The organism is Bosea sp. 685 (assembly GCF_031884435.1).
Taxonomy (GTDB): Bacteria; Pseudomonadota; Alphaproteobacteria; order Rhizobiales; family Beijerinckiaceae; genus Allobosea.
On record NZ_CP134779.1, the window covers coordinates 393,981 to 447,411 of the forward strand.

Here is a 53,431-nt window from a genome sequence, read left to right on the forward strand (position 1 = left end):
GGATGGCGATCACCTTGCGCAGGACCTTGACGTCGTAGCCGTTGCCCTTGGCCTCGGCATAGACCTCCTTGATATCGTCGGAGATGGTCTTCTTCTCTTCCTCGAGGCGCTCGATGCGCTCGACGATGCTCTTGAGCTGGTCGCCAGCAACCGGATCTTCCATCTGCATATCCTTAAGCGGTGGGGAAATTTGGCCGGAGGGTTCGCACCGCGCGGGGGCCGGCGTCAAGCGCGAAGCGGTACTTCGCGCGGGATGCTCAACAGCCGCGATGTCTCAGCCGGCGCGCAATGAGGCAAGACATCCGGGCAGGATTGCGGCCAGTCGCTCCCCCCAGTCGCGTGCGGTGGCGTCGCTGGCAATCAGATCCTGGCGCAGCTCGATCAGGGTCTCGTGCAAGCCCCGCCGCGTGGCGTGGCGGTCGATCGTGTCGCCGGGCAAGCCGCCGCGATAGGGTTCGTTGTCGCCGACCACGAGGTCGCCCTCACGCTGCAGGGCGGCGATCAGCAACTGCGACAATGCGCCTTCTCCGTCCCAGAGCACGCCGATATGCCAGGGCCGAACTGCTGCCTTCCAGAACGGCGTGAAGGAGTGCAGCGAGACGATCGCGGGTGGGTGGCCGGCCGCCAGCGCCGCCTCGATGGCTGTATCGATCGCTGCGTCATAGGGTTCGTAGTAGCGCGCCACACGCTCAGTGATGCCGGCTTGGTCGATATGGCGGTTGCCGGGCACAATCGCGCCGTCGGAGAGGCGCATCACCAGCGTCGGATCGTCCAGGCCGCGATTGGGATCAATCAGCAGGCGCGAGAAATTGCTCAGCACGGCAGGCGCATCGAGCGCGCGCGCCATGGCGCGGGTCATCTCGGCCGCGCCGATGTCGTAGGCGATATGGCGTTCGAGCTGGGCAGGCGGCAGGCCCAGCGAATTGAGCTCGGGTGGGATCGCATTGGTGGCGTGGTCGCAGATCAGCAGAATGCCGCTGGCGGGATCGCCTGGAATGACCTCGACTTCGCCGGGCGCGCGGGCCACCGCCGGCTTCAGCGCTATGGCCGGTCGGGTCTTGGCCGGTTGGGTCTCGGCCGGATCGATCCGCATGCGTCCCTCAAAAAGTATGACTACATCGGGAAAAGGCTGATGACGTTCGCCCGGCCGCGACTTAAAAGAATCAGCAACGAAAGTCGATGAAATCGACATGAAAGTTCGGGCGGAAGGTGGGCGGTGGTGCAGGCGAGACGTGACGATACGGCAGGCTCTCGCGCAACCGCCCGTACGATCTTCGATGCCGCCGTCGCGCGCGCCCATCCCGCCGGCTGCCTGCCGGCGCATCTGCCGGCTCCTCCGGCTTCCGGCCGCCTGATCCTGCTCGCCGCCGGCAAGGCGGCAGGCAGCATGACTGCGCTGGCCGAGGCGCATTATCTCGATTCAGGTTTTCCACAGGACCGGCTCACCGGCCATGCCGTCGCGCGCCATGGCTATGAGACGGCGACCCGCCACATCCCGATGGTCGCGGCCGGCCATCCCGTGCCCGACCAGGGCAGCCTCGACAGCGCGGCGAAGGCGCTGGCGCTGGCGGCTACCGCGACCGCCGATGATCTCGTGCTCGTACTGCTCTCAGGCGGCGGTTCGGCGAACTGGGTCGCGCCGGCCGGCAGCCTGACGCTGGCCGAGAAGCAGGCGGTGAACAAGGCGCTGCTGCGCTCGGGCGCGCCGATCGGCGAGATGAACATCGTCCGCAAGCGGCTTTCGCGGATCAAGGGCGGCAAGCTGGCGCTCGCCGCTGCTCCGGCGCGTTTGCTGACGCTTGCGGTCTCCGATGTGCCCGGCGATGAGCCGACCGCGATCGCCTCGGGGCCGACCGTGCCCGACCCGACCACGATGGCGCAGGCCCGCGCCATCGTCGCCCATTACAAGCTCGATCTGCCGCCGGCTGCGCGCGCTCTTCTCGACGACGACGCCAGCGAGACGCCCAAGCCCGGCCATCCCGCCTTCGCCAACAGCGAATTCCGCATCATCGCCCGCCCGGCCGATGCGCTGGTGGCGGCCAGGGAGGCTGCAGAGGCCGCAGGCTACGCGGTGCATGATCTTGGCGCTGATCTCGAAGGCGAGGCGCGCGATGTCGCCGCCGCCCATGCGGCGCTTGCGCGCAAATTGAAGGCGCTGGGTAAGCGCACTGCCATCCTGTCCGGCGGTGAATTGACGGTGACGCTGCGCGGGCAAGGCCGGGGCGGGCCGAATCAGGAATACGCACTGGCGCTTGCCATCGCGCTCGCCGGCGAACCGGGCATCGTCGCGCTCTCGGGCGATACCGATGGCACCGATGGCGGCGGCGGCGAGGCGACCGATCCGGCCGGCGCGGTGATCGATCCCACGACTTTGACGCGCGCTGCCGCGCTCGGCCTCGTTCCTGCCCAATCGCTCGCCGACAACGATTCGACGGGTTTCTTCGAGCCGCTCGGCGATCTGCTGCGGACGGGGCCGACCTTGACCAATGTGAATGATTGCCGCGTGATCCTGATAGACCCTTGAAATGACCCGCATCAGCCCGACGATCTTGCGACTATGCCTGCTGGCGGCCGGCCTTATGGTGGGGGCTTCGCCCGCCTTCGCCGATCTGCGCATGTGCAACACCACCGGCAGCCGCGTCGGCGTCGCGATCGGCTATCGCGACGCGCAGGGCTGGACCACGGAAGGCTGGTGGAATCTCAGCCCACGCGGCTGCGAGACGCTGCTGCGCGGCACCTTGGCGGCGCGTTTCTACTATGTGCATGCTGTCGATTACGACAAGGGCGGCGAGTGGACAGGAAAATCCGTCATGTGCACGCGCAACAAGGAATTCACGATCCGTGGCATCGAGGATTGCCTGGCGCGCGGTTTCGACCGCGCCGGCTTCTTCGAGGTCGATACGGGCGAGCAGAAAAGCTGGACGATCCAGCTCACCGACACCACCGGCAATGCGCCGCAACGCCCCTGAGGGATTGAAGAAGAATGAAGCGGGAACGCCGGATCAAGATCATCGCCACGCTGGGGCCTGCCTCCGCGACCGAGGAGATGTGCGCAAAGCTGTTCGAAGCGGGCGTCGACGTCTTCCGCATCAATATGAGCCACACACAGCGCGAGACCTTGCCCGAGAAGATCGCGATGCTGCGCTCGCTGGAGGCGAAATTCCGCCGCCCGGTCGGGATTCTCGCCGATCTGCAGGGGCCGAAGCTGCGCGTCGGCCAGTTCGGCGGTGATGGCGGCGTGATGCTGGAGAAGGGCGCGAAGTTCACGCTCGATTCCGATCCCGCGCCCGGCACGCTCAAGCGCGTCCACCTGCCCCATCCCGAGATCCTGACCGCGCTGGAGCCGGGCCACAACCTCATCCTCGACGACGGCAAGATCCGGCTCGTGGTCGAGAAGGCGACGCCGACCCAGGCCGTGACCCGCGTCACGATCGCCGGCCGCCTGTCCTCGCGCAAGGGCGTCAGCCTGCCCGATACGACGATTCCCGTCTCGGCGATGACGGATAAGGACCGTTCGGACGCTGAAGCCGCGGCCGCCGCCGGCGTCGACTGGATCGCGCTCTCCTTCGTGCAGCGGCCCGAGGACATGGCCGATCTGCGCAAGATCGTGCAGGGCAGGGCGCTGGCGCTCGCCAAGATCGAGAAGCCCCAGGCGCTGCTGCGTCTGGAGGAGATCATCGAGGCGTCCGATGCGATCATGGTGGCGCGCGGCGATCTCGGCGTCGAGATGCCGCTGGAGAAGGTGCCCGGCACGCAGAAGCGCATCGTCCGCATGGCCCGGCGCAAGGGCAAGCCGGTCGTCGTCGCCACGCAGATGCTGGAGAGCATGATTACTGCCCCGGTGCCGACACGGGCCGAGGTCTCCGACGTCGCCACCGCCGTGTTCGAGGGGGCCGACGCGGTGATGCTCTCGGCCGAGAGCGCGGCCGGGCAATATCCGGTCGAGGCGGTGACGATGATGAACCGCATCGCCGAGGAAGTCGAAAGCGAGGCGGTCTACCGCACCATCCTGGAATCGCAGCGGGCCGAGCCTGAGGCGACGGGCGCCGACGCCATTGCCAAGGCTGCCCATGAGATCGCCGACACGCTGAACCTCAAGGCCGTCTGCGCTTGGACCTCTTCGGGCTCGACGGCGATGCGGCTCGCGCGCGAGCGGCCGAATTCGACGGTGATCGCCTTGACCCCGAACCGCGCCACGGCGCGCCGCCTCACTCTCGTCTGGGGCGTGCATGCGGTTGTGACCAAGGATGCCAGCGACATCGACGATATGGCCTCGCGCGCCTGCAAATTCGCGGTGCGCGAGAAGTTCGCCAAGCTCGGCGACCGCATCATCGTGGTGGCGGGCGTGCCCTTCGGCACACCGGGCGCGACCAATATGGTCCGCATCGCCTTCGTGGCGAAGGAGCATGTCGAGCAGGCGTGAGGGCAATGTCATCCCGCGCGCGTTGCGGTACGCAGTGACGCTGCGCAGACGCGGGACCGTTATCCAGAGCATTTCCGCGCTTCGGAGAAACGCGGAAATGCTCTGGCTTCTTATTTTGACGCGTTTTCTTCACGCGAACCGGTGTCCACTTCGCTCGAAAACACTTTAGTTTGGGCGCTTCTCATTTGCGCGATCCCGCATCTGCGTCGCAGCACTGCGTGCCGCAACACGTGCGGGATGACACGGTGCGTTAGTTCAGCGCCAATCCCGATCTGGGGCCGACCATCTGGTCGATTGCCTCGACGACGATCTCCGGCGCGGCGTGATGAGGCATGTGGCCGACGCCTGGCAGCAGGATGAGCCGACCCTGCGGTGCCTCGCGCGCGATCGCGACGGAATGGATCGTCGGAGAGACGATCGCGTCGCTATCGCCGGTGATCGCCGTCACCGGCACCTTGAGTTCGCGATAGCGCGGGGCCTGCGCCGTGACGAAATCAAGCGTCGCGGCGATGTCCTGTGAATTGGCCTGGAAGTCGGCCGGGCGCAGCAGCAATCTGGTCTCGCCAGTTTCGAGATAGCCCGGCGTTACCGAACGCGGTGCAAAGACGCTGCTCGCACCCTCGTCCAGCATGAGATTCGCGGCGGGCAAGGCGACAATCCTGGTGAAGAGCGGGCCGATCAAGGGCCATGTCGCGAGGTGGTGATACCAGGCGATGCCGCCCGGCCAGGGATGGGTGACGCCGCCGAGCAGGACGAGGCCCTTCAATCGCTCCGGCCGGTCGAGCGCGATGCGGGTCGAGAGCGCGCCGGCGAGCGAATGCGCCACCAGGACGAAGCGCTCGGGCGCGATCTGGTCGAGCGCCTGCATGATCGCCGTAGCCTGGCGTCCGGGATCGGCCATCGCCGCGCCTTCCAGCCTGTCGCTCCAGCCATGGCCTGGCCGGTCGAGCGCGATGACGCGGTAATGGCCGAGCTCGGGTCCCAGCGTCGCCAACAGGTCGGCATGGTTCGAGGAGGCACCATGGACCAGCACGACCGTACCATGGCTTTCGCCGGAGGGCTGGAGCTCGCGGTAATGCAGCCGGCCGCCGGGGAGAGCGACGAAAGTGCCTTTGGGCGGGTAGAGCCGGGCAACCTCGGCGCCGAGCCATTCGGTTCGCAGGATCAGGCCGCCGGCGACGAGAAGGCTGAGGATGATGAGGGCGCGGATCAGCATGCTTCGCTTACGCGCGGGCTTCGATTTCGGTTTCGCTAGAGCATTGCGCGAAAAAGTGGATACCGGTTTTTCGCATCAGCAATGCTCTAAACTTCCGGGAATCGATCACGTCGCGTTCGGACGCTTCCGTCCGAACGCGACGTGATCTGGGGATCAAAATGGGCGCTTCAGGCGTCGCGCCCGTCGACTTCGCTCGCCAGCGATTCGACCGCGCTCTTGATCGCTTCCAGCTGTGGATAGATCGCGAGCGCGCGGCGATAGGCCACCATGGCGTGCTTGTCGTCGCCCTGCTGCCGCAGGATCGAGCCGAGGCCGATCATCGCACCATAATGGCGCGGTTCGCGCTTCAAGGTCTCGCCGATATCGAGCATCGAGCGAATCGGGTCGCCGGCGATGAAGAGCGCATTGGCACGCTGGTTCCAGGCCTCGGCCCAGTCGGGCTCCAGGCTGATGACGCGGTCGAGCAGTTCGATTGCGAGTTCGGTCTGCTTGTCGCGCAGCGCCGTCTGGGCGCGCGTCATCAGCAGATCGGCGGTGTCGGAGCCCGAGCGCGCCCAGCGGCGCTGGATCAGATTGGCGATGCCCTTGGCTTCCTCGGGCGATTTGGCGGCCGCGAGGCGCTCGAACAGGCGGTCGAGCGTGGCGGCCGGTGTCCTCGGCAGGGCGGGCGCGGGTGCAACCGGATTATCGTCCTTGTCGGCGGGCGGGACGATGCCGGGGCGCGGCGGTGGGCTTTCCTGAGCGCGCAGCGGGGCGGCCGAGAAGGGGGCGGCGGCAGTCAGCGCCAGCGCGAAAGCGATGGGAAGCATGCGCGAATTGATCATGCACCGCAGTGTAATGGAGCGGCTGCGTGCGTCAATTCACGGAGAGGCGACTTGGTCCCGACGCGAAGACTCGGCCACAACGCAAAAAGGCGGGATACGCCCGAAGGCGCCCCGCCATGCCGTCCAACCGGAGTGAGAGCCGCGCGACGAAGCCGCCGCGCGCCTAATCTCAGCCCTGGCGCGCCTTGAAGCGCTTCTGGACCTTGTTGATGATGTAGACGCGGCCCTTGCGGCGCACGAGCTGGTTGTCGCGATGGCGCGCGCGCAGCGACTTCAGCGAATTGCGGATCTTCATGGTCTCAACTCCGTCGATCTGCCTTTGCGGGCAAACCGGTCAAAAACTAAGCCTTCCGACGCGAACCGGAGACCGGCCCTCATCGACCACGCGAATGGTGCGGCTGATGCGATGCCGGCTGTATACGGATTTTTCCGGATATCGCAAGGGCGAAGCCGGCTCGAAGCACCAAAAAACCTCAGGCGATTGCCGCCAGATAACGCTCGAAGGAGCGCTCGAGCGCCGCCTTGGCGCCGCTGGCGATGACCCGGCCCTCGAAGGCGCCATAGACCTTGTCGAAAGCGTAGGGTTCCAGGATCGCCGCGATCCGGCGGATTGTCGCGGCGTTGACCGGAATCATGTTCGGATAGGAATAGAGCACGCTGACGTGGCGGCGGTCGGCTGTGACCTGCAGCACGTCGCCGGTATAGAGCGTGCCTGTCCCTGCCGCATGATGCAGCACGGTCGCGCCGGCGAAATGCCCGCCGCAGCGCAGCAGGGTGAGCGAGGAGCCAAGCTTCAGCGCCTCGCCGTCCCAGTGCCGGATCGCGGGATCGGGCTCGGTCACCCAGACCCGGTCGTCGGCATGGAGATGCACCGGCACGTCGAGCGCCTGCGCCCATTCCGCCATCGCGGTGTAGTAATGCGGATGCGAGATCGCGATGCCGATGACCTTGCCGCGCGCCCGGATCGCATCGAGCGCGGCCTGCGTGACCAAGCCGATGCAGTCCCAGAGCAGATTGCCGCCCTCAGCCTCGATAAGCAGTGCGCGCTGGTCGATGGCGAAGGCGGGCTGGATGCGCAGGCCGAGCACGCCATGGTCCGGCGCGCAGGCGATCTGGTGATCGGCAGCGAGCTCGTCTGGTGTCAGCCAGTCCTGCCCGCCCCAGCGCAGATATTGCCGTTCATCGAGGCAGATCGGGCAGCCGGGGGGTGGTGTCGGGGCATCGGGAAAGCGCGCGCCGCATTGGCGGCAGAGGAAGCGAGGCATGGCGAGCGCTCCGGGGCGGCGAGGTTGCGATGCTAGCCTCCGTGGCGCGGCGGCGTTATCTGTCGCGGAGCCGGGCCGACATGCATGCGCGCGACGCGACCATGGCGCCGGTATGGTCTAAGCAAGGGAACTTTCGGGCACCGCCAGCGTTTCCAACCATCGATCTCTTTTGGGACAATCATTGTGAAAACCCTGACCTTGACTCTGCTTGCCGTGACCGCGCTCGCGCTTGGAGCCTGCGGCAACCAGACGGAACAGCGCATTGGCGGCGCGGCCGTGGGCGCGGGCACCGGCGCGGTCGTCGCCGGCCCTGTCGGCGCGGTTGTAGGCGGAGCGGTCGGCGCAGTCACGGCACCGACGGTGGTGCGCGAGACGCGTCGCTCCACACGCTGAGCCTGCTCGGCACAAGATCGGCAGAAGGCAGAAAGGCCACCCGCAAGGGTGGCCTTTCGTCTTTGTGGGGACGGGGGCGTTGCTTCTCACGCACCGACAAATTTGAAGTGGCCGCCGAAGCTTCGATAGGATGATTCGAGGATGGCGACGCCGCCGCGAAGCCGCAAGGTCTCGGCGGTGGCGAGCCCGAGTTCGACGGCCCGTTCGGCGATATCCTCTTGCGTGGCGACGATGCGCTCTTTCCCGTCGAGCGAGGTGATCTGGGCGTGCAGGACGAGGCGCCCGTCCTTCCAACTGGTGCAGACGCCGACAGGCAGGCTGCAGCCTGCCCCCAGGGCATGCAGCATCGCCCGCTCGCAATCGACCTCGGCGCGGGCCTTCGGGTCTTCGATGTCCTTCAGGATCGTCAGCACGTCGGCGTCGTCGCCTCTGGCCTCGATACCGAGCGCGCCCTGGCCGACGGCATGGGGAAAGAACCGCGGATCCAGAAGCTCCGTCGTGGCGCCCGCCAGCCCCAGGCGCTGAAGCCCGGCCTGGGCCAGGATGACGGCGTCGAGGCCATGCTCCCCATCGATCTTGGCGAGCCGAGGGCCGACATTGCCGCGGATCGGCACGACCTCGATATCCGGACACAGGCTCATGATCTGGGCGCGCCGGCGCAAGGAGCCGGTGCCGACCTTGGCGCCGGGCTTGAGATTGTCCAGCGTCGCGCCGCAAAGGACGTCGCGCGCATCCTCCCGCTCGGGCACGGCGGCCAGGACCAGCCCCTCGCGCAGCGTCGTCGGCAGATCCTTCAAGGAGTGGACGACGATGTCGACTTCCCGGGAGACCAACTGCTCCTCATGTTCGGTCGAGAACACGCCGATGATGCCGAACTGGTGGAATTCGGAGACGCGGTCCTTGTCCGCGATCGTCGCGATCGGGTGCAGCGAGAACTCTGTCTCGGGGTGCTTCGCCTTGATCAGGCCGATGACGTAATTGGTTTGCGCCATCGCCAACGGGCTGCGCCGCGTGCCTATCTTGATGTGCATGGGGACGGTTCACCTGGGCTGGAAGCCCGCTCGCGGCCATTGATTTGAGGCGCTCTATATCAGGGGCGGGTGGCGGCGACGAGTGCGGCGTTCCACCGCTCTCCGATCGGCTGGGACGGGTCGGCAGGCCGCCGCCGGCTCGGCGTCATGCGTCTTCCGGGCGAGAGCCTGCTTCAAACGTCACTGGCGACGCCCCGGCTGCGGTGTAAACGTCGCGCCCCCGCGCTGCCAAGGCCACTCCATGCTCGTCTTCAAACCGCTCGCAGAGCGCCGCATCGCCTTGCTGTGGAGCAGCCAGGTGCTGTCGGCGACCGGGGCCGAGTTCTACATGGTCGCGGTGGTGTGGATCGCGACCTCGCTGATCGGGCGCGATGCCGGCTACATCTCGGCGCTGCAGGCCGGAGCGCTGCTCGCGGGCAGCCTGTTCGGCGGTGTCTTGACCGATCGCTGGCGCTTCAAGACGACGATGATCGCAACCAGCCTCATCCGGGCGCTGCTCCTTGTCGTCTTGTCCGTGGCCGGCATGCTCGGCCTGATGAGCCTGCCGCTGCTTGCGATCATCGCCGGGCTCGTGGCGCTGGTGACCTCGGCCTATGATCCCGCACTGCAGGGCACGCTTCCGGTGCTGGCGCCCGAGCCTCGCTTGCGCCATGCGGTCAACGGCCTCTTCGACGCAACGCGGCGTATGGCGCGCATCCTCGGCCCGAGCCTGATCGCGCTGGTCAACGGCATCGTGCCGATCGGGCAGTTCTTCACGATCACGGCGGTGGGCTTCCTGCTCTCGGCTATCGGCGTCGGGCGCGGCCTCAAGGGCGTCGAGATTCCGCCGGCCTCGACCGGAAAGGGCTTCGCGGCGGTGACGGATGCGCTGTCGGGCGGCATGCGCACGGTGCGCGGACATGCCGTCATGCGTTACGGCCTGATCGCCGATCTGGTCGGCAATATCGCCTGGTCGATGGGCGTCCTGCTCGGCATGGCCTTGTATCTACGCGCGACGAGCCCTGATCCGCTCACGGATTACAGCCTGATGATGACCGCCTATGGGCTGGGTAATCTCGGTGCGAACCTCGTTCTGGCGAGCCTGCGGCCGCAGCGTCCCGCGCTATGGCTCATTGGCTCGAAATTGATCTTCGGTGCCGGCGTCATGCTGCTGCCCTTCGCGCCCGACCGCGCCTGGCTGATGGCGTTTGCCGCTTTTGCGGCGATCAACGGACCGCTCGAGAACCTCGCGCTGCTTCACATCATGCAGCATGATTTTCCGCCGCAGCGTCTCTCGCAGGTCTATCGCCTGCTGATGTGCGCGGTCTTCGCCGGTTCGCTGATCGGCTATCTCGCCGCTCCCGCCCTGTTCGGCCAGTTCGGGGTCGGCGTGATGATCACGGCGTCGGGCGCGGCGACCTTCGCCATGGGCGTCATCGGCCTGGCGCTCTTCGCGCGCCGCTGACCGGCCCCACCCGCAGAAGGCTCTCGTCATCCGCAGAAGGTTCTTGCCTTGTCGGTCCATTGGCCGAAGCCGGTTGCGACCATGTTGCGGATGACGGTGCAGACATAGCGCTGCTGGGCCGGGTTGTTGTTGGGCCCGGCATGGTAGCGGGCGACCGCCATCGTCCAGCTGTCATGGCGCGCCTTCAGGCGCTTCAGGAACTTCGCGGAATATTCGACATTCAGACCCGGCTCGAACATCGCGTCGAGGCTGGGGAACTGGTCGCGGTGGTAATGGTGGTTGATCTGCATGCAGCCGATATCGATCAGTTTCTTGCCCTCGGCGCGGGCGGCATTGAAGGCGCTGAGGGCCTCTTCCTTGGTCGCGCCGAAGAAGGGCCGGCCCTGGATGTTGAGCGCATAGGGCTGCAGCGAGCTGCGCCGGCCGCTCTCGGTGAGGCCGACCGAATAGAGCACGCCGACAGGAATGTCGTAGGCCTTGGCAACGCGGATCATGTGCTCCTCGCAGACGGTCTGGGCGAGCGCAGGAGAGGCCAGGCTAAAGGAGGCCAGGCTAAAGATAGCGAGAAAGATCGCGGCCCTTGCTGCGGGCATCATCCAGGTCATGGGATTCGTCCTTGCTGGGGGCGATGTCGGCAACCCAGCCGCGCTGGCGCGGTTCCTGCCGGTGCTCGCCCTGTCGGGATTGATCGAAGCCGCGCCCGTCTCCGTCGCGCCCGCCCGGGCGCTCATCGGAGGCGTTGCCCTGTCCGGCCTGGCGGTCCGAGGCCGGGGCATCGATATGGACCGTTTCCACGGAGACGGCGTCGATCGAGTAGCCGCTCGCCTTGACGATCTCGCGCAGCGCATCCTTGTCATTGGCGAGCATCTGGGCCGTCTCGGCGCGACTGGCCTCGAGCCTGATCTCCATGCCGCCCTGCGACAGCCGCAGCTTGACGGTGATGGTACCGAGCTCGACCGGGCGCAATTCAATATGGAGGATTTTTGTGGGCGCGGAGATTTCGTTCGGCTTGTCCGATCCGAGCTCCGGCACGGTCTCAGTGCGTGAGGCGGCCAGATCGACGGCCGCTTGCCTGATCGGCTCGACCACTTGCTGGAACGGCGACAGCCGCATGACCGGCGGCAGATAGGTCTCCTGGCGCGTGATGCTGATGGAGAGCGGTTTTGCCGGCTGGCCGTCCTCCTTGCCGGCTTCGGCGGCGCCGGCCTTGTCGTCGATCAGGTCACTGAGCTGCGACAAGGCCGTCGACCCCGGCAGGTCCGGGCCGGGCTCATCGTCGCTCGGCATGGCGGGGCCCTGCTCTGCGGCTGGCGGCCGGGCCGCAGCCTTGGCGGTGTCGGCCCCGGCCTGGCGGCCGGCCTGCGCCAGGGCGCTGCTCAAGCTGGCGAGCGAGGCGTCGCGCCTGGTCGGCTCCTTGCGTGGCTCCTGAGCGTCGCGGGCAGGGGTTTGCAGGGCGCCCAGCAGCAGCCGCGCCGCCGCATCCGGCGAGGGCGCGGCTTCCGCCTGCGGCGGCGTGGCTACCGCGGCGGTTACGTCCGGCCCGGCTGCCGCGCCATCCTCGCCCGGTTCCGCGAAGGCTGCCTCAGCGCCCTTCTCGGCGGGGGCAAGCTTTCCCTGCGGTGGTTTGGCGGTGACGCTCTGGAGCAGGGCGCGAAAGGCGGAACCCCGCTCCTCGCGCCCGCCGATCCCGCCTCGCGCCTTGGCATCCTTGCCGGTCATATTCGCAGCGCTGCGAGCCTGCGGAAGGGTTGGCGTCTCCAGGCTGCTCATGGCGTCTTCCTTGCCTTCGGCGGAGGATCGAGCAGGGCCTGCGATTCACGCAGGCTTCTCTCCGCCATGGTCACGAGCTGTTTCATGCGGGGGTCGATGCCGGCGGGCTCGGATTCGGTGCCCGGCGTCGTGGTGGTGCGGGCCGGCGCATCGACGATATGCGAGGCGACACGCAGGGCCGTCTGCAGGATTTCAGCCTCGGCGGGGGGCAAGCGGGACGGGTCGATTGTCTTCAGCGTGACGAGTGCGCCGTCGGCACGGTCGACCGCGATGCGTGCGGCGGCAGCGTAGAGCGAGGTGCGGGCGGCTGTGTCGAGGGCGGCGCCCGGCAGCCTGGCGGCTTCGTCGGCGGCGCGGCGTGCCTGTTCGAAGCGGCCCTTGAGCAGGGCGTCGCGCGCGATGATCAGCAGGACGGCGCGCTGCTGCTCGCGGTCGAAGGCCTGCAGCGTGGCGACGAGCCGGGGAAACTTGTCGGCATCGCGGCCAATATCGAAGCGGATCAGCCCGGTCGCGAAGCTCTGGCGGAAATTCTCGGCATAGACCGAGCGGTCGAAGCGGCGGATATATTGCGCGGTCGCTTTTTCCAGGCGATCCAGCTCGTTGATCTCGGCCGCGATGAAGACCGCGCGGCGCAGTGCGCCTTCCTCCACCAGCGAACCCGGGGCGAGCAGGCGGGCCTGGTCGAGCAATTCCAGCGCGCGCTTCTGGTCGCTGCGCATGATCAGGCTGGCCTGGATGAGCGCGAGATGGCCGGCGAGTGTTTCATGGAGAGTCGCGGGGTCCAGCGGCAGCAGCAGCGTGCGCGCCTTGGCGCTGTCGCCCGTGACATAGGCAAGTGCGCCCTCGGCCAGGCCCTGCGGCAAGCCGACGGGCTCGCCGCGTGCGAGCAATTCGCGCAGTACGGCGGGCTGGCCGCCACTCAGCACATATTGCACGATCGCGCGGGTGTTGCGTGGATCGGCCCAGATCTCGGGAGGTTGCTGCAGCAGGGGCTGTTCAACCTCCCGCAGCAGCTTGGCCTGCGCGGCATGCGCGACCTTGCTGCCGGCGGCCGCCTCGTTTTGAAGCGACTGCAAGGTTCGCACGATCTGATAGGGCTGCGGCGATGCCACTGGGGCGGCTTCAACCTGCGCCCGCACCGGCGACGTCAGAAGGCAGATCGCCGTGGCGATCCAGAGGCCTCGCGCGATGCGGCTCATGCCCGCTTCTCTCTGACGAGAATCTCGATCCGGCGGTTTTCCGCTGCGTTGGGATCGGTCGCGCGGGGCTTGCGGCTGGCATAGCCCTCGACATGCTCGATGCGGGCCTCGTCGATACCGCCCTGGATCAGCAGATCCTGTGCGGCATGGGCGCGCGCGGTCGAGAGCCGCCAATTGTCGTTCTGCCGGCCGCGGAAGAGCCGCCCATCGGTATGGCCGCGAATGATGATCGCGCCCTCGCGCTTGTTCAGGACGGAGGCGATGCGCTGCATGGCCTTGACCGTCTCCTGATGGGGGTCGGCCGAGCCGATCGCGAACATCCCGAAATTGGCATCGTCGGTCAGGCTGATCAGCAGGCCTTCATCGGTCTGGCGGACATCGACCTGGGGACTGTCGTGGCGCTGGCCGTCCTCCTTGCCGCCTGCGATCGCGGCGGCGATTGCTCTGGCGACGGCCGTGTCGGCCGGGGTCTGCTCGGCCCCGGGCTTCACGCTCAGGGCCGGCTCCGGCCGGGCGATGTTGCGCGGGGTCATCGGCGCCGCCGCCGGGCCCGAAGTGGCGACGGCTCCCGGCTGCTCCGCGCCGGTCTCCTTCGCTTGGGCGAGAACCGGGGCGGTTTCCGACTCCGTCCGCCTCAGTGCCGGGGCCATGAGCACAGGCTGGAGCACAGGCTGGGGCACGGGCTGGGGCACGGGCTGAGGCGCGGGCAGGGCCGTTGCCGGCGAGGCTGTCGCGACCGCTCTGGCGTCCGGCTTGACGGCGGGGTCGCCCTGCAGCGCCTGGCGCCAGAAATTCGGGTCGAACGGGTCGCGCGGCACCTCGTCGCCCTTCACGCCGGGCGCACCGGTCGCGGCCAGGGGCTGGGGCAGGGCCTTGTCCGTCCTGGGTTCGGCCTTGCTCGCGGCGACCTCGGCGAGGACTGCGTAAGGATCCTCGAAACCCACCGCGCCCTGCCTTGGATCCCTGGCCGGGACGCTCGGGCGGCGTTCGGAACCGGAGCCGGCCGCTCCGACCTCGTGGCCTTCATGGCGGATGGCGTGCTCAGCTTCGCCGGGGTCGGCATCTTGGGGATTGCGCACGCCCTTGCGGTCGGCGGTCGTATCCGAGAGCCGGATCGGGTTGAAATATTGCGCGACGCGCGAGCGTGTTTCGCGGTTCGTCGAATTGACCAGCCAGAGCACCAGGAACAGCGCCATCATTGCCGTCATGAAGTCGGCATGGGCAATCTTCCAGACGCCGGTCTTGGGCTGATCTACGATCTTCCCCGCGGAGCGGCGGACGATGATGATGTCCGGCTGGTCCTTGCTCATGCTCACGCGTTCCGGTTCGTTGCTGGGCCGAGAGGGTCTGATCGGCGGCGCCGGCGGTCGGGCCCCTTGCCCTCCAGCCGGGAGACCCAGGCCTCGATCCGGGTCTCGATGACGGTGTCCTGTGCCACGATGGCGACCTCGACTGCGTCGTTCTCGGCGAATTCCACCGCGCGGCCTTCCGGGAAGACCGAACGCAGCGTCGTCAGGAGGCGGGCTGGACCGCTGATGCGGATGAGCGAGCCGTCGCTTCCGGCGAGCAGCGGCGTGATCTGCTCGATCAATGCCCGGCTCGCGGCGTCCCTCAATTCGGCTTCCAGGAACGGGCGCAGCAGGCGGCCGACCGTGTCGGACAGGGTCTCACTGAGCGCGTCGAGCGCCTTGGGGAGCTCCGCCTCCAGCCGCATGGCGACATCGTCGGCCCAGCTCCGGCGCTCGCCGGCGAGCGCCTCGGCAGCCTCCTGGCGCAACGCCGCCATTTGCCTCTCGGTCTCGGCGCGGCCCTCGGCGAGGCCGGCCTGGCGACCATCCTCGAAGATCTGGTCGAGATCGGGCGCCGGTTCGCGCGGCAGCTTGAGCAGGAAGGGCGGCAGCTCGACCGCGGCGCTCTCAGACGCTGCGTTCTCGGCTGTGACGTCCGGAGGGCTGATCTCCTCGATGTCGAAGCTCGGGATGAAATCGCTGGCCGGAAGGTGCTTCACGCGCGCGCTCCTTCCTGGATCCACTGCTTGAGGACGGCGGCCGCCTGGGCCTCATCGAAATCGATGAGCTGCTCAAGCTTCTTCAGCGGCGAGCGCTGCGAGGCCTGAGTGAGATCGCCGATCAGGTTGATGCCGAGCTCGGGTCCCGCGATCTGGGCCGGATTGTCGCTGGCCGTGACCGAAGCGATGACCGGCGCGGGCTCGGGCCGCTTCAGCAGGGCACCGATCGAGGGGCGCAGGCCGAACCAGATGATCAGCGCCGCCAGGGCCAGGATCGTCACCGCGTTGATCAGCGTCCCGGACTGGCGCAGCAGCGCCTCGCCGATGCCGATGGGCGCGGCGGGTTCGAGCGTGCGGCTGCCTTGCAGGAAGTCGACGGCGAGCACCTTGATGTTGTCGCCGCGCTGGTCGCTGATGCCGGCAGCCGAGCTGACGACCTGCCTGACCTCGTCGAGCCGCTGGTCGATCTGCTCCTGCGAGGGCGCAGCCCCGAGCGATTCGACCAGGCGCGGCCGGTTGATCAGCACCGCGATCGACATCTTCGCGATCGAGTAGCCGTCGCTGATCGTCTGCGTCTTCTTCGAGGAGATCTCGTAATTCGTCAGCTCCTCGCGGCGCTGCTTCTCCTCGCTGGAGCGCTGGCCGCCATCGGCGCGCACCGCGCGCTCGGGAACGTTCTGCTCGACCGTGGTCGGCTCCTGGGTCGCGGCGTTCTGCGAGGTGTCGTTCTCGCGCACCACGCGGACCGAGCGCTCGACCTTGGAATCGGGGTTGAAGACGGTCTCGCTGGTCTCCTTGCGATCGGTATTCAGGTCGGTTGCGACGCTGATCTCGAAATTCTCCAGGCCGAGATAGGGGGTCAGCGCCTTGCGGACATTGTCCTGGACCTCGCGATTGACGGTCTGCTGCAGCCCGGCGAGCTTGCCCGCCTGCATCTGGCCGGGTTCGCCGCCGGCGGCGAGCACCGTGCCGTCGGTGTTCAGCACCGTCACCTTCTCGGTGGTGAGGCCGGGCACGGCGGAGGCGACGAGATGGCGCACGGCCTGCGCGATGTTGCCGGCGCCCGAGGTCTCGGTGCGCACGACGACGCTGGCGGAGGCCGGCTGCTGGTCGCGGCGGAAGGAGCCCTTATCGGCCAGGACGAGATGCACGCTTGCTGCCTTGACGCCGCGCATGAGCTGGATCGTGCGCGCGAGCTCGCCTTCGAGGGCGCGCACACGGGTGATCTCCTGCATGAAGGAGGTCAGTCCGAGCGAACCGAGCTTGTCGAAGAGCTCGTAGCCGCCGCTGGTGCTGCGGGGCAGGCCCTTCTCGGCGAGCAGCATGCGCGCCTGGCCGGCCTGCGACGGCTTGACCAGGATTTGTGAGCCTTCGGCGTTGACGTCGAAGACGACACCGGCCTCCTGGAGCGCGGCACCGATGCGGTTGACATCCTCGCGCTGGAGGCCGCTGTACAGGACCGACATTTCCGGCCGGCTGAGATAATAGGCGCTGGCGCCGATCGCCCCGAAGACGAACAGCCCGATCGCGGCGAGCGCCGCGAGGCGCTTGTGCCCGAGCTGCTGGAGGTTGAGCCAAATCTCTTCAGCGTATTGCCGACCCGGCATCGTCGTTCCTTCGAGCTTCGGAGGTTATGACGGAAGTATTCCTCGCCAGCCTTGCGCGAGCATTGCGTCGCGCAGCAAAAAGGCCACGCTCCGTGAGGAGCGTGGCCCGTTGGTGTCAGCCGTGGTGCGGAGGCGTCAGTTGCGGAACAGCGAGAGGATGCTCTGGCTGCCGGAGTTGGCGATCGACAGCGCCTGGATGCCGAGCTGCTGCTGTGTCTGCAGAGCCTGGAGGCGGGTTGATTCGGCATTCATGTCCGCGTCGACGAGCTGGCCGACACCGCGATCGAGCGAGTCGGTCAGAGCCTGCACGAAGTCCTGCTGAAGGCCGATGCGGTTCTTGATGGCGCCCAGATTGGTGGCGGCATCGGTAATGTTGCCCAGAGCATCGTCGACGGCCGAGATATAGGTCTCGAGCTTCGCGAGGTCGGCGGAGTTGTCGGTCAGCTTCGAGATGTCGAGATCGTTGACGCTGAAGGTTTCCCACGCCGTCCCGTTATAGTCATCGTAGGACTTGTCGAGGATGCCCTTGCCGGTCTGCGTCGCCGGAGCCGTGGCCAGCGCGACGGGCGCCGTCAGGCCGCTGGTGAGGGCAATCGTGACGCCTTGGGCGTTACGGTTGGCGAACTCCAGCTGCCCGCCCGCCGTGTCGACAGCGACGGTCAGCCCCTCGATGCCAAGCTTCATGATGTCCTTGGCGATGCTGTCCAGCGTCGACGTCGCCGTCGTCGCAACGTTCAGCGTGGCGCCGGTGCCGACCTGGACGGTGATGTTGCCGGCCGCGGCGAGAAAGGTGCCGGTGCTGGCGCCGGTGACCACGTTGGTGGCCGGGGTCGCATCCGCCTTGCTGTCGTAGAGCTTGATCGCGTCGAGGTTGACGCTCACCGTGTCGATCTTGACCACGCCGCCGGCGCGGGAGAAGGACGAGACGACCGACTTCGTCGAATTGTAGCTCGCCGAAGCGGAGTCGACAGAGATCCAGTTCTCGCCGTTGAACACGGCGGAGTCGCCGGTGTTCTTGAGCTGCTTCTGGAGTTCGGTGATTTCGCTCTGGATCTTGTCACGGTCGACGCCGGGGGTGCGGGCGGCGACGAGCTTGGCCTTGATCTCCGAGACGACGTCGACCGTGCCGTTGAGGCCGGTATACATCGTGTCGATGGTCGCAGCGCCCAGGCCGAGAGCGTCCTTGACGGCGCCGAGAGCCTTGTTGTCCGAGCGCATGGTGGTGGCGATCGACCAGTAAGCGGCGTTGTCCGAAGCGGTGGAGACGCGCTGGCCGGTGGCGATGCGGTTCTGCGTGGTGGCGAGGTTCTTGTTGGTCATGGTCAGCGTCTGCAACGCGGTCATGGCCGAGGAGTTCGTGAGAAGGCTGGTCATGGTTTCTGTTCCTCTATCGATGAATGATGGGGAACATTCCGGATTTTAACCGGTATGGCAGGGCGGCATCATGCCTTCGACGATGTGGGACGCGCCCATCAGGTCAACCTGCCATGCCGTGACCATAGCCTGCGAAAGCTTGCGTGGAGCTTACCGGATTGCGGAGGATTTTCGACCTGAGTGCAGATGTGGCGATTGCGGCCGGGATGACGCGCTTTATCGGGATGCCTGATCAGCTATAGGCTGGTCGCTCAGGCCACCTTGCGGGCGTAGACCAGGCATAGCAGCTCGGCAACGACCTTGTAGAACTCCGGCGGGATCATCTGGTCGATCTGCACGCTGGCATGAAGCGAGCGTGCCAGGACGCGGTCCTCGATCACCGGAATGTCGTTGGCCTCGGCGATCTCGCGGATCTTCAAGGCGATCAGGTCGATGCCCTTGGCGAGCACCAGCGGCGCGCCGCCTTCCTCGGGCACATAGCGCAGCGCCACCGCGTAATGAGTCGGGTTGGCGATGATCATCGTGGCGCGCGGCACGGCGGCCATCATGCGGCTTCTGGCGCGGTCGCGCGCCAGCGAGAGCCGGCGCGATTTCAGGATCGGGTCGCCTTCGGCCTGCTTGTGCTCGTCCTTGATCTCCTGCTTCGTCATCCGCAGCGAGCGGCGCCAGGATTTCTGCGTCCAGACGAGGTCGGCGGCGACGATCACGATCGTCGCGACGCAAGCGGCCGAGAGCAGCCGGGTCGCGATGGTGAGGACCAGTTCCGGAATCGTGCTTGGGTCCTGCAGCATCGCCGTCACCACCGTGTTCTTGTCCGATTTGAGGATCAGCCAGGTCGTCACCGCGATGGCGGCGAATTTGGCCAGTGACTTTCCGAATTCCATCAGGCCCTGCGCCCCGGCGATGCGCGACCAACCCTTCCCGGGAGAGATGCGCGACCATTGCGGGCTGATCCGTTCCAGCGAGAACTGCGGCGCGTGCTGCAGGAAGGAGGCGCTCAGCCCGAAGACCATGAAGAGCAGCAGGATCGGCCCGACGAAGAGGCTGGCCTGCACGGCGACATAGGTCAGGAGCGTCGTCGTGTTCTTGTTCGTCGAGATGTCGAAGCCGGCGGGATCGCTGAGGAAGTTCGAGAGGAAGCGTGCGAGCTCGCCGCTGCTGGCGCGGATCAGGAAGACGCTTGCGATCAAGGTCGCAGCGATGCTGGCGAAGATCGGCGCCTCCTTCGAGGAGGGCGTGTTGCCACGCTCGATCGCGTCCCGAATCTTCTTCTCGGAGGCCTCCTCGGTCTTGCTTTCCTGGTCTTGCTCGGACAACGCCGGTCACCGTCTCATTGGAAGTAAGCGCCGTCCTCGCGCTCCGAATTGAGCTCGATCTCGCCGCGGCCCGCCATGTCGAGCGCAATGTCGGTGATGGCGCGGCGCGCCTCGATGACGTCGCGCTGCAGGGCCGGTTCGCCGTTCTCGAGGTCCTGCTGCACGATGCGGCGTGCGCGCGTCGCCAGGGAGGACAGGATCTGCTCCCTGAACAGGGTCTCGGTTCCCTTGAGCGCCAGGACGAGGCGGTCTGTCGGCACCTGGTCGAAGATCGCCATGCGGTCGCGCGGCGAGAGCTTGACGATGTCCTCGAAGACGAACAGCAGCCCCTTCAGCATCTCGGCCGATTCCGGGCGTACGCGCTGCAGGCTGTCGAGCGCCTCCTCCATGTCCTGGCTGTCCATCTTGTTGAGGATGTCGGCCATGCGGGCATGGGTGTCGGCGCCCTTGTTGCGCGCCAGGTTCAGGGTGAAGCCTTCATAGAGCGCCTTCTCGACGATCGCGCCCGGCTGCTCCGCCACGGGCTTGAGGTTCAGCATCCGGCGCATCAGCTCGTGGCGCTGGCCGGCCGGCCATTGCGTCATGATCCGCGAGGCGCAGGACGGGCTGAGCTTGGACAGGATGAAGGCAATGGTCTGCGGGTGCTCCTTGGCGAGGTAGCCCGCCAGCACGCTTTCCGACATCATCGAGACGCGGTCCCAGATCGAGCGGTTCGCTGCGTCCGCCGTCTCGCCGATGATCTCGGTGATCTCCTCGGCCGGCAGCATGCCGGTCAATAGCTTCTGGACCTCGCGCGGCGAGCCGACCAGGTTCACGCCGCTGGAAAAGCGGTCGCTGAACTCCTCCACCAACGTCGCGATGTTGTCGGCCGGGACCGGTCCGAGCTCGGCGGCGCAGCGCATCAGCAGGCGGATCTCGCCGGGCTCGAAATGCTTCAGCATCCGCCCGGCAAGGGGCTTGCCCATCGCCAGGACCAGGACGGCCGCCTTCTGCGCTCCGCTGAGCCCGTCAGCCGCCGGGACGATGGCTGGCGTGGCGTTCGCCCTGTTGTCCTTAGCAGTCCCCGTCATCGACATGATCCACTCACGCTTCGAACTTGCCACTCACGCTTCGAACTTGGCCTGGACGCCGACGATCTCGGTAAGCGACACGCCGAAGCGGCTGTTGTCGTCCTCGACGATCACGACCTCGCCGCGCGCGACGATGCGCCCGTTCACCACGACATCGACCGGTTCGCCGACGCGATGGTCGAGCTGCACGACGGCGCCGCGGCGAAGCTTCATCAGATTGGCGACCTGCATGGTGGCGCTGCCCAGTACGACCTGGATGTTGACGGGAATGCGCATGACGGCGTCGAGATTGAGCATCTCATTCGCCTCTGTGACGGCTCCGGGCGCTCCTTCCGCCGTGGCTGAGGCGCTCTCGGTTTCCGCCTCCGCCACGCCGGCGGGCACGTCCTCCGGCGTCAGCTCGGGCAGCTTCACGGACTTGTTGGGCTTCGTCATGGGGGTCTCCGGGGACTATCGGAACGCTCTGCCGGTCGCATCCGGCAGCGGGGATGAAGGCATTTCAGGCGGCGTTGGCATCTCGGCTGGCGCGGGGCGAGATGCGCTCGGTGCGCGCGTTGGCCGATTTCAGCTCGCGCAGGAGGTGGCAGCCCGTGTCGATCCGCTGTCCGAGTTCCTCGACGACGTCGCGGCCGCTGGCCTGGAGGTCGCGGACGGTGGACTGGATCGCGCGCAGTGCCGCCTCGGTCTGGCTGAACACGCTCTGGAATTCGGCATGGAAGCTGCGCATGCGCCTGAGCTCGCTACGCATCCGCAGGACCTGGAGGCTGGTGAGCAGCAGCGCTGCGAAGAGTACGACTTCACCGAGATAGAAGGTCATCTAGAAACTCCTGTTCCTCGTTGGCGTGGTCCTGGATGCGCAGCACATAGGAGCCGTTGCGCTGCCCGAGCTGGCACCAGAAGACGGTCTCGTCATTGCACTGGAGCTGGATCTTGGATTGCGGCGAGGCCTGCAGCTCGATCACCTGCCCGATCTGCAGCGAGCCGATCTCGCCGAGCGTCATGGCGCGCTCCTCGAGGATCGCCTGGAGCTTGACCTCCGTCCTTTGCACCTCGGAGCGGATCTGCTTGGTCCAGCGCGGATCCCGGGCGGTGGACTGGCCGGAATGGACATGGGCCAGGTTCTGGCGGATCGGGTTCAGCGCGGTCTGCGGGATGACGACGAACATCTGGCCGCAATTGTCGAGGCCCTGGACCAGGAACTGGGCCTTGACGGCGAGGTTGCTGCGGCTGCCGATCGTCGCGAAATACATGCGCGTCTCGACGCGCTCGAAATCGAAGGAGACGTCGCAGACCGGGGCGAAGGCACTCTTCAGGTTGCGGGCGGCGAGTTCGAACAGCGCCTGGGCCACCTGGATCTCGATATTGGTGTAGGGGCGCTCGTCATCGGGGAAGTCGGGCTCGTATTTGAACGGCGCCTCGCTGCCATCGGCCCCGAACATCACCTCCAGCAGAGTGAAGATGAAATCGCGGTCGAAGCCGATCAGGATGCGCGAATCCCATTCGCGCGCATGGAAGATACCGGCGATGGCGTTGTAGGCATGGGCGTTGAGCGCATCGCCGATGCGCTGGCTCTGGACGCCGGCGAGCGAGAAATAGGCCGGCGAAGATGACATCTGGCGCACCGCGTCGGCGCAGCTCGTCGCCAGCCGGTCGAAGACCATCTGCAGCATGGGCAGTCGGTCGATCGAGATGCCCGTCGAGTCGAGCAGCTTGTCCTCGCGGAGGGGCTGTGAAGCAGTGCTCATGTCAGGCGGCTTCCTGCTGGGGACGGTCGTTGGCGGCAGCGCCGCGCGGAGCCGCGCTGATCGTCTTGTCCTCGACCTCGTCGATCGAGGGTCTCTCGCTGGCCGAGATGACCTTGCGGCCATATTCGAGCGCGACCTGAGGGGCGGCGCCGCCGATGAAGGCGAGGATGGTCTGCTTGACGACGATGTAGACCCGCGCCTGCCGTTCGCGCGTCGTCTTGATCTTCTGGGCGATCGGCCCGATCACCGCATAGGAGAAGAAGATGCCGGCGAAGGTGCCGACCAGGGCCGCCCCGATGAAGCCGCCGAGCAGGGCCGGTGACTGGTCGATTGCGCCCATGGCCTTGATCACGCCCAGGACGGCGGCGACGATGCCCAGCGCGGGCAGGGCCTCCGACACCATGCCCAGTGCGTAATAGGGCTTCAGGCTGTCCTGGAGCTGGCTCGTGATCTCCTCGTCGAGGAGGGCCTCGACCTCATGGGCCTGCGCCTTGCCGACGATGACCAAGCGGAAATAATCGCAGATGAAGGTCGTCAACCTGGCGTCAGCCAGGACGCTGGGCGCATTCGCAAAGAGCGCGGATTCAGCGGGAGCCTCGACATGCGCCTCGACCTCGGCGCGGCCCTTGTTGCGCAATTCGCGCATCAACGCATAGAGGACGCCGAGGATTTCGAAGTAATGCGCCTGGCTCGGCACGGCGTTTCGCAGCGCTTCCGTTACCGCCGTGCCGGTGTCGGAGACGATCTTCATCGGGTTGGCGATGATATAGGTTCCGATCGCCGTTCCCAGGATGATGACCAGCTCCCATGGCTGCCAGAGCACGGCGACATGCCCGCCCATGGCGGCAAAGCCACCGATCAGTGAACCTACTGCTATCGTCAGTCCGATCAGTACGCTCAACGCGCCGCTCCTTCTCGCAATCTACATGTCGAGGAGTAGACGAGCTGGCTTGCGCGAGGCTGAAACCGGCGCGCACATCTCGGTCAGGTCCACGCAAGCCTTACGCGGGACCGTGATCGGCGAAGATCGCAATAACCCGTTTGCTGCGGAGGCGCCGATGACCACGACGATGATCGCTTATCAGGCGGTGACGCGGAACCTGACTCAGTCGCTCGCGCGGACAGCCGCAAAGCCTGAGGTCGCCAATGATTCAGCCTATTTCGAGAAGAACATCGGCAAGGTGAAGACGCTCGACGACTTCATGAAGGACGATCGCCTCTACCGCTATGCCGTGGAGGCCTTCGGCCTGGGTGACATGGCCTATGCCAAGGCCTTCATGCGCAAAGTCCTCGCAGGCGGGGTCACGGATTCCAGCAGCTTCGCGAACAAGCTCACCGACCCGCGCTATCGTGAACTGGCGGCAGCGTTCGATTTTTCGACCGAGACCGCCGACACGACCTATTTCCAGACCAATATCGGCAAGGTGAAGACGGTTACCAGTTTCACGGACAAAAGCGCCTCGCGCATGTTCGACTACGCGATCAAGGCGTTCGGTCTGGAGTCCATCGTCGACACGCCAGAGGAGAAGGAGGCCGTCACCCAGGCGCTCCATCTCGGCAAGGATTCGCCGCTTCACTTCGACGATCCGGCGATCGACAAGCAGTTTCGCGCATTCCTGAAGGCCTTTGATTTTGCCGACAAGGGCGCAAAAGCCACCAGCGACAAGGCGATGATGCAGCAAACGGTCGATCGCCATAACGCGGCCATCAGAAGCGACCAGACGAAGACCACGGTCGAGAAATACACGCGCCAGAAGCTCGAGCAGGATGCGGGCGCCAGCGACGACAACGTTCGTCTCGCGCTCTATTTCGAGCGCAAGGCGCCAACGATCAAGACCGCCTACCAGGTCCTGGCGGACGCCGCCCTGTTGAAGGTCGTCCAGACGGCGCTCGGCATCCCCGCGGAGACCTCCGCGATGCCGATCGATCAGCAGGCGAAGATGATCGAGAAGAAGCTCGACCTCAAGACGCTGCAGGATCCAGACGGACTCAAGCGCTTCATGCAGCGCTTCACCAGCCTGGCGGATGCGGCGAGCGGTGCTTCGTCGAACCCGACCATGCTGCTCTTCAGCCAGCCCTCCTCCGCCCTGATCGGCCAGGACGTATTGGCCAGCCTGCAGAAACTTCGCCTCGGAGGCATCTGACCATGCAGCCCTCCATCTATGTCGGCCTCTCCGCCCAACTCGTCCTCGAAAAGCGGATGGAAACACTCGCCCGCAACGTCGCGAACATGAACACCGCCGGCTACCGCGCCGAGGAGGTCAAGTTCAGCACTTTCCTGTCGAAGAAGGGACCCGATGGCGTCAACTTCGCCTCGGAGGGCGAGAGCTTCATCAACCGGATGCAGGGCGGCGTCGACAAGACCGGGAACCCGCTCGACGTCGCGGTGGAAGGCGACGGTTTCCTCGCCATCTCGACTCCAGCCGGCACGGTCTATACGCGCGATGGCCGCATGAAGATCACGGCCCAGGGCGAATTGCAGACGCATTCGAACTATCCGGTTCTCGATGCCGGCGGCTCGCCGATGCTGCTCGATCCGGAAGCCGGCCCGCCCGTGATCGCCAAGGACGGCATGATCTGGCAGGGCACCCAGCAGGTCGGGGCGCTCGGCCTGTTCACGATCGACCCCAATGCGAAGCTGCAGCGCTACGAGAATTCCGGCGTGATTCCCGACAAGGCGGCGACTCCGATCCTCGATTTCATCACCAATGGTGTCCGCCAGGGTTACGTCGAAGGCTCCAACGTCAATCCCATCCGGGAGATGGCGAAATTGATCATGGTGACGCGCGCCTTCGAGAGCGCCGCGAACGCGATCGACAAGAGCGAGAAGTCCGTCGACGGTGCCATCCGCTCGCTCGGCGAGACCAGCTGAGTGCTGGCCGGACCTGACCCTTTCGAACAATTTCCGATCCAATTGGATCGCTCAATTGCTCTGGATCTTTGCTGTAACGCGTTTTCTTCATGCGAACTGGTGGCCACTTCGCTTGAAAACGCTTTGGCCTCCCGCACAGGACTGCGATGAACGCGCTCGCCCGTCTCGAACAAGCCATTGCCGGTGGCCCGCAAACGCATGAATTGGTGCGGATCAGCGGCGCGGTCTCAGAGGTCACGCCGGCTGCGGTGCGTGTCGCGGGGCTCTCCCGCTTCGTCCGGCTCGGCGAACGCATCGCGCTCTCCGCGAATGGGCGTGAGGAATTCGGCGAGGCCATCCGCATCGACCGGGACGGCGTTCTGGTCAAGCCGTTCGCGACCACCGTGGGCGTCGGGCTCGGCGCGCGTGCCAGCGTCGCCGGCGCGATGACGCTGCGGCCGGCGCAGAGCTGGAAGGGCCGCGTGATCAACGCCTTCGGCGAGCCGCTCGACGAGGCCGGGCCGCTGCTGCCTGGCGATACCGCGATGCGCGTCGACGGGCCGCCGCCGGAAGCGATGAAGCGCGCCCGCGTCACGCGGCCGATCCGCACGGGCGTGAAGGTGATCGATCTGTTCACGCCGCTATGCGCGGGCCAGCGCATCGGCGTCTTCGCCGGGTCCGGCGTCGGCAAATCGACCTTGCTCTCGATGCTGGCGCGGGCGCCGGGCTTCGGCACGATCGTCATCGGGCTCGTCGGCGAGCGCGGGCGCGAGGTACGCGAATTCCTCGACGATACCTTGGGGGCGATGCGCGCCAACGCGGTTGCGGTAGTCTCGACCAGCGACGAGAGCGCGATGATGCGCCGGCTCGCTCCGAACACGGCGATGGCGGTGGCCGAATATTTCCGCGACCAGGGCGAGGATGTCCTACTCATCATCGATTCCGTGACGCGTCTCGCCCATGCCGCGCGCGACGTGGCCCTGGCGGCGGGCGAGCCCGCAGTTGCGCGCGGCTATACGCCGAGCGTGTTCAGTGCTCTGCCCAAGCTCCTCGAACGGGCCGGCCCGGGCATCGAGGGGGCGGGCGCCATCACCGGGATATTCTCGGTACTGATCGACGGCGACGACCATAACGACCCTGTCGCCGACAGTATCCGCGGCACGCTGGACGGGCATCTCGTGCTCGACCGCTCCATCGCCGATCAGGGCCGCTATCCGGCGGTGAATGTGTTGTCCTCGGTTTCACGCTTGGCGCACCATGTCTGGACGCCGGAACAGCGTGTCCTCGCCACCCGGATGAAGGGCCTCGTCGCGCGCTTCGAGGATACGCGGGATCTGCGCCTGATGGGCGGCTACCAGGCCGGAGCCGATGCCGAGCTCGACACGGCGATCGCGCTCGTGCCGCGCATCTACACGGCGCTGCACCAGGACATGAGCGCGCCGCTGAGCGCCGACGTGTTCCAGGATCTGGCAAGCGCGCTGCAGCAGCAGGGGTGAATGCGTTTTCGACTGCCCAGGAAACGTCATTGCGAGCGTGAGCCGAAGCAATCCAGACCGACGCGCTCTGCCGCCCTGGATTGCTTCGGCTCACGCTCGCAATGGCGCTGTTCTGTCGAAAATCAGCTGCGCAGTTGCTCCCTGCGCACATAGTTGAATTCCTTGATGAGCACGTCCTTGATCAACTCGCCGCCGAGGCGGGTGTTGACATTGGTCTTCACGCTTTTCAGCAACGCGTCGATATCGACCCGCTCCAACCGCGAGAAATCGATCTGGGTATTGGAGTAGATCGCGCGCAGCGCCTCGTCCCGGACGAAGGGGTGGGGCTTCACCGTCATCTGCCGCAAGGTGTGGGCGTCCGCCGTGAAGACGAACTGGGCCGCGACATAGCCCTTGACCTCGCCGCCGGCGAGGATCGGCACATGGATCAGGCTGGTTTCCTCATACTCCAACCCTTCGAAGAAAGGTGTCTCCGTGGCAGGCGCCCGTTCGGCCCGCCAGGTCAAAGCGAGGTGTCCTGAGATCAGGGTCACCCCGCAAACCCAGGCGCCGAGCAGGAAGAGGCGCGCCGTCGTCATATCGCGGGCGCTTTGGCCGGCATCGGCGCGGCGAGCTGCGAGGAGACCGTGGCGGAGTAGGTGCCGTCCGAATCCGCGTCCATCAAAGTGGTGGCCATCGCGGCTGCAATCTCGCGCACGGCGTCGAGATGCATGGCGATGGCGAGACGGTTGTGCTCGAGCTTCAATCGCAGCGTCGACAACCGTGCCAGGAGCGGGCCGTCGATGGTTTCGTTGCTGATCGCCCGCACGGCGCGGCTGGCGTCGAGGAGCAAACGGCTTTTGGTCTCGTTGAGGCGGTTGAGGTCGGCGTTCCTGAGGGCCATCAATTCGGAGGTCTCGTGGTCGAGCACCTGTTCGAGATGATCCAGCACGGTCCACATCGCGCGCCCGGCCTCCGAGGGCTTTTCGGGCGCGGTCGGACTCGGGCTCCTGAGCGCGATGGCCCCAGTCGAACTCGGCGCCTGCGCCCCTTCCTGGGCGGGCGGGTTCAATTCGAGCACGGCCATGTCGTCTTGCTGTTCGCTCATGATGCGTCACACCTGTCGGGTTGTGGAGGTTCGACCCACGCCGATTGCGCTGGGCCGGGTGATGTTCAGGAGCTTGCGCTCGACCGTGAGCGGAATGGCGAGGTCGCGCGAACTCGCGCCGGCGCTGGCGGTCGGAGCCAAGGTCTTCTGGGTCGTCGCGACCACCGTGCCGGGCTCCGCGCCCGCAATGTTGCCGGACCGCGCCGCGAGCGCGGCCATGACCTTGCTGCGAATGCCGAGGCCACCCGTCTTGGCGATCTCGCCGGCGATCTGCTCGGACAGCATCGAGCGCCAGACACCGCCCGACAACCCGCTGCCGAAGGTGTTGGTCGTGGCTTCCGGCATCATCTGCTCGATGAAGGTCGAGATCACCTGCGCCTCGAACTGGCGCAGCGTCTTGGCCGTGGCGGACTGGTCGCCTGCGGCTGCGGCAGACGGCTTGGTAAATGATGGTTTGGCAAATGATGGTTGGGTGAGCGTCAGGCTGGCGAATTTGTCGCGCGCGCTGGCCAGCCCCGGAGCCTGTAAGGCGGCGCCGGCGCCTTCGACGGCCGAGGCGAATTGCGTGGCGGCCGCGCCGGGCACGGCCATGCGGGCAAGCCGGTCGAAGGCTGCGCGCTGACGCTGCGGATCGGCGGCGAGGGCGACGTCGAGAACGATGTCGGATGGAGGAGAAATCGCCATGGTCGCCTTTCCAAGGTCATTGAACGATCACGCCGGGAGATTGCACCATCAGGCTTATTCGAGGCTTGCCGCTCTCTTGCCCTCGATGCTGTCGATGATCTCGACCAATACATCGTCCTGGTCGGCGCGAAGCTTGATCCGCCGGACATGATCGGCGAGGCGCGCGGTTTGTTTCTCGCGCCCGGTTTCCGCGACGACGTGCTTTGCTTGCTCGGCGGCGGCGGCCTCCAGCTCCCAGAGCGACAGCGAAACCCGGTGCAGGCGCTTGGCCGTCATATCCGCGAACAGCCCGTCGACGAGGCCATCGCCGTTGAGCGAGGCGAGGAGCGCGCGCGATTCGTCCTTCGCCTCGGCGGCCTTCCGCTCGATCGCCTTCTGGCGCCATTCGGCGAGGCTGCGGATCCGCGACTGGATCGCCAGCATCCGTTCGATCGATTTCAGGCGCTTGCGCGGCATCCCGGTTCAGCCATGCGCGAGCCAGGACGAGAAGGCCGTGATGAACAGCCGCAGCGCCTCGGGCCCCGTAAAATAGAGCAGGAACAGGCCGCCCGCGATGACGAAGGGCAGCGAGATGAAATACACCGGGATCTGGGGGGTGAGCTTGTTCATCAATCCGATGGCGAGGTTGACCACCACCCCATAGATCATGAACGGGCTGCCTATCCTCAAAGCCAGGAAGAAGCTGTCCGAGGCGCGGTCGGCGAGCTGGATCAGGCCCGCCTGCGCGTCGAATGCGGTGCCCGGTGCGATGCGCGCATAGGAACCGGCCAGCGCCCGGATGACCTCGGCGTGCTGGTTCGTCACGAACATCAGCGTCGCCGCGGTCATGGTGATCAGCGTGACGAAGGGCGCCGACGCCTCCGCCTCGTCGATCGGCAAGCCCGGCAATTGTCCAAGCCCCGAGGCGGTCGCCATGGCGGTCGCGATGGTCTGCAGCGCGAGGAAGAAGAAGCGCGCCATCAGCCCGATCAGCGCGCCGGTCATCGTCTCGGAGACGATGAGCCGCAGCAGCGTCGCCGGACCGGGATCGGCGCCGACAGTTGCGAAGGCCGGCAGGGCGAAGGGTGTCAAGGCCAGGGTGATGCCGCCGGCCATGAGCAGGCGCAGCCGCACCGGCACGCGCGGGCTGGAGAAACCCGGCATCAGCATCAGGCATGCGCCGATGCGGCAGAAGATCAGGAAGGCATGCAGCAGGATTTCGGGCGTGACCGGCGTCACGAGATCGTGCCCAGCTGGTTGACCTCGAGCCCGCGCGCGATCTCGACATGGGAGAGGACGGGCAGCGCCGGGAAGATGCGCTCGACGATCATGCGGACGTAAGGGCGCGCATCGGGGCTGGTGACCAGGACGAAGTTCTGCGCCTGGTCCATCCGGCTGCGGATCGCGGTCGTCGCCTCGGCGGCGAATTCCTCGATGAGGCGGGGATCGATGTCGAATTCGATGACGTCGCCCTTGGCGTCGCGCCGGAGGCTCTCATGGAAGGCGAGGTCCCAGCGATTGCCCAGGCGCAGCATGTTGAGCACGCCGTCCTCAGTAAGATCACCGCAGATCTGCTGGGCCATGCGCATGCGCACATGTTCCACGATCGGTTCGGCCCGGCGCACATGCGGCGCGATCTCGGCGATCACCTCGAGGATGAGATGCAGGTTGCGGATCGAAACGCGTTCGGACAGCAGCAGGCGCAGCACGGCTTGCAGGCTCGACAGCGACATATGCGCCGGGCAGATCTCGTCGAGCAGCCTCTTGTATTCCGGGCCGAGCCGGTCGAGCAGGCCGCGCATGTCCTTGTAGGACAGGAGCTGGCCGAGATTCTTGCGGATCGTCTCGCTGAGATGGGTGAGCAGCACCGAAAGGCGATCGACCGGGTGCATGCCCTCGCGCTTCACCTCATTGGCGTAGCTCTCTGAGACCCACATCGCCTTGACGCCGAAAGCCGGCTCACGAACCTCCTCGCCCGGCAGATCCGGCAGGCGACCATCGCCGACGACGACGAGCATGCTGCCGGGGCGCATTTCGCCGGAGGCGACGACCGTGCCGTGGATGCGGAACTCATAGGCCTTGGGCGGCAGGCGCAGGCTGTCGGAGAGTTTGATCTCCGGCACGACGAACCCGTATTGCGCCGCGAATTTCTTGCGCATCTTGGCGACGCGATGAGCGAGTTCGCTATGGGCGTTCAGCATCTCGGCCGACAACTGCTTGCCCAGGCTCAGTTCGATCTCGCAGATCGCCAGCGAGTCCTTGATCGTGTCCTTGCTGTCATGGACGGCCTGCTCGGCCTCCATGGCACGGATTTCCTCGGCGGCCGCCTCGCGCTCGGCCAGGCGCTTGGGGATGGTATAGCCGACGAAGGCCATCAGCCCGCCGAGCAGGGCGAAGGGCAGGAGCGGCAGTCCCGGCACCAGCGCCAGGATCAACATCAGGAAGGCGGCGACGAAGAGCGCGCGCGGATAATGCCCGAGCTGGCCGAGGATCGCCTGCTCGGCTGTTCCGCGCATGCCGCCCTTGGAGACGAGCAGGCCGGCCGCGAGCGAAACGATCAGGGCCGGGATCTGCGTGACGAGGCCGTCGCCGACGGCCAGCTTGACGAAGACGTCGGAGGATTCCGACAGCGACATGCCGTGGCGCGTCACCCCGATGATGATGCCGCCGAGAATGTTGACGGCGGTGATGATCAGGCCCGCGATCGCATCGCCGCGGACGAATTTCGAGGCGCCGTCCATCGAGCCGAAGAAGGAGCTTTCCTCCTCCAGCTCGCGCCGGCGCTTCTGGGCCTCGGGCGCATCGATCAATCCGGCCGAGAGATCGGCGTCGATCGCCATCTGCTTGCCGGGGATGGCGTCGAGCGTGAAGCGGGCTCCGACCTCGGCGATGCGGGTCGCACCCTTGGTGATCACGATGAAATTGACGGTGACCAGGATGATGAAGACGATCAGCCCGATGACGAAATCGCCGGCGATGACGAAGCGCGAGAAGCCGTCGATGATGTAGCCTGCGGCGTTCGAGCCCTCATTGCCATGCGAGAGGATGACGCGCGTCGTGGCGATGTTGAGCGAGAGCCGCAGCATCGTCGCGACCAGCAGGATCGTCGGGAACGAGGAGAATTCGAGCGGCTTCTGGATCCACAGCGAGACCATCAGGATCAGGACCGACAGCGAGATCGAAAACGCCAGCCCGAGGTCGATGGCGAAGGCCGGGATCGGCAGGAACAGGATCGACAGAATGCCGATGATGCCGACGGCGAAGCCGACATCGCGTCCGCTGTTCGGTACAGCCTTGCCCGATGAGACGTCCTGGATCGTCATGCTGCGTTTTGTCCTGCCGCCGGAAGGGGTTGCGAGCTCGGGCTAAAAACCGCGCTCGATGCGCCCGTAGACGCGTTCGGTGAAGGCGAAGATCTGCGCGCCGGTGAAGGATCCGGTGGTCGCCATCACCACGAGGATGACGACGATCTTGGGCACGAAGGTCAAAGTGGCCTCCTGTACCTGCGTCAGGGCCTGCATCAGCGCGATCGTGACCCCGATCGCCATCGCGGCGCCGACCGCCGGCCCGGCGCCGAGGATGATCGCCCAGACGGCGTCGCGCATCATGTCGAGAGCATCGGCCTCGTTCATGGCGCGCTCCTCAGGTGGCGGTCGTCGTTGTCTTCAGGCTGTCGAGGCTCGCGATGATCTGGTCGAGCTTCGAATTGGTCGAGACCGACTGCTCGACCTGCGACAACGCGGCGAATTGCTGGACATATTGGGCCGGGTCCGTCGGGTTGGTCGGGTCCTGGTTCTTCGCTTGTGCGATCAGCAGCTGCAGGAAGGTGTTGTAGTCGGCCATGCCGCTTGAGGTGGTTGATTTGGTCGTGCTGGTGCTCGTGGTCGAGCTCTGCGCGCTGGTTGTGCTGGCCACGTCCATGATCGCCTCCTAAGCAACCTGTGAAGTGAGGGTTTGGGCTGCGATCGCCTTGATCGGGACCGCATCATCGAGCTTAGGCGCCGGAGCCTGCCCGGAGCTTGCGAGGATGGCGGCCTCAGCGGGGTAGAGGCCGCGCAAATGCTTGAGCGCCTCGAAGAAGCGGTCTTCCGCCACGAGGAGGTCGATGTGCTGGAGGCCGGCGAGCACGGCCGCATCCTCGAACATCCGCGCCGTCGTCATCAGCATGCGCTCGAACATCAGCTTGATGACGCCGCTGTTCCTGGGCTCGATCAGCATGGCCTGGATGGTGAAATAGAGCTGCCGAAGCGGTGTCGTGGTTTCATCGGCCTGGATGACATGGCTCTCGAGCAGGAAGGTCGCATCGTTGAGCAGTTCGAGGCTCACCTTGCGATCGAATTTGAGGATCGCTCCGTTGATGTAGATCTTCTCGTTGGCGCGCAGGGACAGGTTCATTGTCTTCCTCACCTCCTGTCTCACGCCAGGCCGTCCCTGATCATCCGGTTGACGTCGATGATGGAGTCGAAGTCCTCGGACTGGCCGAGGCGCAGCAATTCGCCCTGCTTGAGCGCGAACAGGCCAATCGAGATGAGCGAGGCGCGCAGCGCCTCGGGGAGCGCGTTGTCGGAGTTCGCCAGATCCTCGATCAGCAGCGTCCAGAGACGTCCGACGAAGGCGATCGCCTCGATCGTCTCGCGCGAAGCCGATCCGGTCGGCCGGGCGGTTTCGAGCAGCTTGACCGCCTGGTCCAGCGCTCGCCATTCGGTTGCTCGCGCGACGGCGCAATCGTCCTCGGCCGCGGCGATGTACGAGCTGTGATACATGGATGTCCTCCAGCTTGATTGGGTGTTGAGCGGAGCGGGGCGCTCAGCGCATGTAGTTGAGGATGCTGAGGCTCTGGAGCTTCACGGTCAGCGCGTAGGCCGTTTCCACCTGGGTGGTGAGCTGGTCGACGCGGACCTTCGCCTCATAGGGGTCGACGCCCTCGTTGGAGATGATCTGCTGGGCCAGGATGTCGCGCTGGGTCGTGAGCCTTTCGCTCGCGGTGGTGACCCTGGCCTGTGCCGAACCCAATTGCGCCTGATTGGCGATGAGACCCTGGATGGCGCCGTTGACGACCTTGATCGCCTCATCGACCAGCGCCTGGTAGGCGTTCTGGTTCAAGTTCTTGGTGCCGGTATCGGCGACCATGGTGTAGACCTTCGCCAGATCGCGCATCTGCTGCGAATTGGCGTTGGCCGAGACCTCGACGACTTCGTTGGGAGAAATCCGGCTCTGGATGTTCTTGTCGAGCGCGGTCGACCAGTTCGCTCCCCAGGCGGGATCGGCGAATTCATTGGAGAAGCTGGTCTGCAGGAAGGTCGTCATGTCGGCGGCCGTGATGTTGGCGGCGGCCGGATCATCCTGGGCGAAGCCGAAATAGCTGGTGAAGGCCGCATCGGCGGCCGCCTTGTTGGGGGCTGTGGCGCTCGAGAAATAATCCGTCAGCGGCTGCTGCTGCGTATTGATGCCGGCGAAGATGTATTGCCCGCCCATCGAGCTGTTGGCCGCGCCGATGGTGGCCTGGAGATTGTTCGTGGCCTCGGAGACGAGGACGTCGACGCCGCTTTCGCCGTTGCGGACGCTGAGCAGGGTCTTGAGGAAATTCTGGGCCGTGTCGAGCATGCCGCCAAGCGCCTGCTGGGTGACCTGGAGCCGTTGCGAGACGAGTCCGTTGGTGTCGATGATGCCGGAGGTACGGTCGTGCTGGTTGCGCAGATTGACCGTCATGCCGGTGCGGGCGCCGAGGCTGAGGCCGATATCGGCATAGCGGCCCGTCGTCATCTCCTTGTTGGCGCCGACCAGTTTCTCCTGCGCCTTCAGGATCGTGCTGCGCAGCATGGTCGACAGGGAGGTCGAGGAAACAGAACTTGTCTTCATGACGTCACCTCACAGCCTCGAGCAGCGAATTCAGCATCTTGTCGATCGTCGTGATCAGGGTCGAAGAAGCGCTGTAGGAGCGCTCCAGCTCCATCATCAGCGTCATCTCCTCGTCGATGTTGACGCCGGTGGCGTTCGACAGGGACTCTGAGGTGCGGTCCAGCAAGGCTTTCTGGTAGCCCAGCGTCGTGGTGCTGGACTGGCGCTGCGCCTCCAGCCAGCCGACCGAGGAACTGGCGAAGCCGGCCAGGCTGGTGCTGGGGTCGGCCTTGGCCGCCGGATCGAAGGAGCGATCGGCCGCCAGGGCGGTCAGCAGGCCCTGGATCCGGTCCGAATAGCTGGCCGCGCCGCTGGAATTGTAGACGTAGTTGGGGTTCGATGGGTCGGAGATGCCGCCGTCCCGGAGACGGTCGAGATCGCCGCCCTGGGTGGGATCAGCATTCGGGTTGATGCGGATCGAAGCCGCCAGGCCCGGCGAGACGGTGCCCGTCGCCGGAACCGCCGGGCCGCCGGGCCAGGTGAAGAGGCCGGCCTGGTCCGGCAGCGTCGCTGGCGTGCCCTGGTCGCTTTCCGCGAAGGCCTCGACCAGGCCGCGGGCGATCTCGTCGAGCTGGTTCTGATAGGTCACAGCGACATCGTCGCGGATGACCGAGGAGCCGTAGATCTGACCGGATTTCAGCGGCATCACGGAGTTGGTGCCGGTTACGGCGACGCCGTCGATGAAGACCGCGTTGCCCGCAGTGCCGGCACTGAGGGCATAGCTCGGCGCCATCGTCACGCTGCGCGGCGTCGTCTCGAACAAGGTGACGCCGCTATCGGTGTAGATCACCATGTCGTTGCCCGAGCGGGTCGAGACGCTGATGCCGATCTCCTCCGAGAGCTGGGACAGGATGCGGTCGCGCGAATCGAGCTGGTCGGTGATGTCGGAGCCGGCCTGAGTGCCCTTGACGATCGCCCGGTTCACTTGCTCGAACTCGGAGAGGAGGCCGTTGACGCGGTCGACGCCGGCGGCCATGTCGGCATCCGCCTGCTCGCGGACGCCGCTGACCGTGTCGCTGGCCTGGTTGAGCGCCCGGGCCAGCGCGTCGGCGCCGCTCAGGACATTCTGAGCCAGCAAAGGATCGTCGGGCGTGATGCTATATTGCTGCAGCGCGTTGTTGAGGCTGCCGAGCTTGGCGGCGACGGACTGGTCGAGCTCGGGATCGTTCACCGTGGCTTCGAGCTGGTCGAGCCCGTTGACGATCGCCTGTTGGGCGGAGGTCGTGGAGGTCGCGCTGAGCTTGTTGGTGAACAGCACGGTGTTCATCGTGCGGCCGATCGAGGCGACCTTCACCGCGCCACCATAGGTCGTGACCACGAGGCCGCTCTTGCGGTTGTAATAGTCGCTGTCGGCGCCCGCGACATTGCGCGAGATGACGGCGGTCTGCAGTCCGGTCACGGAGAGCGACGACTGGGCCACGTTCAGGGCGGATGACAGGCTCATTGGATTGCTTTCCGTTATTCTTCGTCTCGTATTCTTGTCGTCTGGTATTCTTGGCCGCAGCTCAGCGCTTCAGGTTGACCAGGACGTCGAGCAGTTCGGAGCCGGTCTGGAAGACCTTGGAATTGGCGGTGTAGCTGCGCTGCGACTCGATCATCGCCGTCAGCTCGGTCGCCAGGTCGACATTCGACTGTTCGAGCGCCTTGGAATTGATGGAGCCGAGGCCGCCGCTTCCCGGGAAACCGACGATGACGTCGCCCGACAGCTGGCTGACCGCATAGACATTGCCCGATAGCGGCGTGAGTTGGTCGACGCTGGGCACCGTGGCCAGCGGGATCTTGTAGGTGGCGATGCGGTTGCCGTTCTCGAACACGGCGTAGACCGTTCCGTCCGCGGCGATGTCGACGCTATCCACGGCGCTGGGCGCGTTTCCGTCGACGGCGAGCTCCATGTTCGTATCGGTCGCGACCTGGGAGGTCGCGCCGAAATCGAGCGTCATCGTGCTGCCGCCTGGAATCGCGACCCCGACCGTGGCCGGCGAGGTCGTCAACTGGCCCGCGCCGTCGAAGGTCAGCGTTGCCGTTGCCAGGGGAGCCGACCCGGCCGCGCCGTAAGGGAAACCCCCGGTGGTGGCGTTGGCGTCGGCCTTCGCGAAGACCGCGGCCTGCCATGTATCGGGCCCCGTGCCGGTCTTCGTCATGTAGACGTCGAGATAGACCTTGTTGCCCAAGGTGTCGTAAGTCACGATCGACGCCTTGCTGGAATAAGTGCTCCCCGCCACGTTGTCGGACGGCAGGCTGCCCGCCGCGACGACCGTCGCGTTGGAGTTAAGATTGCCCTTGAGCGTTCCGCTCGTGGTGGCGTTCGCCTCATAGGCGATGTTGGCCAAATTGACGCGCTGCAGCCCGTCCAGGCTGTTGGCCACCACGGAGACGTTGCCGTTGGTGATCGGGTAGCCCATCAAGTAAAAACCGGCCGAATTGACCAGGTCATGGTCGCCATTCTCGACGAAGGCGCCGGCGCGGGTCAGATAAGGCGTGCCGCCGGCATCGGAGACGACGAAGAAACCTTCCCCGTTGATGGCGAGATCGGTGGTGGAGGTCGTCCCCATGATCACGCCCTGGTTGGAAATGGCGTAGCGGGAGGTCGTTGAAACGCCGCCGGAATTGTATTCGCCGGCGCCTCCCTGAGAAATGAACGAGGAGAATTCCGTCGAGGCGCGCTTGTAACCGGTGGTGTTGACGTTGGCGATATTGTCGCCGACCGCGCTCATCTTGCTTGCCTGCGCCGCCATGCCGGACACGCCGGTTCGCATGATGCCGAAAATGCTCATTGCCACTCTCCAAGCTCAAATCTCGAATGGCATTACGCAATGAGTTGCTTGTGTGGAGCTTTCGTCTTGTTTCTTGTAAATCTTTAATAAATTTCTCATCGCGCAGACGAGAATTATACTGAGTTCCTCTCTTTATATAATAGATCCGCTTTTGCGCGGCCCTGGTGCCTTCCGGCGGAGGCTCTCCCACAGTCGGGTCGCTTGGTCGCGGCGACGCGAGAATCGCGCATGCTTAATTATTCGTTTATCGAACTAAATAAATACGTATCTGGATATTCATTTGGGGTTTTCGCAGCGTTGTTGTTGTTTTGCGTCGCAGCAATATTATATTGACGAGCAACATTCCGACACACAATCTGATATTGTTCCTGCTTCCTGTGAGGCGGGCTGAACCTGACGCTGGGGGGTGTCGATGTATATTGTTGTCGATGATCGAGCTTTGGTGACGGAGGGATATCAATCCCTCTTCACCGGCGAGGGCGTGCCATCAATCGGCTTCTCGCCATCCCGTTTCCAGGAATGGGTCGAGGATACGCCTGCCGACCATATCAAGAATGTCGAGGCCTTCCTTCTTGGTGATTGTGAAGGTCGCGCAAGTTTTCCCATGATGATCCGCCGCCGCTCGCAGGCTCCGGTCATCGCGATGAACGAGGCGACCTCACTCGAGAAGACCCTCGAGCTCTTCGCCGCCGGCGTCGACGACGTGGTTCGCAAGCCGGTTCATATCCGCGAAATCCTGGCGCGGGTCCATGCGATGCAGCGCCGGACCGACAAGCGACGCTCCACGGACGATGAGATCAACCGTGGCGATATCACGGTGTATTTCGACGGGCGTGATCCCGATGTCGGCGGCGACGTCATGATGCTGCCGCGCCGCGAGCGACGCATCCTCGAATTCATGATGCGCAATCGCGGACGCTGGGTCACCAAGACGCAAGTCTTCAACGCGGTCTATGGCCTGTTCGACGCGGAAGTGGATGAGGCCGTCGTCGAAAGCCATGTGAGCAAGCTGCGGAAGAAACTTCGCGCTAGACTTGGCCACGATCCGATCGATTCCAAGCGTTACCTCGGTTATACGATACTCTGACCTTTCGGGCGCCGACCTTGAGGCCGGCGTCCCGCGATGAAGCCAAAACGCTTTGGCTTGGTGTCGCCGTAAGCTCAATTTGAGCTGATGTTTTCCCTAAAATCCACAACAACAGCTTCGCACAAGTAACGCTTCGTATTGTTGCATTGCAACGATTTCGGGAGCGCCCCAGGTGGAGCCGATTTACCTCTTCGATATTGCCGCCAAAAAAGCGAATTGGCTTGCCGTTCGACAGAACGCCGTGGCGCAGAACGTCGCGAACGCCAATACGCCGCGCTACGGAGCGGTCGATGTCGAGCCTTTCGACGCCATCGTCAGGAAAACCACGCTCTCGGTGGCGGCGACATCGCCAAACCACATCACCACGACGCCGGCCGAGACCATGACGGCCAAGCAGCGCAAGGGCGAGAGCTGGTCGGTTGTCCATTCCGGCAATTCGGTCAGCCTCGAACAGGAAATGCTCAAGGCCGGCGACATCAGCCGCAACTACTCGCTGATGACGAACCTCGTGAAAAGCTTCCACCGCATGATGATGACCGCAGTCAAGAGCTGAACCGGTTGGATTTAAGCTTGAAAAGGCAAGATTAGACCATGATCGACCCTATTGACGCATCGCTCCGCATCGCCGGTGCCGGCCTCCAGGCCCAGTCGACGCGTGTGCGCGTCGTCTCCGAAAACCTGGCCAACGCGCAGTCGACCGGCAAGACCGCCGGCGCCGATCCTTACCGGCGCAAGACCGTGACCTTCGAGAACACCATGGACCGCGCGCTCGGCGCGGCTCTGGTCAAGATCAAGGGCGTCGGCGTCGACAAATCGGCCTTCCGCGTCGAGTTCGAGCCGAGCCATCCGGCCGCCGACGCGAAGGGCTACGTCAAAATGCCCAACGTCTCGATGCTGCTCGAAATGGCCGACATGCGCGAGGCCAATCGCTCCTACGAGGCCAACCTGCAGGTGATCAAGCAGGCGCGCTCGATGCAATCCATGACGATCGACCTGCTGAGGAACGGCTGATGTTGAACGCAATTTCCGCGCTTGCCCCGGTCGCGGGCCAAATCGGGCAGGGGCTGCAGAGCCTTGCCGCCTCGGCCGTCCGGCCGGGCCTTCCGGCCGAGGCCGCGACCCAGGCTCCCGGCGCCGACTTCGGCTCGGTCTTCGCGAGCGTCACCCAGGGCTTCGTCGACAATCTGGCGCAGGGCGAGGCCGCAGCCGTCGCCGGCGTCCAGGGCAAGGCTGCCGTCCAGGACGTGGTCCAGGCGGTGATGTCGGCGGAGCAGTCGCTGCAGCTGGCGATGGCCATGCGCGACAAGGTCGTCTCCGCCTACCAAGAATTCATCCACATGGCGATCTGAGGAGTCTGTCCCGAAACTCTACTCCGGAGGCCGTCCGACGCGGCTTTCTGCGCTTCCGGTGCTCACGGACATGAAGTCCGCTGCGCTCCGGTTCTCGAAATCCGCGCCAGCCAACTCACCGGAGCGAGTTTCAAAACAGACTCCGAGGAGCCAATCCCATGAAAGTAATCCCATGAAAGTCCTTGCCATCGCCGCGACGGGAATGAGCGCTCAACAGTTGAATGTTGAGGTCATCGCCAACAACCTCGCCAATATCAACACGACCTCGTTCAAGCGTGCGCGGCCCGAATTCACCGATCTGCTCTACCAGACCGAACGCTCGCGCGGCGTGCCCAATCGCGGCGGCGACGGCTCGATTCCGGAAGGCGCCTCGCTTGGTCTTGGTGTGCGCGCCGCGGCGATCCGCAACCTGCACATCCAGGGCGCGCTGACCCAGACCGGCAACAAGCTCGACCTCGCCATTGACGGCCGCGGCTGGTTCAAGGTCACGGCGCCCGAAGGCGAGACGCTCTACGCCCGCGCCGGAACCTTCAACACCAATGCCGATGGCGACATCGTCACGGCCGATGGCTATCTGCTCGACCCCGTTATCCGTGTTCCGGCCGATGCGACCGACATCACGATCAACGAATCCGGGTTGGTGCTGGCCAAGATCCCGACCGAGGTCCAGCCGCGGCAGCTCGGCCAGATCACGCTGGTCAACTTCGCCAATGATGCTGGCCTGGAACCGCTGGGCAGCAATCTCTACCGGGAGACCGTGGCCTCGGGCCAGCCGGTCGACGGCACGCCGGCCAGCACCAGCTTCGGCAAGCTGCGCCAGGGTTATCTCGAGGCGTCCAATGTCGATCCCGTGAAGGAGATCACTGCGCTCATCGCGGCCCAGCGCTCCTATGAGATGAACGCCAAGGTGATCACCGCCGCCGACCAGATGGCCGGCACCGTCTCCACCGGCATCCGGTAAGGAAGCCCAGCCATGACCCGAGTTCCGGCGCGATCATCGCTTCTGGCCGCCACCCTGTTCTGCCTGGGTGCAAGCTGCGCGCAGGCGGCGCCCGGCGACATTATGCTGCCGGTGCCCGTCGTCACGCTTTATCCCGGCGACGTCATCACCGATTCCCATCTGATCGACCGCGCCTTCAGGCAGGCGATGCGGGTGTCGGTCGACAACCGCCTGGCGCTTGTCGGCAAGGTGGCGCGCCGCACCCTGCTGCCGGGCCAGCCGATCCCGAGCAATGCGGTGGACGATGCGAAGGTCGTGCGGCGCGGCGTGCCAACGCAGGTCATCTTCCGCGAGAGCGAGATGGTGATCACAGGCATCGTCGAGCCGCTGCAATCGGCTTCGGTCAACGAGATGGTGAAGGCGCGCAACCCCGATACCGGCCTGACGGTGATCGGCGTCGTCCAGGCCAACGGCACTATCCGCGTCGGAGGCGAATGATGGCGTTCCGGTCGAGATGCGTCGCCTTCCTCTGCGCGCTCATGATGGTAGCTCATGGCGCCACTCCCGCCTGGGCGACCGTCCGGATCAAGGATATCGCCGGGCTCCAGGGCGTGCGCGACAATCAGCTCGTGGGCTACGGCCTGGTGATCGGCCTGCAGGGCACGGGCGACAGCGTCCGCAATTCGCCCTTCACCGGCCAGGCGCTGCAATCCATGCTCGACCGGCTCGGCGTCAATGTCCGCAACAGCACGCTGCGCACCCGCAATGTCGCGGCGGTCATCGTGACGGCCGACCTGCCGCCCTTCGCCGGGCGCGGCAGCCGCATCGATGTCAGCGTCGCCTCGATGGGCGATGCGACCTCGCTGCTCGGCGGCACGCTCGTGGTGACCTCATTGCTCGCTGCCGACGGGCAGACCTATGCGCTGGCCCAGGGCCGGCTCAATGTCTCCGGCTTCTCGGTCCAGGGCGAGGCGGAGCGAGTGACGCAGGGCGTCGCCACGGCAGCGCGGATTCCGGGCGGCGCCTTGGTCGAGCGCCAGGTGGCCGACCAGCTCGCCAGCCTGCATGTCCTGTCGCTTGAATTGCGCAACCCGGATTTCGCCACGGCCGAGCGGGTTGCGGGCGCGATCAACGCCTTCAGCCGCGAGCGCTACAAATCGACCGTCGCCTTCGCGCTCGACCACCGCACCATCAGCCTGACACGGCCGGTCAATCTCTCGACCACCCGCTTCATCGCCGAGATCGAGCGCCTGACGCTGGAGCCGGATTCTCCCGCCCGCGTCGTTGTCGACGAGCGCACCGGCACGGTCGTGATCGGCCGCGACGTCAAGATCTCCACCGTTGCCGTGACGCATGGCAATCTCACCGTCCGCGTCACCGAGACGCCGACGGTGTCGCAGCCCGAGCCGCTGAGTAATGGCGAGACGGTCGTCGTGCCCCGGACCACGGTCACGGCGACGCAAGGGGGAACGGGCCGGCTCGCCATCATCAATGGAGCGAACCTGCATACGCTGATGCGGGGTCTCAACCAGATCGGGCTGAAGCCTGCCGGCATCATTGCGATCCTTCAGGCGATCAAGACCGCGGGCGCCCTGCAGGCAGATCTTGTCGTTCAATAGATCTATTCCAGGGGTTGAGAGCATTGCTCCTGCGAAAAACCGGTACCCACTTTTTCGCGCAATGCTCTAGCTTCGCTACATGCTTGGGAAGCGCCGGGATCACTTGTTGATCCCGGCGTTTTTCTTGGATTCTGCCGGCTCGCCTTCGTCGAGGTCAGCCCCGCGAAAGCATCGCGCCCGATAATCTCATCATATCATTCAAGCGAGTTGCTCGTAATGCTGCTGAGGAAGTCTCTGGGCGGTCCGTTGCTGTCAGTCGCCATCCTGGCGTCGGCCGGCATGCCGCTGGCCTCACAGGCGCAGACGCCGAGGACGACGCCACCCGCCGCGGCCTCGGGGACCTCCGACGCTGCGAATTTCTGCGCCAGCATCCGCGATTCCGCGGCCGAGGCCCGTTTTGCATGGCAGGCCAATACTTTGAAGACGCTCGAAGCCAAGCTGACCGACACGCTCAAGAAGCTCGAGGAGCGCAAAGCCGAGCTCGAGGCCCTGACCGCCAAGCGCGATGCCGAAATCCAGCAGACCGAAACGCGCATCACCGAGATCTTCGCGCGAATGCGCCCCGAGGCGGCGGCGCTGCAGTTGGCAGCGATGGATGAGGCGATGGCCGTCTCGCTCCTGGGCAAGCTGCCGCCGCGCACGGCCAGCGCCGTGCTGAACGAAATGGAGGCCGCGCGCGCGGCCCAACTCGCCGAAGCCCTGGGCGGCCGCCGTGCGCCCGCCAACAGAACGCCAACAACCGGAGTCCAGACCCGATGAAGGCTCTCATCCTCGCGGCTTGTGCCGTCACGCTCGGCGGCTGCTCGCAAGATCTGGCCGAACTCAACCGCGAACCGCAATTGTCCCGCGTCGGCAGCGGCCTGTCGACGCCGCGCGAAGCGATTCCGGTCGGCCAGCAATCGGGCCGCCCGGTCGATGTCTCGTTCAACTCGATCTACACGCGCCATAGCGAGGATCTGTTCCGCGACACCCGGGCGATGAAGCTCGGCGACGTCGTCACGGTACGCATCTCGATCAAGGACAAAGCCAAGCTCGACAACAACTCAGACCGCTCGCGCAACTCGGTCGCCAAGTTCGGGCTCGATTTCCTCGCCGCCTTCGGCGGCAGTTCGAGCTCGGCCAACCTCAACTCGAATGTGAATTCCGAATCCTCGTCGCGCGGCAAGGGGCTGACCGACCGCTCCGAGGAGGTCGATCTCTCCGTCGCCGCCGTCGTCACGGAAATCCTGCCCAACGGCAATCTGATGATCAACGGCTCGCAGGAGGTGCGCGTGAACTACGACATGCGCGTCCTCAACATCGCCGGCATGGTGCGGCCGCGCGACATCACCGGCACGAATACGATCTCCTATGACAAGATCGCCGAGGCGCGGATTTCCTATGGCGGCCGCGGTCGCGGCATGGAGGTGCAGCAGCCGGGCTGGGGCCATCAGGTCTATGACCGGGTCATGCCGTTCTGATGGCCGCGCCCAAGCCCAAACTGCCGGCCGGCCGGAAACGCTCCAGACGCTCCCTGCCGGCGCTGCGGGCAGCAGTGCCGACCGTGCTGCTGACCCTGCTCGCGGCCGGCGCCGGCGCGCTTTGGGGCACCCGCGTCATCGGCACGGTCGAGACCACCGTGATGAAGCGGATGGAGGAGGCCTCGCCTCATCTCAGCGTCAATCCTGCGCTGGCCGGTGGCCTGGTGCTCAAGCGGCTCGCGCCGATCGTGACCAATCTCGCCGCACCGGCGAATGCCTGGGTGCGCATCGAGGCGGCGCTGGTGTTGGAACAGAAGGCGGCGCTGAGCGCCGAGCCGCTGATCGGCGCCATCACCGAGGATATCCTGGCCTTCCTGCGCAGCGTCACGGCGCGGCAGATGGAGGGCGCCGCGGGTCTGCGAAATCTGCGCGAGGACCTCACAGAGCGGATCGCCGTGCGCTCGAAAGGCCTCGTCCGCGACATCATCATCGAAACCCTGGTCGTCCAGTGATCAAGTCAGCCGCGACGCTCATTTTCCTGTTGGCCGGGGTCGCCACCGCCGGTGCCCAGTCGCTCGGGCTCGACGGGCTGTTGCCCCCGGGCGGGGCCTCGGCCTCCGGCCGTATCGTGCAGATCGTGGCGATGCTCACGATCCTTTCGGTCGCGCCCGGGCTGCTGATGATGGTGACGAGCTTCAGCCGCTTCGTGATCGCCTTGTCGTTCCTGCGCTCGGGGCTCGGCCTGCAGAGCACGCCGGCCAATCTGATCCTGATCAGCCTGGCCCTGTTCATGACCTTTTTCGTGATGGCGCCGACCTTCGACAAGGCCTGGCAGAACGGCGTCCTGCCGCTGGTCGAGAACAAGATCGGCGAAGGCGAGGCCTATACCAAGATCACCGAGCCGTTTCGGGATTTCATGCTGACGCAGACCCGCCCGGCCGATCTGCGCCTCTTCGCCGATATCGCACCGCAAAGCATCCGGCCGACCGACCCGACGCAGAGCGTTGATCTGCGGATCCTGATTCCGTCCTTCATGATCTCGGAATTGCGGCGCGCCTTCGAGATCGGCTTCCTGATCGCCCTGCCGTTCCTCGTCATCGACATGATCGTCGCGACGGTGGTGATGTCGATGGGCATGATGATGCTGCCGCCGACCGTGATCTCGCTGCCCCTGAAGGTGATCTTCTTCGTCCTGATCGACGGCTGGAATCTCCTGATCGGCGGATTGGTCAGATCGTTTTCCTAGGCAGCCGGGGGAGATGTCCGAGTTGTTCCGTGGCTGTCCAAATCAGATGACCGGCGCGTCATCGAAGCGCGCCCGTTCTGGAGTGAGGTGAATGAAGATCCTGGCCATCGACGACACCAAGACCCTGCTCAGCCTGCTCTGCCTGACATTGCGCAATGCCGGCCATGACGTGGCGGCGGCGGAGAATGGCGAGGAGGGCTTGGCGACCTTCGACAAGTTCAAGCCGGATCTGGTGATCACCGACCTCAACATGCCGTTGATGGACGGTATCGAGTTCACCCGCGCCTGCCGGGCGAGGCCCGAGGGGCAGAACATCCCGATCATCATGCTGACCACCGAGAACGGCGCCGAGATCAAGGCGGAAGGCCGCCGCGCCGGCGCCAGCGCCTGGATGGTCAAGCCCTTCGAACCATCGACACTGCTCGGCATCGTCGCCCGCTATCAGGGCTGAGGGCGAGAACAGGGGCGTCGATGGCGGGGCTTGCGTCGGCAGTCGCCCGTCAAAGCCAATCCGACCAGCAGTCCTGATGGCTCTCCCAGCGCTCGACCGCTTCAAGCAAGGCGAGGAGCTCGGCCTCCTCGCGCGAGCCCGGCGAGGCATGCGCGATCTCGTCGATCCGCTGTGTGGCGCGTTCGTGGTCGTCTTCGGTGTGAATGCGCACGCGTTGCTGCAAGGTCATCGGCAACTCCACTGATCGCGGGCTCATAGCCTGCGTTCGATGTCAGTTTCACGAAGACGATGACGTGCAAAAAGGATGCCGGCGGATTCTCCTGGATGCGCGCAGAACTGCGCCATCCAGCTCGCATGGACCGTCGCTGCGGCGGCGCGCTCGTGCGAATCGAGGCTCCGATTTTCGCGCCGCTTCCGGCTCAAAGCAAAAAGGCCGCCCTTTCGAGGCGGCCTTTTGTCCCTGTATCTCAAGGGCTTCATATGGTGGGCGCGACAGGGATCGAACCTGTGACCCCTACGATGTCAACGTAGTGCTCTCCCGCTGAGCTACGCGCCCGTCTGCCGCGTCGGGATACGTCGCGGCCGCCGGAACAGGGTGTCACCGTTGCCGGCTGACCATGTTGCGAGGTGTGCGGCTATAGCGGCTCATGCGGCGCCTTGCAAGCCGCTTGAGCTGCAAAAGCGTCAAGCCGCCAGAAGCTTTTCGACCTCGCTGACGAGCTCGCGCAGATGGAAGGGCTTGGACAGCACCTTGGCATCCTTGGGCGTCTGCGAATCGGGGTTCAAGGCGACTGCCGCGAAGCCCGTGATGAACATCACCTTGATATCGGGATCGAGCTCGGTGGCGCGCCGCGCCAATTCGATGCCGTCCATCTCCGGCATCACGATGTCGGTCAGGAGCAGCTCGAAGGGCTCTTCGCGCAGGCGGTTATAGGCCGAGAGGCCGTTGTCGAACGAGGCCACGTCATAGCCCGCATTCTGCAAGGCCTTGACCAGGAAGCGGCGCATGTCGTTGTCGTCTTCAGCGAGAAGTATCTTCGTCATGGGCCTGCTATGTCCGTCCCGAAAGGCCTGTCTCAGGATGAAGGCCGCCGGGCGCGGCGGTTTCCATCCGGTCGTAGTGTCTGGCGCCTGCGCCATATCCCGGGCCGGCGAGCAGCCGGGTTAGCCGGCCGGCTGCAGGCTTGGAACCATGTACTTCTATAAGGCATGCGCATGGTAAACAACGCGTGAATCCGGTCTTGGTTAAACAGCCGCGCGGGTAATGCTTCTACCGCGCCGTTTTGTGTGCTTCAGTTCGGCGACATGAGCTCTCCAACCGCCTTCTTCAAAGCCGATCCCGAGGATGTCGTCGCCGAGATCGAGCGGCCCTTCACGCTGCATCAGCCGGCGCTGCAGGTCGTGCCCGTGGTGGTCGACGTGCCCCACGCTGGGCGGCGCTATCCCAAGGCCTTCGTCGAGGGCGCGCGATTGCCGCTGCGCAGCCTGCGCCGCTCCGAGGACGCCTATATCGACCTGCTCTTCGCCCAGGCCGTGGCGCTTGGAGCTCCGCTGCTGGTCGCCGAGTTCCCGCGCGCCTTTCTCGACGTCAATCGCGAGCCCTATGAGCTCGATCCGCGCATGTTCGACGGCCGTTTGCCGGCCTTCGCCAATACGCGCTCGATGCGGGTCGCGGGTGGGCTCGGCACGATTCCGCGAATCGTCGGCGATGCGCATGAGATCTATTTCGGCCGCATCCCGGTCGAGGAGGGGCTGGCGCGGATCGATGCGCTCTACCGGCCCTATCACGCCGGCTTGCGCAGTCTGATCCAGCGCACGCATGGCGCCTTCGGCACCTGCATCCTGGTCGATGCCCATTCGATGCCGTCGAGCGGGCTCGATCGCGACGGGCTCGCCAAGGCCGACGTCATCCTGGGCGATCGCTTCGGCACCAGCGCCTCGGGCTATATCGTCGACATCGCCGAGGAGGCCTTCCGGCGGCTGGGCCTGAGCGTTACGCGCAATCGGCCTTATGCCGGGGGCTTCATCACCGAGCATTACGGCGCGCCGACCTCGGGCGTGCACGCGCTGCAGATCGAGGTCAACCGCGCGCTCTACATGAACGAGGCGACGCTGGAGCCGCATGCCGGCTTTGTGGAACTGGAGCGGGGCGTGACCGCGGCGATGGCGGATTGCTTCGCGCGCTGGAGCGGCTGGCTCGACGAATGGCGCGAGGCGGCCGAATAGAGCATCGGCTCCGAAAAATGGGGCGCGGTTTTCGGAGCAGGCCGATGCGAAATAAAAAATCGCCGACGGCCGGATTGCTTGCGGCCGCAACCCAGAAAAAAGGGCCGCACACTTGCGTGGCGGCCCAAGTCTAGGGAGGAAACGCCCAAGGAGGGCAACGAAGGCTTGAGGTGATCGCCCCTTCGCACTGCACAATATGACGGTGCAGCGCAAAAACGCAAGTGGCTTTGCGTAAAGTCTTATGCGCCATGCGTTAGACGCGGGAATGAACGCGTGTTGCCGGCCGGTTCCCTTGTTTTTCGGCGTTTCCGCTTGCATGACAGGCTCGTGCCGCATGGCTGCGGTCAGGTGCAATGCTGCGCAGCAACAAAATAATGGGAGACTGGTATATGAGCACTGTCGATTTCGGCGCTTTCATTACCGAACTGGCGACGCAGTCCGGTCAGGCGATTCTCCCGTTTTTTCGCGCCCATCATGCCACCGAAGACAAATCGCTCGGCGGCGTGTTCGACCCGGTGACGGAGGCCGACCGGGCCGGCGAGAACGTGATGCGCCATCTGATCAAGCGCAGCTTCCCCGCCCATGGCGTGCTCGGCGAGGAGTTCGGCAATGAGAACATCGACGCCGAATATGTCTGGGTGCTCGATCCGATCGACGGCACGCGCGCCTTCATCTCCGGCATTCCGGTCTGGGGCACGCTGATCGGGCTGACGCGCGGCGGCGTGCCGGTCTATGGCATGATGCACCAGCCCTTCACGGGCGAGCGCTATTCCGGCGATGGCCGGCAGGCGCGCTATGAGGGGCCCAACGGCCCGCGCGTCCTGCGCACGCGCCAGATCACGTCGCTCGGCGAAGCGACGCTGATGACCACGTCGCCGGCGCTGTTCAAGGGCGCGGAGGCTGAAGCCTATGCCCGCGTCGAGAGCCAAGTGCGGCTGCCGCGCTATGGCTGCGATTGCTACGCCTATTGCATGCTGGCGGCCGGCCATGTCGATCTGGTGATCGAATCCGGCCTCAAGCCTTACGACATCGTCGCGCTGATCCCGATCATCGAGGGCGCGGGCGGCATCGTCACCTCATGGGATGGCGGCAGCGCCGCCGGGGGCGGCACGGTCATCGCCGCTGGCAACAAGACGTTGCATCAGGCCGCGCTCAGCCTGCTCGCCGGTTGAGCTGGCCGCGGCATTGTCCTCGCCGGGAATGAAGGCGTCGAAGGCCGCCCAGAACTGGGCGCGGATCTCGTCGCTCTCCATCAGGATCTCGTGGCGTGCGGTCGGCAGGACGAGAGCGGCCCCGGTCTTGAGCCGTGCCGCGAAGCGCTCGATCGCCGGGGTGGAAACGATCGGGTCCTGGCCGGCGGCGATGACCAGCGTCGGCACGCGAATCTCGCGGGCGGCGGAGGGCGCGTTCAAGCGCGCCATCAATTGGAAGGCCGTATGCACCCAGGCGATCGTCGGGTCGCCGATGCACAGATGCGGCGCGCCCGCCGAGAGCGCGCTGTTGCGGGCATAACGGGCGGGATCGCTGGTCAGCCGGTTGCCCTCGAAGGGCTTGGTCGCGATCGCGGTGTCGCCGCCGCCAGGCACGAAGGATTTGCCCAGGCCGAGCCAGAACAGCAGGTTTGCCAGCCGCCGCGCCATATCGGGGCGCTCGATCATCGAGAGGCCCAGCATCGGGGCGAGCGCCACCAGCCGCGAGACCGGCAAGGCGTCGCGGCGCGCGGCGTCCAGGCACAGGGCCGCGCCCATCGAATGCGCCAGCACGAAATAGGGCTCGGGCAGCGTCTCGCGCATCTGCGCCAGCGCCAAGGCGAGGTCGTGCTCATAATGTCTGAGCCAGCCGACATGGCCCTTGCGCCGGCGCCGTACGAAACGCTGCGAGCCGCCCTGGCCGCGCCAGTCGAAGCTGATCACATGGAAGCCGCGTCGGCGCAGCTCAACGATCGTCTCGCTGTAGCGCTCGATGAATTCGGCCCGCCCCTGGACGAGGAGGATGGTGCCGCGCATCGGCTTGACCGTCGGCCGCCAGCTCGCGAAGCGCAGTTGCGCGCCGTCGCGCGTTCTGGCGAACCAGGCCTTGCCATGCCCGGGGACGGGATAATCGGGATGGGCGAAGAGCTGGGCCTCGGCCATCAGGGCAGGACGCGAAACAGGGGGAGGCAAACTTTCGCGTGAGGCATGCTCTGAACCCCAGGTTGACGACCAGGTTTTTCGTATGCGGACATGACAGTCTGCATGCGGCGCGATCGAAGGACTTTCGAATCGGGCAGGCCTTCGCGAATCAGACATGCCTTCGCGGCCGCGCCACTCTGTTTATGCGCGCCTCCGCGCCCCCTTGAAAAGCCGAAAAGGCGAGACCAGATCATCTCTGCGCAGGCCAAGACCGGCTGCGCGAACTAAACCAGGCCCGTGCTCATGATGAGGCGGGCTGGACCAGATTTGTCGCTTCCCAGGAGGACATCCATGCGTCACTTCGATCTTTCCCCGCTCTATCGCTCGACCGTCGGCTTCGACCGCCTGTTCTCGCTGCTTGACCAGGCCACCGCCGCCGAGGCTGCGCCGAGCTATCCGCCCTACAACATCGAGCGCACTGCCGAGAACGCCTACCGCATCAGCATCGCGGTGGCGGGCTTTGGCGAATCCGACCTTGCCATTGAGAGCAAGGAGAATGCGCTGACGGTGCGCGGCGAGAAGCAGAGCACCGAATCCGCTGAAAAACGCGAGGTTCTGCATCAGGGCATCGCTGCGCGCGCTTTTGAGCGTCGCTTCCAGCTTGCCGATTATGTGCAGGTGACCGGTGCCAGCCTCGAAAACGGCTTGCTCCATATCGATCTCGTCCGCGAGATCCCCGAGGCGAAGAAGCCGCGCCAGATCGCGATCGGCGGGTCCAAGCCCGCCAAGGTGCTCGAGGCCAAGGTCGCCAAAGCCGCGTAACGCAGCAAGGCCGCGTAACGCGCGCCTGACCTGAAGCCTTGAAACGAATGGGGCGTCCCCGGGTGACCGGGGACGCCCTTTCCTTGTCCGGAGGCCGTGAAGCCGGCTGGCGTCAATCCAGCGGCGCAACCGGAACGGCCGGTGTCTCGGGCTTCGGCGTCGAGGGCGTCGCATCTTGGATTTGGACCGGGGGCAGTTCGACGGGCGCGACAGTGATGCCCGAGGGGTCGGCGCGGGCCAGCGGCGGCTTGCGCTCCGCCTCGTCCGTGCCGCGCACGTCGTTGGGGTTGACGAGCTGGGGGTTGACGAGCTGGGGCTTGTCCGCGCCGGTTGCGGGGTTGGCCGGGCCGGGTGTCGGCAGCGCCGGCGCCGCTGGTGAGCTCGGGGCTATCGTCGCGGGGGCGCTGGCCGTCGCGGCCGGCTTCTCCGCCGGGTTGAGCGGTTCGGCCGCATGCGGCGGCGCGGCCGGGCTCGGCGGCAGGATAGTCGCCGGGGCACTCGCCTGGCCCTGCGGCTTCAGCGAGGGCGGGCGCTCGGGTGGGCGCGGTACCAGCCGCGGCGCCGGCCTGTCGTCGCGCGGATCGACGCGGGCGATATGCGGGGCGGGTGCGGGCCTCGGCCGTGCATCGGGCAGGGGGATGCGGTCGACCAGGTCGCCGCTATGGGCGTCGAAGATCAAGCGGGCGCGGCCGCCATTGGCGGTCTGGCCGTCGATCACATAGGAGGAGCCGGTGCGCACCATCCGGTCGACCCGGGCGAGGCCGAAGTCGCGCGCGGCGATGCGGCCGATGGAGCGGGGCGGAACCGGAGCGGGAGGCAGCGGCGCGTAGCGTTCGTAATAGCCGCGCGGATAGGCCTCTTCCTCCTCATAGAGGTAGTACTGCGCTGCCGCTCCGCCAACCGAACCTGCGAGCGCGCCGGCCACCGCCAGGCTCGTCAGGACCAGGCGCGAGGGCGCGGTCGATCGAAAAACCATGTCGTCTCCTTTGGGCGACTGAATTGGGTCTTCAGTCTTCCTTAGGGATTACGGCGTGCGTGGGGCTGAAATCGGGGGAGAATTCAGCCTTTTGCCGCAGCGAACACATTGATAAGGCGCTCGACATCCGCCTCGCTGGTCGAGAACGCCATGACGAAGCGGCCGATGGTCTCGCCCTCCGCGAAGGGGATATCCTTCGGCAGCGCGGTCTGCGACCAGGGCAGGTAGCCGACACCGGCCTCCTTCAGCTTCGCCTGGAGGTCCGCCGACAGAATCGGAAACACCTGATTGACCTGGCAGGGCCAGGCGAGCGGGATGTTCAGGGCGATGAGCGCATCGGCCAGGCGCTTGGCCATCGCATTGGCGTGGCGCGCCAGCTCGAGCCAGTGGCCGCCACCAAGCAGGCCCTCGAACTGCGCCCCGATCAATCGGCCCTTGGACAGGGTGTGGCCCGCCCGCTTGCGCCGCCACTTCATCTCGGCCGCCGCCTCGGGCTGGAAGAAGATCACGGCCTCCGCCGCCCAGGCGCCATTCTTGGTGCCGCCGAAGGACAGCACGTCGACGCCGGCCTGCCAGGTGATCGCCGCCGGCGAGCAGCCAAGTGCGACGAGCGCGTTGGTGAAGCGGGCGCCGTCCATATGCATGGTCAGGCCGCGCGGTGCGACGGCATCCTTCAGGGCGCGCACCTCGGCTGGGGTGTAGATCTGCCCGCATTCCGTCGCCTGCGTGATCGAGATCGCCTGCGGCTGGACCTGATGCAGCGCGCCTTCGCGCATGCGGGCGAGGGCCTGCGTCACGGGGCCGGGCGCGATCTTGTTGCCGGCACCTGGCAGGCCGACGAGCTTGGCGCCGTCGCTGAAGAATTCCGGCGCGCCGCATTCATCGTCGGCGACATGGCTTTCCTCATGGGTCAGCACCGCGCCCCAGGGGCGGGTGATGCTGGCGAGCGCCAGGGAGTTGGCCGCCGTGCCGCTGGCGACGAGGAAGACCGCGACCTCATGCTCGAAGATCTCGGCGAAGAGGCGCTCGGCGCGGCCTGTCCAGGCGTCCGTGCCATAGGCTGTCGCGGTGCCGTCATTGGCGGCCGCCAATGCTGCCATGACGGGGGCGCTGGCGCCGGCGGTGTTGTCGCTGAAGAAGTTCATATCCAAGGGGTAGCGCCGGGTTGTGACGCTAACAAGCGCGCCGACGGATCGCCGATCTGCATGCGACGATGGTCGAAACGGGGCAGGGGCTGGAAAACCGGCGGAAAACAAGAAGCGTGCTGGCAATGTTGGGCTTTCGCTCCGGATATGTCTTGGGGGCGAGCGATATCGCAATAAAATTTCGGCCCCACCCGCAATCGGTGCTTGTGCCGAGATTAGAATTCTGGCAAATTCATCGTGATAGGACAGTGTTGCTGTCCCATTTTCACTGCGCCGACCGTGAGCCGCCTAGCGCTTGCGGCGGCCGATCGCAACGGAGCGGACACATGACGAGGGGTAAGGCCACAACCGCCAAAACCAATCGTACGCGCGCCGCCCGTAAAGCGGCGGCTTAGACAGGCGCGGCAGGGCGACAAGCCCGAGGCGCCTGCGGAGGACGCGGGCGCCCCAAGACAGCGCAAGCCACCCTCTCCAGGAATGACTTGGCCACGTTGGCCCCATCCTTGCTGCATGCCCGATCGGGCTCGGCACGAGGGCTGGCGCGG

At 65.7% G+C, this 53,431-nt stretch carries 62 protein-coding genes and 1 tRNA gene (1 of these 63 running past the window's edge); 23 read left to right on the plus strand and 40 right to left on the minus strand.

Annotated elements, in window-relative coordinates; translation table 11 throughout:
• Both RMR04_RS02950 and RMR04_RS02955 read right to left on the minus strand, forming a co-directional pair.
• Positions 1-163 carry the 5' portion of a DUF2312 domain-containing protein gene (locus tag RMR04_RS02950; RefSeq protein ID WP_069688540.1) on the minus strand. Its footprint begins 80 nt before the window's first position, so only the first 163 of its 243 coding nucleotides appear in the window; its start codon is at positions 161-163; its stop codon lies beyond the left edge, outside the window.
• Between the two features lie 111 nt (positions 164-274).
• On the minus strand, positions 275-1,093 hold the full coding sequence (locus tag RMR04_RS02955) for an N-formylglutamate amidohydrolase (RefSeq protein ID WP_311912890.1): 819 nt from the start codon (positions 1,091-1,093) through the stop codon (positions 275-277).
• Positions 1,094-1,219: 126 nt separating this feature from the next.
• On the opposite strand from RMR04_RS02955, the gene RMR04_RS02960 reads away from it, so the two are divergent.
• The 3 genes from RMR04_RS02960 to pyk are packed head-to-tail and all read left to right on the plus strand — an operon-like array spanning position 1,220 to position 4,423.
• Complete coding sequence (locus RMR04_RS02960) at positions 1,220-2,524, plus strand: glycerate kinase type-2 family protein (RefSeq protein ID WP_311912892.1); 1,305 nt, start codon at positions 1,220-1,222, stop codon at positions 2,522-2,524.
• Position 2,525: 1 nt separating this feature from the next.
• Positions 2,526-2,969, plus strand: a complete 444-nt coding sequence (locus tag RMR04_RS02965) for a DUF1036 domain-containing protein (protein WP_311912893.1) — start codon at positions 2,526-2,528, stop codon at positions 2,967-2,969.
• A 14-nt stretch (positions 2,970-2,983) separates the two neighbouring features.
• Complete coding sequence (gene pyk, locus RMR04_RS02970) at positions 2,984-4,423, plus strand: pyruvate kinase (protein WP_311912894.1); 1,440 nt, start codon at positions 2,984-2,986, stop codon at positions 4,421-4,423.
• A gap of 250 nt (positions 4,424-4,673) precedes the next feature.
• Here the strand turns inward: pyk and RMR04_RS02975 are convergent, their stop codons facing one another.
• The 4 genes from RMR04_RS02975 to RMR04_RS02990 form a co-directional block, all read right to left on the minus strand.
• The gene (locus RMR04_RS02975) at positions 4,674-5,639 is read right to left on the minus strand and encodes an alpha/beta fold hydrolase (RefSeq protein WP_311912895.1); all 966 of its coding nucleotides are present in this window, start codon (positions 5,637-5,639) and stop codon (positions 4,674-4,676) included.
• A gap of 167 nt (positions 5,640-5,806) precedes the next feature.
• Positions 5,807-6,448 carry a tetratricopeptide repeat protein gene (locus RMR04_RS02980; protein WP_311912896.1) on the minus strand — a complete coding sequence of 214 codons (642 nt, stop codon included), beginning with the start codon at positions 6,446-6,448 and terminating at the stop codon, positions 5,807-5,809.
• 184 nt (positions 6,449-6,632) lie between these two features.
• Complete coding sequence (gene ykgO / locus RMR04_RS02985) at positions 6,633-6,758, minus strand: type B 50S ribosomal protein L36 (protein WP_038363015.1); 126 nt, start codon at positions 6,756-6,758, stop codon at positions 6,633-6,635.
• 178 nt (positions 6,759-6,936) lie between these two features.
• A complete protein-coding gene (locus RMR04_RS02990) occupies positions 6,937-7,728 on the minus strand; it encodes an MBL fold metallo-hydrolase (RefSeq protein WP_311912897.1) in 792 nt (263 codons plus the stop codon).
• A gap of 198 nt (positions 7,729-7,926) precedes the next feature.
• Here RMR04_RS02990 and RMR04_RS02995 point away from each other — a divergent pair, with 198 nt between their 5' ends.
• On the plus strand, positions 7,927-8,121 hold the full coding sequence (locus RMR04_RS02995) for a hypothetical protein (protein ID WP_311912898.1): 195 nt from the start codon (positions 7,927-7,929) through the stop codon (positions 8,119-8,121).
• A gap of 86 nt (positions 8,122-8,207) precedes the next feature.
• Here RMR04_RS02995 and hemC read toward each other — a convergent pair whose 3' ends face one another.
• Positions 8,208-9,152: a hydroxymethylbilane synthase gene (gene hemC / locus RMR04_RS03000; protein WP_311912899.1), complete on the minus strand. Its 945-nt coding sequence runs from the start codon at positions 9,150-9,152 to the stop codon at positions 8,208-8,210.
• A gap of 241 nt (positions 9,153-9,393) precedes the next feature.
• Between hemC and RMR04_RS03005 the strand changes: the two genes are divergently transcribed.
• Complete coding sequence (locus tag RMR04_RS03005; RefSeq protein ID WP_311912900.1) at positions 9,394-10,596, plus strand: MFS transporter; 1,203 nt, start codon at positions 9,394-9,396, stop codon at positions 10,594-10,596.
• Between the two features lie 26 nt (positions 10,597-10,622).
• Here the strand turns inward: RMR04_RS03005 and RMR04_RS03010 are convergent, their stop codons facing one another.
• The 13 genes from RMR04_RS03010 to motA all read right to left on the minus strand — a co-directional run bounded on the left by RMR04_RS03010 (position 10,623) and on the right by motA (position 23,586).
• Entirely contained in the window at positions 10,623-11,189 is a 567-nt protein-coding gene (locus RMR04_RS03010) for a transglycosylase SLT domain-containing protein (protein ID WP_410492312.1), read from the minus strand.
• Entirely contained in the window at positions 11,149-12,366 is a 1,218-nt protein-coding gene (locus RMR04_RS03015; RefSeq protein ID WP_311912902.1) for a flagellar hook-length control protein FliK, read from the minus strand. Before RMR04_RS03015 ends, RMR04_RS03010 begins: the two co-directional genes overlap by 41 nt.
• Positions 12,363-13,565 carry a chemotaxis protein MotC gene (locus tag RMR04_RS03020; RefSeq protein ID WP_311912903.1) on the minus strand — a complete coding sequence of 401 codons (1,203 nt, stop codon included), beginning with the start codon at positions 13,563-13,565 and terminating at the stop codon, positions 12,363-12,365. Before RMR04_RS03020 ends, RMR04_RS03015 begins: the two co-directional genes overlap by 4 nt.
• A complete protein-coding gene (locus tag RMR04_RS03025) occupies positions 13,562-14,875 on the minus strand; it encodes a MotB family protein (protein WP_311912904.1) in 1,314 nt (437 codons plus the stop codon). The genes RMR04_RS03020 and RMR04_RS03025 overlap by 4 nt, the downstream gene beginning before the upstream one ends.
• Before the next feature lie 2 nt (positions 14,876-14,877).
• On the minus strand, positions 14,878-15,573 hold the full coding sequence (locus RMR04_RS03030; RefSeq protein ID WP_311912905.1) for a FliH/SctL family protein: 696 nt from the start codon (positions 15,571-15,573) through the stop codon (positions 14,878-14,880).
• Positions 15,570-17,180, minus strand: coding sequence for a flagellar basal-body MS-ring/collar protein FliF (gene fliF, locus RMR04_RS03035; protein WP_311912906.1), 1,611 nt, complete (start codon positions 17,178-17,180; stop codon positions 15,570-15,572). Before fliF ends, RMR04_RS03030 begins: the two co-directional genes overlap by 4 nt.
• Positions 17,181-17,315: 135 nt before the next feature.
• Complete coding sequence (locus RMR04_RS03040) at positions 17,316-18,554, minus strand: flagellin N-terminal helical domain-containing protein (RefSeq protein ID WP_311912907.1); 1,239 nt, start codon at positions 18,552-18,554, stop codon at positions 17,316-17,318.
• Between the two features lie 251 nt (positions 18,555-18,805).
• The gene (locus RMR04_RS03045; protein ID WP_311912908.1) at positions 18,806-19,870 is read right to left on the minus strand and encodes an EscU/YscU/HrcU family type III secretion system export apparatus switch protein; all 1,065 of its coding nucleotides are present in this window, start codon (positions 19,868-19,870) and stop codon (positions 18,806-18,808) included.
• A 14-nt stretch (positions 19,871-19,884) separates the two neighbouring features.
• Positions 19,885-20,940, minus strand: a complete 1,056-nt coding sequence (locus RMR04_RS03050) for a flagellar motor switch protein FliG (protein ID WP_311912909.1) — start codon at positions 20,938-20,940, stop codon at positions 19,885-19,887.
• A 33-nt stretch (positions 20,941-20,973) separates the two neighbouring features.
• Positions 20,974-21,375: a flagellar motor switch protein FliN gene (gene fliN / locus RMR04_RS03055; protein ID WP_410492192.1), complete on the minus strand. Its 402-nt coding sequence runs from the start codon at positions 21,373-21,375 to the stop codon at positions 20,974-20,976.
• 64 nt (positions 21,376-21,439) lie between these two features.
• Positions 21,440-21,757: a hypothetical protein gene (locus RMR04_RS03060; RefSeq protein WP_311912910.1), complete on the minus strand. Its 318-nt coding sequence runs from the start codon at positions 21,755-21,757 to the stop codon at positions 21,440-21,442.
• Positions 21,738-22,685 (minus strand): flagellar motor switch protein FliM, encoded by a 948-nt coding sequence (locus RMR04_RS03065; RefSeq protein WP_311912911.1) that lies wholly within the window; start codon positions 22,683-22,685, stop codon positions 21,738-21,740. The genes RMR04_RS03060 and RMR04_RS03065 overlap by 20 nt, the downstream gene beginning before the upstream one ends.
• A gap of 1 nt (position 22,686) precedes the next feature.
• On the minus strand, positions 22,687-23,586 hold the full coding sequence (motA, locus tag RMR04_RS03070; RefSeq protein WP_311912912.1) for a flagellar motor stator protein MotA: 900 nt from the start codon (positions 23,584-23,586) through the stop codon (positions 22,687-22,689).
• A gap of 157 nt (positions 23,587-23,743) precedes the next feature.
• Between motA and RMR04_RS03075 the strand changes: the two genes are divergently transcribed.
• The 3 genes from RMR04_RS03075 to fliI all read left to right on the plus strand — a co-directional run bounded on the left by RMR04_RS03075 (position 23,744) and on the right by fliI (position 27,032).
• Positions 23,744-24,829, plus strand: a complete 1,086-nt coding sequence (locus tag RMR04_RS03075) for a DUF1217 domain-containing protein (RefSeq protein ID WP_311912913.1) — start codon at positions 23,744-23,746, stop codon at positions 24,827-24,829.
• A gap of 2 nt (positions 24,830-24,831) precedes the next feature.
• Positions 24,832-25,557 carry a flagellar basal-body rod protein FlgF gene (gene flgF / locus RMR04_RS03080; RefSeq protein WP_311912914.1) on the plus strand — a complete coding sequence of 242 codons (726 nt, stop codon included), beginning with the start codon at positions 24,832-24,834 and terminating at the stop codon, positions 25,555-25,557.
• Between the two features lie 146 nt (positions 25,558-25,703).
• Complete coding sequence (fliI, locus tag RMR04_RS03085; protein WP_311912915.1) at positions 25,704-27,032, plus strand: flagellar protein export ATPase FliI; 1,329 nt, start codon at positions 25,704-25,706, stop codon at positions 27,030-27,032.
• Positions 27,033-27,154: 122 nt separating this feature from the next.
• Here the strand turns inward: fliI and RMR04_RS03090 are convergent, their stop codons facing one another.
• The 13 genes from RMR04_RS03090 to RMR04_RS03150 all read right to left on the minus strand — a co-directional run bounded on the left by RMR04_RS03090 (position 27,155) and on the right by RMR04_RS03150 (position 37,454).
• Positions 27,155-27,610: a hypothetical protein gene (locus tag RMR04_RS03090; RefSeq protein WP_311912916.1), complete on the minus strand. Its 456-nt coding sequence runs from the start codon at positions 27,608-27,610 to the stop codon at positions 27,155-27,157.
• Positions 27,607-28,119, minus strand: coding sequence for a hypothetical protein (locus RMR04_RS03095; RefSeq protein ID WP_311912917.1), 513 nt, complete (start codon positions 28,117-28,119; stop codon positions 27,607-27,609). Before RMR04_RS03095 ends, RMR04_RS03090 begins: the two co-directional genes overlap by 4 nt.
• Positions 28,120-28,125: 6 nt before the next feature.
• Positions 28,126-28,803 carry a rod-binding protein gene (locus RMR04_RS03100; RefSeq protein WP_311912918.1) on the minus strand — a complete coding sequence of 226 codons (678 nt, stop codon included), beginning with the start codon at positions 28,801-28,803 and terminating at the stop codon, positions 28,126-28,128.
• Between the two features lie 54 nt (positions 28,804-28,857).
• Entirely contained in the window at positions 28,858-29,259 is a 402-nt protein-coding gene (locus RMR04_RS03105; RefSeq protein ID WP_311912919.1) for a hypothetical protein, read from the minus strand.
• Between the two features lie 6 nt (positions 29,260-29,265).
• Positions 29,266-30,021 (minus strand): flagellar biosynthesis protein FliR, encoded by a 756-nt coding sequence (fliR, locus tag RMR04_RS03110; protein WP_311912920.1) that lies wholly within the window; start codon positions 30,019-30,021, stop codon positions 29,266-29,268.
• The gene (flhA, locus tag RMR04_RS03115) at positions 30,018-32,105 is read right to left on the minus strand and encodes a flagellar biosynthesis protein FlhA (RefSeq protein ID WP_311912921.1); all 2,088 of its coding nucleotides are present in this window, start codon (positions 32,103-32,105) and stop codon (positions 30,018-30,020) included. The genes fliR and flhA overlap by 4 nt, the downstream gene beginning before the upstream one ends.
• A 42-nt stretch (positions 32,106-32,147) precedes the next feature.
• Positions 32,148-32,414, minus strand: a complete 267-nt coding sequence (locus RMR04_RS03120; protein WP_311912922.1) for a flagellar biosynthetic protein FliQ — start codon at positions 32,412-32,414, stop codon at positions 32,148-32,150.
• 10 nt (positions 32,415-32,424) lie between these two features.
• Positions 32,425-32,703 (minus strand): flagellar hook capping FlgD N-terminal domain-containing protein, encoded by a 279-nt coding sequence (locus tag RMR04_RS03125; protein ID WP_311912923.1) that lies wholly within the window; start codon positions 32,701-32,703, stop codon positions 32,425-32,427.
• Between the two features lie 9 nt (positions 32,704-32,712).
• Entirely contained in the window at positions 32,713-33,177 is a 465-nt protein-coding gene (gene flbT, locus RMR04_RS03130; protein ID WP_311912924.1) for a flagellar biosynthesis repressor FlbT, read from the minus strand.
• 20 nt (positions 33,178-33,197) lie between these two features.
• A complete protein-coding gene (flaF, locus tag RMR04_RS03135; protein WP_311912925.1) occupies positions 33,198-33,545 on the minus strand; it encodes a flagellar biosynthesis regulator FlaF in 348 nt (115 codons plus the stop codon).
• 43 nt (positions 33,546-33,588) lie between these two features.
• Positions 33,589-34,641 (minus strand): flagellar hook-associated family protein, encoded by a 1,053-nt coding sequence (locus RMR04_RS03140; protein WP_311912926.1) that lies wholly within the window; start codon positions 34,639-34,641, stop codon positions 33,589-33,591.
• A 4-nt stretch (positions 34,642-34,645) separates the two neighbouring features.
• Positions 34,646-36,124 (minus strand): flagellar hook-associated protein FlgK, encoded by a 1,479-nt coding sequence (gene flgK / locus RMR04_RS03145; RefSeq protein WP_311912927.1) that lies wholly within the window; start codon positions 36,122-36,124, stop codon positions 34,646-34,648.
• Positions 36,125-36,185: 61 nt separating this feature from the next.
• Complete coding sequence (locus tag RMR04_RS03150; protein ID WP_311912928.1) at positions 36,186-37,454, minus strand: flagellar hook protein FlgE; 1,269 nt, start codon at positions 37,452-37,454, stop codon at positions 36,186-36,188.
• A gap of 412 nt (positions 37,455-37,866) precedes the next feature.
• Between RMR04_RS03150 and RMR04_RS03155 the strand changes: the two genes are divergently transcribed.
• The 7 genes from RMR04_RS03155 to flgI all read left to right on the plus strand — a co-directional run bounded on the left by RMR04_RS03155 (position 37,867) and on the right by flgI (position 42,449).
• The gene (locus RMR04_RS03155) at positions 37,867-38,541 is read left to right on the plus strand and encodes a response regulator transcription factor (protein WP_311912929.1); all 675 of its coding nucleotides are present in this window, start codon (positions 37,867-37,869) and stop codon (positions 38,539-38,541) included.
• A gap of 172 nt (positions 38,542-38,713) precedes the next feature.
• Positions 38,714-39,094 (plus strand): flagellar basal body rod protein FlgB, encoded by a 381-nt coding sequence (gene flgB / locus RMR04_RS03160; protein ID WP_311912930.1) that lies wholly within the window; start codon positions 38,714-38,716, stop codon positions 39,092-39,094.
• A 38-nt stretch (positions 39,095-39,132) separates the two neighbouring features.
• Entirely contained in the window at positions 39,133-39,552 is a 420-nt protein-coding gene (gene flgC, locus RMR04_RS03165; protein ID WP_311912931.1) for a flagellar basal body rod protein FlgC, read from the plus strand.
• Positions 39,552-39,890, plus strand: a complete 339-nt coding sequence (locus tag RMR04_RS03170; RefSeq protein WP_311912932.1) for a flagellar hook-basal body complex protein FliE — start codon at positions 39,552-39,554, stop codon at positions 39,888-39,890. The genes flgC and RMR04_RS03170 overlap by 1 nt, the downstream gene beginning before the upstream one ends.
• 172 nt (positions 39,891-40,062) lie before the next feature.
• A complete protein-coding gene (gene flgG / locus RMR04_RS03175) occupies positions 40,063-40,851 on the plus strand; it encodes a flagellar basal-body rod protein FlgG (protein ID WP_311912933.1) in 789 nt (262 codons plus the stop codon).
• Between the two features lie 12 nt (positions 40,852-40,863).
• Entirely contained in the window at positions 40,864-41,328 is a 465-nt protein-coding gene (gene flgA / locus RMR04_RS03180; RefSeq protein WP_311912934.1) for a flagellar basal body P-ring formation chaperone FlgA, read from the plus strand.
• The gene (gene flgI, locus RMR04_RS03185; RefSeq protein WP_311912935.1) at positions 41,328-42,449 is read left to right on the plus strand and encodes a flagellar basal body P-ring protein FlgI; all 1,122 of its coding nucleotides are present in this window, start codon (positions 41,328-41,330) and stop codon (positions 42,447-42,449) included. Before flgA ends, flgI begins: the two co-directional genes overlap by 1 nt.
• Positions 42,450-42,643: 194 nt before the next feature.
• Here flgI and RMR04_RS03190 read toward each other — a convergent pair whose 3' ends face one another.
• Positions 42,644-42,820 (minus strand): hypothetical protein, encoded by a 177-nt coding sequence (locus RMR04_RS03190; protein ID WP_311912936.1) that lies wholly within the window; start codon positions 42,818-42,820, stop codon positions 42,644-42,646.
• A gap of 46 nt (positions 42,821-42,866) precedes the next feature.
• Between RMR04_RS03190 and RMR04_RS03195 the strand changes: the two genes are divergently transcribed.
• The 5 genes from RMR04_RS03195 to RMR04_RS03215 all read left to right on the plus strand — a co-directional run bounded on the left by RMR04_RS03195 (position 42,867) and on the right by RMR04_RS03215 (position 45,606).
• Entirely contained in the window at positions 42,867-43,208 is a 342-nt protein-coding gene (locus RMR04_RS03195) for a MotE family protein (RefSeq protein WP_311912937.1), read from the plus strand.
• A complete protein-coding gene (flgH, locus tag RMR04_RS03200; RefSeq protein WP_311912938.1) occupies positions 43,205-43,909 on the plus strand; it encodes a flagellar basal body L-ring protein FlgH in 705 nt (234 codons plus the stop codon). Before RMR04_RS03195 ends, flgH begins: the two co-directional genes overlap by 4 nt.
• Positions 43,909-44,421: a flagellar basal body-associated FliL family protein gene (locus RMR04_RS03205; protein ID WP_311912939.1), complete on the plus strand. Its 513-nt coding sequence runs from the start codon at positions 43,909-43,911 to the stop codon at positions 44,419-44,421. The genes flgH and RMR04_RS03205 overlap by 1 nt, the downstream gene beginning before the upstream one ends.
• A complete protein-coding gene (fliP, locus tag RMR04_RS03210; protein WP_410492193.1) occupies positions 44,418-45,155 on the plus strand; it encodes a flagellar type III secretion system pore protein FliP in 738 nt (245 codons plus the stop codon). Before RMR04_RS03205 ends, fliP begins: the two co-directional genes overlap by 4 nt.
• Before the next feature lie 91 nt (positions 45,156-45,246).
• Entirely contained in the window at positions 45,247-45,606 is a 360-nt protein-coding gene (locus RMR04_RS03215; protein ID WP_311912940.1) for a response regulator, read from the plus strand.
• A 49-nt stretch (positions 45,607-45,655) separates the two neighbouring features.
• On the opposite strand, the gene RMR04_RS03220 is transcribed toward RMR04_RS03215, so the two are convergent.
• The 3 genes from RMR04_RS03220 to cpdR form a co-directional block, all read right to left on the minus strand.
• Positions 45,656-45,835 (minus strand): hypothetical protein, encoded by a 180-nt coding sequence (locus tag RMR04_RS03220; RefSeq protein WP_311912941.1) that lies wholly within the window; start codon positions 45,833-45,835, stop codon positions 45,656-45,658.
• 252 nt (positions 45,836-46,087) lie between these two features.
• A tRNA-Val gene (locus RMR04_RS03225) sits at positions 46,088-46,162 on the minus strand.
• Positions 46,163-46,290: 128 nt separating this feature from the next.
• Complete coding sequence (gene cpdR, locus RMR04_RS03230) at positions 46,291-46,650, minus strand: cell cycle two-component system response regulator CpdR (RefSeq protein WP_054143348.1); 360 nt, start codon at positions 46,648-46,650, stop codon at positions 46,291-46,293.
• A gap of 261 nt (positions 46,651-46,911) precedes the next feature.
• Here cpdR and RMR04_RS03235 point away from each other — a divergent pair, with 261 nt between their 5' ends.
• Positions 46,912-47,832 (plus strand): N-formylglutamate amidohydrolase, encoded by a 921-nt coding sequence (locus RMR04_RS03235; protein ID WP_311912942.1) that lies wholly within the window; start codon positions 46,912-46,914, stop codon positions 47,830-47,832.
• A 389-nt stretch (positions 47,833-48,221) separates the two neighbouring features.
• On the plus strand, positions 48,222-49,004 hold the full coding sequence (gene hisN / locus RMR04_RS03240; RefSeq protein ID WP_311912943.1) for a histidinol-phosphatase: 783 nt from the start codon (positions 48,222-48,224) through the stop codon (positions 49,002-49,004).
• Here hisN and RMR04_RS03245 read toward each other — a convergent pair.
• On the minus strand, positions 48,909-49,964 hold the full coding sequence (locus RMR04_RS03245; RefSeq protein ID WP_311912944.1) for an alpha/beta hydrolase: 1,056 nt from the start codon (positions 49,962-49,964) through the stop codon (positions 48,909-48,911). The two genes, hisN and RMR04_RS03245, sit on opposite strands and share 96 nt — an antisense overlap.
• Before the next feature lie 330 nt (positions 49,965-50,294).
• Here RMR04_RS03245 and RMR04_RS03250 point away from each other — a divergent pair, with 330 nt between their 5' ends.
• On the plus strand, positions 50,295-50,765 hold the full coding sequence (locus tag RMR04_RS03250) for an Hsp20 family protein (RefSeq protein WP_311912945.1): 471 nt from the start codon (positions 50,295-50,297) through the stop codon (positions 50,763-50,765).
• Between the two features lie 112 nt (positions 50,766-50,877).
• On the opposite strand, the gene RMR04_RS03255 is transcribed toward RMR04_RS03250, so the two are convergent.
• Positions 50,878-51,741 (minus strand): hypothetical protein, encoded by an 864-nt coding sequence (locus tag RMR04_RS03255; protein ID WP_311912946.1) that lies wholly within the window; start codon positions 51,739-51,741, stop codon positions 50,878-50,880.
• Positions 51,742-51,824: 83 nt separating this feature from the next.
• Entirely contained in the window at positions 51,825-52,886 is a 1,062-nt protein-coding gene (locus tag RMR04_RS03260; protein ID WP_311916043.1) for a threonine aldolase family protein, read from the minus strand.
• Positions 52,887-53,431: the final 545 nt, after the last annotated feature.

What these genes read in the sequence shown, in the direction of transcription:
- RMR04_RS02955 (WP_311912890.1), bottom strand. Translation starts at nt 1,093, where the DNA reads ATGCGGATCGATCCGGCCGAGACCCAACCGGCCAAGACCCGACCGGCC.
- RMR04_RS02965 (WP_311912893.1), top strand. Translation starts at nt 2,526, where the DNA reads ATGACCCGCATCAGCCCGACGATCTTGCGACTATGCCTGCTGGCGGCC.
- pyk (WP_311912894.1), top strand. Translation starts at nt 2,984, where the DNA reads ATGAAGCGGGAACGCCGGATCAAGATCATCGCCACGCTGGGGCCTGCC.
- RMR04_RS02975 (WP_311912895.1), bottom strand. Translation starts at nt 5,639, where the DNA reads ATGCTGATCCGCGCCCTCATCATCCTCAGCCTTCTCGTCGCCGGCGGC.
- RMR04_RS02980 (WP_311912896.1), bottom strand. Translation starts at nt 6,448, where the DNA reads ATGCTTCCCATCGCTTTCGCGCTGGCGCTGACTGCCGCCGCCCCCTTC.
- ykgO (WP_038363015.1), bottom strand. Translation starts at nt 6,758, where the DNA reads ATGAAGATCCGCAATTCGCTGAAGTCGCTGCGCGCGCGCCATCGCGAC.
- RMR04_RS02990 (WP_311912897.1), bottom strand. Translation starts at nt 7,728, where the DNA reads ATGCCTCGCTTCCTCTGCCGCCAATGCGGCGCGCGCTTTCCCGATGCC.
- hemC (WP_311912899.1), bottom strand. Translation starts at nt 9,152, where the DNA reads ATGCACATCAAGATAGGCACGCGGCGCAGCCCGTTGGCGATGGCGCAA.
- RMR04_RS03005 (WP_311912900.1), top strand. Translation starts at nt 9,394, where the DNA reads ATGCTCGTCTTCAAACCGCTCGCAGAGCGCCGCATCGCCTTGCTGTGG.
- RMR04_RS03010 (WP_410492312.1), bottom strand. Translation starts at nt 11,189, where the DNA reads ATGCCCGCAGCAAGGGCCGCGATCTTTCTCGCTATCTTTAGCCTGGCC.
- RMR04_RS03015 (WP_311912902.1), bottom strand. Translation starts at nt 12,366, where the DNA reads ATGAGCAGCCTGGAGACGCCAACCCTTCCGCAGGCTCGCAGCGCTGCG.
- RMR04_RS03020 (WP_311912903.1), bottom strand. Translation starts at nt 13,565, where the DNA reads ATGAGCCGCATCGCGCGAGGCCTCTGGATCGCCACGGCGATCTGCCTT.
- RMR04_RS03025 (WP_311912904.1), bottom strand. Translation starts at nt 14,875, where the DNA reads ATGAGCAAGGACCAGCCGGACATCATCATCGTCCGCCGCTCCGCGGGG.
- fliF (WP_311912906.1), bottom strand. Translation starts at nt 17,180, where the DNA reads ATGCCGGGTCGGCAATACGCTGAAGAGATTTGGCTCAACCTCCAGCAG.
- RMR04_RS03040 (WP_311912907.1), bottom strand. Translation starts at nt 18,554, where the DNA reads ATGACCAGCCTTCTCACGAACTCCTCGGCCATGACCGCGTTGCAGACG.
- RMR04_RS03050 (WP_311912909.1), bottom strand. Translation starts at nt 20,940, where the DNA reads ATGACGGGGACTGCTAAGGACAACAGGGCGAACGCCACGCCAGCCATC.
- fliN (WP_410492192.1), bottom strand. Translation starts at nt 21,375, where the DNA reads ATGACGAAGCCCAACAAGTCCGTGAAGCTGCCCGAGCTGACGCCGGAG.
- RMR04_RS03060 (WP_311912910.1), bottom strand. Translation starts at nt 21,757, where the DNA reads ATGACCTTCTATCTCGGTGAAGTCGTACTCTTCGCAGCGCTGCTGCTC.
- RMR04_RS03065 (WP_311912911.1), bottom strand. Translation starts at nt 22,685, where the DNA reads ATGAGCACTGCTTCACAGCCCCTCCGCGAGGACAAGCTGCTCGACTCG.
- RMR04_RS03075 (WP_311912913.1), top strand. Translation starts at nt 23,744, where the DNA reads ATGACCACGACGATGATCGCTTATCAGGCGGTGACGCGGAACCTGACT.
- flgF (WP_311912914.1), top strand. Translation starts at nt 24,832, where the DNA reads ATGCAGCCCTCCATCTATGTCGGCCTCTCCGCCCAACTCGTCCTCGAA.
- fliI (WP_311912915.1), top strand. Translation starts at nt 25,704, where the DNA reads ATGAACGCGCTCGCCCGTCTCGAACAAGCCATTGCCGGTGGCCCGCAA.
- RMR04_RS03090 (WP_311912916.1), bottom strand. Translation starts at nt 27,610, where the DNA reads ATGACGACGGCGCGCCTCTTCCTGCTCGGCGCCTGGGTTTGCGGGGTG.
- RMR04_RS03095 (WP_311912917.1), bottom strand. Translation starts at nt 28,119, where the DNA reads ATGAGCGAACAGCAAGACGACATGGCCGTGCTCGAATTGAACCCGCCC.
- RMR04_RS03100 (WP_311912918.1), bottom strand. Translation starts at nt 28,803, where the DNA reads ATGGCGATTTCTCCTCCATCCGACATCGTTCTCGACGTCGCCCTCGCC.
- RMR04_RS03105 (WP_311912919.1), bottom strand. Translation starts at nt 29,259, where the DNA reads ATGCCGCGCAAGCGCCTGAAATCGATCGAACGGATGCTGGCGATCCAG.
- flhA (WP_311912921.1), bottom strand. Translation starts at nt 32,105, where the DNA reads ATGACGATCCAGGACGTCTCATCGGGCAAGGCTGTACCGAACAGCGGA.
- RMR04_RS03120 (WP_311912922.1), bottom strand. Translation starts at nt 32,414, where the DNA reads ATGAACGAGGCCGATGCTCTCGACATGATGCGCGACGCCGTCTGGGCG.
- RMR04_RS03125 (WP_311912923.1), bottom strand. Translation starts at nt 32,703, where the DNA reads ATGGACGTGGCCAGCACAACCAGCGCGCAGAGCTCGACCACGAGCACC.
- flbT (WP_311912924.1), bottom strand. Translation starts at nt 33,177, where the DNA reads ATGAACCTGTCCCTGCGCGCCAACGAGAAGATCTACATCAACGGAGCG.
- flaF (WP_311912925.1), bottom strand. Translation starts at nt 33,545, where the DNA reads ATGTATCACAGCTCGTACATCGCCGCGGCCGAGGACGATTGCGCCGTC.
- RMR04_RS03140 (WP_311912926.1), bottom strand. Translation starts at nt 34,641, where the DNA reads ATGAAGACAAGTTCTGTTTCCTCGACCTCCCTGTCGACCATGCTGCGC.
- flgK (WP_311912927.1), bottom strand. Translation starts at nt 36,124, where the DNA reads ATGAGCCTGTCATCCGCCCTGAACGTGGCCCAGTCGTCGCTCTCCGTG.
- RMR04_RS03150 (WP_311912928.1), bottom strand. Translation starts at nt 37,454, where the DNA reads ATGAGCATTTTCGGCATCATGCGAACCGGCGTGTCCGGCATGGCGGCG.
- RMR04_RS03155 (WP_311912929.1), top strand. Translation starts at nt 37,867, where the DNA reads ATGTATATTGTTGTCGATGATCGAGCTTTGGTGACGGAGGGATATCAA.
- flgC (WP_311912931.1), top strand. Translation starts at nt 39,133, where the DNA reads ATGATCGACCCTATTGACGCATCGCTCCGCATCGCCGGTGCCGGCCTC.
- RMR04_RS03170 (WP_311912932.1), top strand. Translation starts at nt 39,552, where the DNA reads ATGTTGAACGCAATTTCCGCGCTTGCCCCGGTCGCGGGCCAAATCGGG.
- flgG (WP_311912933.1), top strand. Translation starts at nt 40,063, where the DNA reads ATGAAAGTCCTTGCCATCGCCGCGACGGGAATGAGCGCTCAACAGTTG.
- flgA (WP_311912934.1), top strand. Translation starts at nt 40,864, where the DNA reads ATGACCCGAGTTCCGGCGCGATCATCGCTTCTGGCCGCCACCCTGTTC.
- flgI (WP_311912935.1), top strand. Translation starts at nt 41,328, where the DNA reads ATGGCGTTCCGGTCGAGATGCGTCGCCTTCCTCTGCGCGCTCATGATG.
- RMR04_RS03190 (WP_311912936.1), bottom strand. Translation starts at nt 42,820, where the DNA reads ATGCTGGCGCAGAAATTCGCAGCGTCGGAGGTCCCCGAGGCCGCGGCG.
- flgH (WP_311912938.1), top strand. Translation starts at nt 43,205, where the DNA reads ATGAAGGCTCTCATCCTCGCGGCTTGTGCCGTCACGCTCGGCGGCTGC.
- RMR04_RS03205 (WP_311912939.1), top strand. Translation starts at nt 43,909, where the DNA reads ATGGCCGCGCCCAAGCCCAAACTGCCGGCCGGCCGGAAACGCTCCAGA.
- RMR04_RS03215 (WP_311912940.1), top strand. Translation starts at nt 45,247, where the DNA reads ATGAAGATCCTGGCCATCGACGACACCAAGACCCTGCTCAGCCTGCTC.
- RMR04_RS03220 (WP_311912941.1), bottom strand. Translation starts at nt 45,835, where the DNA reads ATGACCTTGCAGCAACGCGTGCGCATTCACACCGAAGACGACCACGAA.
- cpdR (WP_054143348.1), bottom strand. Translation starts at nt 46,650, where the DNA reads ATGACGAAGATACTTCTCGCTGAAGACGACAACGACATGCGCCGCTTC.
- RMR04_RS03235 (WP_311912942.1), top strand. Translation starts at nt 46,912, where the DNA reads ATGAGCTCTCCAACCGCCTTCTTCAAAGCCGATCCCGAGGATGTCGTC.
- hisN (WP_311912943.1), top strand. Translation starts at nt 48,222, where the DNA reads ATGAGCACTGTCGATTTCGGCGCTTTCATTACCGAACTGGCGACGCAG.
- RMR04_RS03245 (WP_311912944.1), bottom strand. Translation starts at nt 49,964, where the DNA reads ATGGCCGAGGCCCAGCTCTTCGCCCATCCCGATTATCCCGTCCCCGGG.
- RMR04_RS03250 (WP_311912945.1), top strand. Translation starts at nt 50,295, where the DNA reads ATGCGTCACTTCGATCTTTCCCCGCTCTATCGCTCGACCGTCGGCTTC.
- RMR04_RS03255 (WP_311912946.1), bottom strand. Translation starts at nt 51,741, where the DNA reads ATGGTTTTTCGATCGACCGCGCCCTCGCGCCTGGTCCTGACGAGCCTG.
- RMR04_RS03260 (WP_311916043.1), bottom strand. Translation starts at nt 52,886, where the DNA reads ATGAACTTCTTCAGCGACAACACCGCCGGCGCCAGCGCCCCCGTCATG.